This window comes from Marinovum sp. (genome assembly GCF_048263515.1).
Taxonomy (GTDB): Bacteria; Pseudomonadota; Alphaproteobacteria; order Rhodobacterales; family Rhodobacteraceae; genus Marinovum.
The window spans coordinates 1-56,910 of sequence record NZ_JBLXEC010000024.1 but is presented as its reverse complement, the minus strand read 5'-3'; the positions used below and the strand labels follow the sequence as shown (position 1 = coordinate 56,910).

Here is a 56,910-nt window from a genome sequence, read left to right as displayed (position 1 = left end):
CCGCAGACGGCCGCGATCGTTCGGCAGGCCCAGCGAGCGGACTAGCGGCGACGGCGCATTGCCGATGGTGGCGACCAGCGTGCGGGTGCCGATCACCTCGCCGGTGGTGGTGACGATGGCGGTGCCGGTGGCCTCGGTGATGCCGGTGTTCAGCAGAATGCGGGCGCCGCGTTTCTCCAGCTGCTGGGTGGCATAGGCGGCCAGCGAGGCCGGGAGTTCGCCCAGCAGACGGTCGGCAAATTCGACGACCTGAACGTTGATCTCGCTCTTGTCGATATTGGGGTAGAAGACCAGCGACTTGTGGATCAGCTCGAGCATCTCGCCGGCGGTCTCGACCCCGGAAAAGCCGCCGCCGATCACGGTGAAGGTCAGCAACTCCTTCTTCACATCGGGCAGCGCGGTGATGTCGGCGTGTTCCAGCTTGTCGATGACGTGGTTTCGCAGGGTGAGCGCGTCGCTCAGCGACTTCATGGTCAGCGCATGGGCGGCAAGGCCCGGCACCCGCGACAGGTCGGACACCTGCCCCAGCGCCAGAACGAGGTGATCATAGGGCACCTCGGTGTAGCGCCGCTGCATGCCCTGGAAGATGATGACCACCTTGCGTTCGGTGTCGATGTCATGGATCAGCGCCTGCCTGACACGCACGCCGGGCAGCAGCCGGCGCAGCGGCGCCACGGCATCGCGGACCGAGATGCTGCCGGCGGCAACTTCTGGCAGAAGCGGTTGAAAGGTAAAGAAGTTCACCTCGTTGATCAGCTCGATCTCGGCGCTTTTGCCAAGCGCCTTGGAGAGCTCGCGGGCGGCGAACATGCCGGCGAAACCGCCGCCGAGGATGAGAATGCGTTGGGTCTGAGACGGTGCCATAGGGTCGTTCTCCACGTCATGGTCCGAAGCCGCCATCCCGGCCCGACCAGCGAGAACCGGCGACCTGATAGCGCTAACGCCACATACGCCGGAAACCGTGATTCGCAAACGGCTATTTCTTTACACGCGTAAAGTTTTGTCCGGGTGCGGCATGTTTCCTATCGGAACCGTCGCTGCGCCTGATCGCTGCAGATTCCCTGCCCCGGCGTCATATTCCCTGTTGCCGGAGGTCGAAACTGGCCGTATGTCCGGCGGCGGGACACCCCTCCCCAACGAGGGGCGCTTATCTGGAAGGGTAGCTACATGGCTATGCAAAAACCGGCCGCGCGGCCGACGAATCCGCGTTTCTCCTCTGGCCCCTGCGCCAAGATCCCCACATTCGAGCTGGCACAGCTGTCCGACGCCCCCCTGGGCCGGTCGCACCGTGCCGCCGTGGGCAAGGCGAAGCTGAATGCCGCCATCGAGGAAACCCGCGACATCCTGAACATTCCCGCCGATTACCGCATCGGCATCGTCCCGGCCTCTGACACCGGCGCCGTCGAGATGGCGCTCTGGTCGCTGCTCGGCGCCCGCAAGGCCACCATGGTGGCCTGGGAAAGCTTTGGCGCCGGCTGGGTCACCGACGTGGTCAAGCAGCTCAAGATCGACGCCGAAGTGAAGACCGCCGACTACGGCGAGATCGTCGACATGACCGCCGTCGACTACGACACCGACGTGGTCTTTACCTGGAACGGCACCACCTCCGGCGTGCGCATGCCCAACGGCGATGCGATCCCCGCCGACCGCGAGGGCCTGACCATCTGCGACGCCACCTCGGCGGCCTTTGCGCAGGACCTGCCCTGGGACAAGCTCGACGTGACCACCTTCTCCTGGCAGAAGGTGCTGGGCGGCGAAGCGGCGCATGGCATGCTGATCCTCAGCCCCCGCGCCGTCAAGCGGCTGGAAAGCTACACCCCGGCCTGGCCGCTGCCCAAGATCTTCCGCCTGACGAAGGGCGGCAAGCTGATCGAAGGCATCTTCAAGGGCGAGACCATCAACACTCCGTCGATGCTGGCGGTCGAGGATTACCTCGTGGCGCTTGACTGGGCGCGCTCGGTCGGCGGCCTGAAGGGCCTGATGGCCCGGGCCGATGCCAATGCCCAGGCGATCTTCGATTTCTGCGACGCCAACGACTGGATTGCCAACCTGGCCTCCGATCCGGCGACCCGGTCGAACACCAGCGTCTGCCTGAAGTTCACCGACGACCGCATCACCGACGGCGCGGCATTCGCCAAGGCCGTGGCCAAGCGGCTGGAAGCCGAAGGCGTGGCGCTGGACGTGGGCGCCTATCGCGACGCGCCGGCCGGACTGCGCATCTGGTGCGGCGGCACGGTCGAAACCGCCGACATCGAGGCGATGCTGCCCTGGCTCGATTGGGCGTTCAACGCCGAGATCGAGGCTCTGGCCGAAACCGCCTGACCCCAAGACACACCGCGTCCCGGGCCCGGCCCGGGACCTCTTTGACAGCTTCCCACACAGGAGGCCCCGGATCAGGTCCGGGGCGTGTATCGCAATGACCGCACCCAAAGTTCTCATTTCCGACAGCCTCTCCGAAGCCGCCGTCCAGATCTTCCGCGATCGCGGCATCGACGTCGACTTCATGCCCGAGCTGGGCAAGGACAAGGAGAAACTGGCCGAGCTGATCGGCAAGTACGACGGCCTGGCCATCCGTTCGGCCACCAAGGTGACCGAGAAGATCCTCGAAGCCGCCACCAACCTCAAGGTGATCGGCCGCGCCGGCATCGGCACTGACAACATCGACAAGCCCGCGGCATCGAAGAAAGGCGTGATCGTGATGAACACGCCCTTCGGCAACATGATCACCACCGCCGAGCACGCCATTGCCATGATGTTTGCCGTCGCACGTCAGATCCCCGAGGCCAGCGCCTCGACCCATGCCGGCAAGTGGGAAAAGTCCAAGTTCATGGGCGTCGAGCTGACCAACAAGACCCTCGGCGTGATCGGCGCCGGCAACATCGGCGGCATCGTCTGCGAGCGCGCCCGCGGGCTCAAGATGAAGGTCGTGGCCTATGACCCCTATCTGAGCCAGGACAAGGCCGACAAGATGGGTGTCGAGAAGGTGGAACTGGACGAGTTGCTGAAGCGCGCCGATTTCATCACCCTGCACGTGCCGCTGACCGATGGCACCCGCAACATCCTGTCGAAGGAAAACCTCGCCAAGACCAAGAAGGGCGTGCGGATCATCAACTGCGCCCGCGGCGGTCTGGTCGATGAAGAGGCCCTGGCCGAGGCGCTGAAGTCCGGCCATGTCGCCGGCGCGGCATTCGACGTGTTCTCGGAAGAGCCCGCCAAGGAGAACCCGCTGTTCAACCTGCCCAACGTCGTGGTCACCCCGCACCTCGGTGCGGCCACCACCGAAGCGCAGGAAAACGTGGCGCTGCAGGTGGCCGAACAGATGTCGAACTACCTGCTGACCGGCGCGGTCGAGAACGCGCTGAACATGCCCTCGGTCACCGCCGAGGAAGCCAAGGTCATGGGCCCCTGGGTCAAGCTGGCCGGCCATCTGGGTGCCTTTATCGGCCAGATGACCGACGAGCCGATCAAGGCGATCAACATCCTCTATGACGGCTCGGTTGCCGAGATGAACCTGGCGGCGCTGAACTGCTCGGTCATCGCCGGCATCATGAAGCGCGCCAACCCCGAGGTGAACATGGTTTCGGCCCCGGTCATCGCCGAAGAGCGTGGCGTGAAGATCTCGACCACCAACCAGCACAAGTCGGGCGCCTTCGACGGCTACATCAAGGTGACCGTCGTGACCGACAAGCGCGAGCGTTCGATTGCCGGCACGGTGTTCTCCGACGGCAAGCCGCGGTTCATCCAGATCAAGGGCATCAACATCGACGCCGAGATCGGCGAACACATGCTCTATACCTCGAACGAGGACATGCCGGGCATCATCGGCACCCTGGGCCAGACCCTGGGCGAGAACGGCGTGAACATCGCCAATTTCACCCTCGGCCGTCACGACAAGGGCGGCGAGGCGATCGCGCTGCTTTATGTCGATGACGAGGTGCCGGCCCCGGTGCGCGACAAGCTGACCGCCACCGGCATGTTCCGCCAGGTCAAGCCGCTGCAGTTCGACGTGGCCTGAGCCGGTTGCTTGGAATTTGAGGGGGCGCCGCAGCGATGCGGCGCCCCTTCCCGTTTGCGGGGTCCAATTCCAAGCCGCGCGTCGCCTGCGCGCGCGATGGCGATCCAACGGCTCTTCTGCTGCGCTTTATCCCAGCCATATCCGGAAGACCTCCGAGCGACGCGCCAACGTCAAAGTATCGCCAGCGCGAGGGGGCGCGCAGGCGATGCGCGGCGGCCTGCGGCCTTGATTCCGCGCGGGTGCACAGATCAGACGACAACACCTCGGGAGCACCATCCCAACTCCAAGCCGCGCATCTCCTGCGCGCGCGGTGGCGATCCAACAGGCGTTCTGTAGCACTTTATCCCAGCCGCCTCCGGAAAACCTCCGAGCGACGCGCTGACGTCAAAGTATCGCCAGCGCGTGGGGGCGCGCAGGCGATGCGCGGCGGCCTGCGGCCTTGATTCCGCGCAGGTGAATTGAGCGAACGCCGCCGCTTCGAAGCTTTCGCCAAGCTCTAGCCGCGCATCGCCTGCGCGCGTGGTGGCGAACTAACCGCAGTTCTGAAGCACTTTATCCCCGCCGTCTCCGGAAGATCTCCGAGCGACGCGCCGCCGTAAAAGTATCGCCAGCGCGATGGGGCGCGCAGGCGAGGCGCGGCGGCCTGCGGCCTTGGTCCGCGCCCGCACACCGATCAGACGACAGACCGCCGCCCGGTCCGCACCAGCACCACCAGGAATAGCACCGCCCCGAGTACTGTCAGCACCGAGCCGATCTTGGCCAGGGTCTCGCCCCTCTCGGTGATCGCCAGCACGATCCCCGGCACGATCAGCACCAGCCCGCCCACCGAGGCCGCGAAATGCGCCTTGGGCAGGACCCCCTCATCAGCCCCGGGCACCAGGTGATAGTAGAACCCGAAGATCGCCATGCTCACCCAGCCCAGCAGGTTGAGATGCGCATGCGCCGGTGACAGCGTGTGATCGCCACTGGCCGACATCTGGATGCCCCAGCTCATACCGATGAGCACGGCAGTCGTCCCGACCAGCAGGAAGGCAAAGGAAAGCGGTTTCATGTCAGATCTCCCGTCAGGATGCCGGCCGCGGAAGGCTCCAGCGGCGGGCCGGTGAATGTCAGGTGGAAGTCATGGCCGATCTCTTCGATCCGGCCCATGTCGGCGGGAAAGGCATAACCGCCCTCGCCCATGGCCTCGAAAAACGCCTCGAAGCCGCCGGGGCTGAAGATCGTCAGCATCCGCGCCGGCGCGGGGCCCACGACGTGGAAACTGTGCTCCGCCCCGCGCGGCACAAAGGCCGCCTGCCCGGGGCCGCATTGGCGAATGGCGCCGTCCACCTCGAAGACCACATCGCCCGAGAGCACCACGAAGGTCTCGTCGCAATCGCAGTGGATGTGCCGCGGCGGCCCCGAGGCCGGCCGGGACACGCTGTCGACGATCGCCACGGCGCCGCCGGTGTCGGCCGATCTCAGCAGGAAAGTGTATAGCACCCCGTGCCACTCAACGGCGTCGGGGCCAAGCATGTCGCGCATCATCTGCGCCTCCTCTGTCTGGTAGTGAAGGTCAAAGGCCCCGGCCGGGTTTGAAATTCCGCTGATCAGATGAGGCAAGATTGGCAGACAATGTTCTATATCGGAAATCGCTTGTTGTTATGCTATCTATCCATGGCATGAATTTCAGAACCTTCGACCTCAATCTTCTCAGGGTCCTCGACGCCCTGCTCGAGACCCGCTCGACCACCGCCGCCGGGCAGCAGATCGGCCTGTCGCAGCCCGCCGTCTCGGCCGCCCTAGGGCGGCTCAGGACGGCGCTCGACGATCCGCTCTTCCTGCGCCAGGGCCGCGCCATGGTGCCGACCGATTTCGCGCTCGGCCTGCAGGCGCCGCTGCGTGACACGCTCGACCGGCTGGAACATCTGCTCTGCGAGACGGCGCCATTTGATCCGGCCCGCGCGCAGGCCAGCTTCCTGATCTCGGGCAGCGACTTTTTCTCGGAAATGCTGATGCCGGGCCTGGGCGAGCGGCTCTCGGTCAGCGCGCCGGGCATCAGGGTGCGCCAGGTGGACCTCGTGCCCGACAGCTACGTCGACACGCTGGCGCGCTATGATGTCGATATCGCGCTGATCCCGGCGACCGAGCTGCCGGACTGGGCCGAGCAGCAGAGCCTGATGTTCTCGACCTTTCACGTCATCGCGCGGCGCGGCCATCCGCGACTGGCGCGCGCCGGTCTCTCGCCCGGCGAGGTCATCCCGATCGACCTGTTCTGCGACCTGCCGCATGTGATCTTCTCGCCCGAGGGCAAGCTTCAGGCGATGGGCGACACCGCTCTGGCGCGGGTCGGGCGCACGCGGCGGGTGGCGATGACCCTGCCGAGCTTTGCCGGGGTCTACAACACCGTGGCGGGCAGCGACATGATCGGCCTTTTGCCCTGTTCGCTGGCCGAGAGCGTGGCAGCGCGGCAGGGGCTGGCGATCTACAAGGCGCCGATCCCGCTGCCGATGGTCGAAATCGTGATGGTCTGGCATCGCCGCGCGAGCCGCACCCCGGCGCATCGCTGGCTGCGCGGCCAGATCGCCGAAGCCCTGCAAGAGGCGGTTTCGCGGGTGTCATCCATCGACCGGGCTGTTATTCCGGCCTCCGACAGAAAGGGAGACGCGGAATGACACCGATCTATGCCATCGGCGACGTGCACGGCCAGTTCGACATGCTCTGCCGGGCGCTCGAATGGATCGAGGCCGACGGCGGGCCAGAGGCGCGGGTGGTCTTTCTCGGCGATCTGGTGGACCGGGGGCCTGACAGCTTTGGCGTGATCGAACTGCTGGTCAAAGGACTGGAGGACGGCCGCGACTGGCAGGTGCTGATGGGCAACCACGACCGAATGTTCCGACGCTTTCTCGCTGACGGCACGCCGCACGACGCGCGTATCCTGTCCGGCAAAGGCTGGTTGCACCCGGCGCTTGGCGGGCCGATGACGCTGGCCTCTTACGGGGTCGAAGCGGCAGAGGAGCGCCCGATCGACGAGGTCCTGGCCGAGGCCCGGGCGAAAGTGCCGGGGCACCACCGCCGCTTTCTGGCGGAGCGCAAGACGCTGCACCGCGAGCCGGGGTTGATCTTTGTCCATGCCGGGCTGCGCCCCGGGGTGCCGGTCGACCAGCAGGACGAAGATGACCTTGTCTGGATCCGCGATGAATTCCTGAACGAAACCAAACCCTTCGAGGCGCTGGTGGTGCATGGCCACACCGCGATCAAGGCGGCCACGCATTACGGCAACCGGGTCAACCTCGACACCGGGGCGGGCTATGGCCGGCCGCTGACCGTTGGCGTCTTCGAAGGCAATGCAACCTATACGCTGACCGAGCTGGGCCGCGCGGTGCTGGACTGATCAGGTGTGGTCGACGACGGCCACGTGCTGCGCCAGCCGTTCGACTTCACCCAGCCAGCGGGTGACCATCGCCGGGTCCGAGGGCGCGGCCTGAACGCCGGCGGGCAGCTGCCCGGCCTGCGCCGCCTCGACTGCCAGTGACACCGGGATCGAGACCAGCCGCGCCATGGCGCTGCCACGTTCGTCGCCCCAGGCGTCCATCACGTAGGTCTTGTGCCAGACCGGCCCGCTGCTGTCGGACGCCGAGAGCGAAACGCACATCACCACCCGGTCGGGCTCGCCCGGGGCATAGGCGTTTTCGGCCCAGAAGCTGTCGGACATTTCCTTGAGCCGTGCCTCGCTGGCGCCTTCCACCTCGTCGAACACCGGCCTCCAGGCCTCGGCCCAGCCGTTCAGCCGCAGGGTGCCGCGCACGAAGGTTTCGACCCGCCAGGTCGGATCGAAGCGATATTCCTCGATGAAGGGCAGCGAGTCGCGGTTGGGATAGACCTCGAAGGTCTCTGGCCGGGGCAGTGGCGCCTGGTAGTGGCCCAGCGCATCCCAGGGCCGCGCGACCTCGAACTCGCGGTAGTTGCGGATCGATTTCGACGGGCTTTTCAGCGCCTTGAGCACGCCCAGCGGCGACCAGGAGAACTTGTAGCGGAAGGGGTTCGGGTGCTTCGGAATGCCGCCGCAATAGCTGAGGAAATTCAGCGCGTTGGAGGCATCGCAGCGCGGGCTGTTGCGATAGTCCGAAACCAGCGCATGCGCCATCAGGTGATCGATCCCGGGGTCGAGACCGACCTCGTTGACCAGGCTCACCCCCTTGATCTGCGCCTTGGCATGCAGCGCCCGCATCTGCGGCGTGATGTAGCTCGACGAGACGAAATGCGCGCCCTTGGCCAGCGCCAGTTCGGCCAGCGGCACGTGCCAGTCGCCGGGCAGCATCGAGACGATGACATCCTCGGGCTGCACTTCGGCGCCCAGCGCGTCGATGTCGAAGACCTCGATCCGCCTGGTCAGATCGCCCACCGCATCACGCGCCTTGTCCAGGGTGCGGTTCCAGACGGAGACCTCGTGTCCCGCCGCAATCAGCCGCCGCAGGCCGGGAATGGCCGAGAGACCGGTGCCGCACCAATGGATCGTCATGTCTTACACCTCGCCGCTGTGCCGGTCGAACTCTGCCTTGGCGCGGCCCCAGACACCAGCCTCGAGATCGCCCAGCGCCAGAAGCGAGGGCAGAAGCTGTGCGGCGTAATCCTGCGAGCTTTCCACCGGCAGCATCGAGGGCAGATTGTCGATCGCGGTGACATCGAGCGGCGGGCTGTCATGCACGCGCAGCGCCGGCGCGCCCCAGGTGGTGGTGCGGTCGTAGACCTTGATCGGAGAGAAGTCGCTGTCAGGATCGCAGGCAATGTCGCCGATCACGCTCAGGCGGCGGGGCGCGGTCTTGGCCGTGGCGGGCACGAAGACCGGGGTGCCGGGACGCGCGAGGATGCAGTTGAGAAAGATGTCATGGTCGAGGATTTCCGGGAACGGCCCGCCGTGGGCGGTTTCCTCCATGTCCCAGCCGGAGACCGCTACGCCCATGGCATCGCAAAGGTCTGCCGCGCCAGAGCCGACCCGCCCCTTGGCGCCGATCACGATGGCATCGGGGCGCGGCCTGCCCGTCTGCGACAGCGCCTCTTCCAGATCGGCCTTGAGATGCTCGGCCGAGGGATGTGGCCCCACCGGCCCGCAAAGCCCGCCTTCCTGCTGCGCCGCCCAGCAGCGCAGCGCCACCGCAGCGCCGGCAAAGCCCGCCCAATAGCCAAAAGCCGCGACCCGACGGCCGCTCTCGTCGACGAGGTATTCGAGGTCGTACAGCGTGCCTCCCCCGGCCTTGAAGCGGCGCAGCAGCACCTGCCCCGCGGGCTGGCCCTTGTAGGCATGGCCGAACATGATGTGCCGATGCGACAGCGGCGTGCCATCCTCCGGCAGCTCCTTGAGGCCGAAGATGATCGCATCGCCCGGCGCCTCGGGCCAGCTGTTCTCGGGCGCGATCTCGCAGCCCGCCGCGCGGTAGCCGTCGATCGGGATCGCCCTGACCGAGCTCTCCTCGACCGTCACCCTGAGCCCTGCCTTCAGCAGCTCTGCCGCGCCCTCGGGGGTCAGGCCCACCCGTTCCTCGTTGGCGCGTTGCTCGGCGCGGACCCAGAGATGTGTCATCAGCTGTCCTTCATGGGCTCAGATATAGGTTTGCGCGAACACGCGTTCGGGCGCCGCGAGGTGCGGCACGGCATTGTAGACCGAAAGCATCAGGTGGCCGTGCACATATTCGATCTCGGTCAACGAGGAATTGCGCAGCAGGAACATCAGCCGGGTCATCTCGGGGATGTCGAGCCGCAGGACCTGCCGCAGCACCATCGAAATCAACCCGCCGGAAGTGACCACAAGCGCCCGGCCGCCGGTGCTGAGGATGTCGTCCACCGCGCCCTGCGCCCGATCCTCGAAATCGGCAAAGCGCTCCGGCGCGTCCGGAAAGGCATCGTCGCGCCAGAACTCCATCAGCTGCGGGATGTTGCGGGCAAACTCCTCGGAGCTTTGCGGTGCGGGCAGGTCCTTTTCCAGCTCGGCCAACCGGGCGATGGTGAAATAGTCGAACTCGTTCAGCCGGGCGTCGATCTGCGGCGCCTCGTGACCCATGCCGCGGGCGGTGGCGCGGTGGCGCGACATGTCGCCGGCCCAGACGTGATCGAACTCGGCCTTGGTGGCACGCAGATACTCGCCCAGCCAGACCGCCTGTTGCTGGCCGAGATCGGAAAGCCGGTCGTAATCCTCGGCCGTGGTGGCGTGGGTGTTGGCCTGTCCATGGCGGATGAGGGTGATATGGGTCATGCGGGGCCTTTTCGTCGGGTTTGCCCCTAGTTATCCGGCCTTGGCACCGGTGGAAAGTGCGTCAACCCCCGTCGCGCGGCCAAAGCGGCGCCTGCGCCGCATGGTCGTCTTTGGCGACCTGAGTCCGCTATCGGAAACCCGCGCGCCGCATATTCCAGCGCAGGTGTCGGGATTGACCCTGACCCCCGGCGGCGGACATGCTCTAGTCCAGCGGGAGACGGGAGAAATACGCATGTCCGAGACAATCCGATTCACGCTTGATGGCCGCGAGGTCGAGGCCCAACCCGGCGAGACGATCTGGGAGGTGGCCCATGGCCGCGGGCTTGTGATCCCGCATCTGTGCCACAAGCCGCAGCCGGGCTATCGCCCCGACGGCAACTGCCGGGCCTGCATGGTCGAGGTCGAGGGCGAGCGCACTTTGGTCGCGTCCTGCATCCGCACCCCGTCAGAGGGCATGAAGGTCACCACCGACAGCGCCCGCGCGACATCCGCCCGCAAGATGGTGATCGAGATGCTGGTCGCCGACCAGCCCGACCGCCCCGCGGCGCATGACAGCTCGTCACATCTCTGGGACATGGCCGACAAGGCCGGCGTCACCGAAAGCCGCCTGCCGACGCTCGAGGCCGGACGCATTCCGCTGCTCGACGACAGCCACGTCGCCATGCGCGTCAACCTCGACGCCTGCATCCAGTGCAACCTCTGCGTCCGCGCCTGCCGCGAAGTGCAGGTCAACGACGTGATCGGCATGGCCGGCCGCGGCCATGACGCCTATCCGGTGTTCGATTTCGACGACCCGATGGGCGAAAGCACCTGCGTCGCCTGCGGCGAATGCGTTCAGGCCTGCCCCACCGGCGCGCTGATGGAGGCCTCGGTGCTGGACGACGCGCAGATCGGTGACAGCAAGGACTACGACGAAGAGGTCCGCTCGATCTGTCCGTTCTGTGGCGTCGGCTGCCAGGTCTCGCTCAAGGTCAAGGACGGCCGCGTCAAATACGTCGACGGCGTGAACGGCCCGGCCAATGAAGGCCGGCTCTGCGTCAAAGGCCGCTTCGGCTTCGATTACATCCACCACCCGCACCGGCTGACCAAACCGCTGATCCGGCGCGAGGATGCGCCCGCGAAGGGGCTGAACGTCGATCCGGGTAACCTGATGACGCATTTCCGCGAGGCCAGCTGGGACGAGGCGCTGGACTTTGCCGCCAAGGGGTTGAAGGGCCGCGGGCGCGAGGTGGCGGGCTTCGGCTCGGCCAAATGCACCAACGAAGAGGCCTATCTGTTCCAGAAGTTCATCCGCCAGGGCTTTGGCCACAACAACGTCGACCATTGCACCCGGCTCTGCCACGCCTCGAGCGTGGCGGCGCTGATGGAGAACGTGGGCTCGGGCGCGGTCACCGCCACCTTCAACGAGATCGAGAACGCTGACGTGGCCATCGTCATCGGCGCCAACCCGGTCGAGAACCACCCCGTCGCCGCCACCTTCTTCAAGCAGTTCACCAAGCGCGGCGGCAAGCTGATCGTGATGGACCCGCGCGGCGTGGGCCTCAAGCGCCATGCCTCGCACCGGTTGCAGTTCCGCCCCGGCACCGATGTCTCGATGCTCAACGCGATCATGCATGTGATCGTCGAGGAAGAGCTCTACGACCGGCAGTATATCGAGGCCTTCACCGAGAACTGGGAGGCCGAGAAGGCGCATCTGGCAAACTTCCCGCCCGAACGCATGGCCGAGGTCTGCGGCATCGAGGCCGAGGTGCTGCGCGACGTGGCCCGAACCTTTGCCACCGCCAAGTCTGCGATGATCTTCTGGGGCATGGGCGTGTCGCAGCACATCCACGGCACCGACAATTCGCGCTGCCTGATTTCGCTGGCCTTGATGACCGGCCAGGTCGGCCGGCCCGGCACCGGGCTGCATCCGCTGCGCGGTCAGAACAACGTTCAGGGCGCCTCTGACGCCGGCCTGATCCCGATGTTCCTGCCGGATTACCAGAGCGTCGAGAACGACGGCGTGCGCTCGGCCTTTCACGAGGTCTGGGGCGAGGGCGAGATCTCCGGCCAGAAGGGCCTGACCGTGGTCGAGATCATGGATGCAGTGCATGACGGCCAGATCAAGGCGATGTACATCCTGGGCGAGAATCCGGCGATGTCGGACCCGGACGTCGAACATGCCCGCGACGCGCTGGCCAAGCTCGATCACCTTGTGGTGCAGGACATCTTCCTGACCGAGACGGCGAATTACGCCGACGTGATCCTGCCGGCCTCGGCCTTCTATGAAAAGACCGGCACGGTGACCAATACCAACCGTCAGGTGCAGATGGGCCGGCCCGCCGTGACGTCCCCGGGCGAGGCGCGCGAGGACTGGAAGATCACGGTCGATCTGGCGAAACGCTGCGGGCTGAACTGGCACTACGAGAGCCCGCGCGAGGTGTTCGACGAGATGAAGCTTAACATGAACTCGCTGGCCAACATCACCTGGGACCGGCTCGAGACCGAGAACGTCGTGATGTACCCGGCGCTGTCAGAGACCGACCCCGGCCAGCCGGTTGTCTTTGGGGACGGTTTCCCGCGCCCCGAGGGGCGGGCCAGGTTCACCCCGGCCAGCATCGTCGCGCCGGATGACGTGCCGGACGCCGAGTACCCGATGATCCTGACCACCGGGCGGCAGCTGGAACATTGGCACACCGGGTCCATGACCCGGCGCAGCCATGTGCTCGATGCCGTCGAGCCCGAGGCCAACTGTTCGCTGCATCCGTCGACCCTGCGGCAGTTGGGCGTGGAACCCGGCGGCATGGTGCGGCTGACCACCAAGCGCGGCGCGATCACCGTCATGGCCCGTGCCGACCGCGCCATCGCGCCCGACATGGTGTTCCTGCCCTTCGCCTATGTCGAGGCGGCGGCGAACATCCTGACCAACCCGGCGCTCGACCCCTATGGCAAGATCCCCGAGTTCAAGTTCTCGGCCGTGCGGGTGGAAAAGGCCGAAGACGCCGTGGCGGCGGAATAGGCGCGGGCCCTCGCGCCGCTATTGTCGCGGCGGCGCGGGGCTTCTAGGGTCGGCGCATGTTTCAGCGTCTTGCAGAGATCGGCTATCAGGTGGCCGCCACCAACCATGCGCAGGCCATCGTCGCGCATGATTTCCCGGCCGAGATGGAAGAGCTCTGCGTCGCGCTCGAGACCTTTCGCATCTCGGCCCAGGACCTGATTGCCAGCGGCGGCGGCGAGGCCGGCTCGACCCAGCGGCTGCGGCGCGATCTGGCGGCCAAGGGCTGGCACAAGCACAACTTCATCCAGCGCGCCACCATCGACGGCATCGAGCGCGAGGCGATCAGCCACGAGATCGACCATGTGCGTCGCGGGCGCAAGGGCACCATCGCGCTGGAGATCGAGTGGAACAACAAGGACCCGTTCTTCGACCGCGATCTCGAGAACTTCCAGCGGCTGCACGCGCTTTCGGCGATCAGCTTTGGCGTGGTGGTGACCCGGGGCGCCGAGCTGCAGGCGCAGATGACCGATCTGGTGGCCGGTTGCCTGGCGCGCCACGGGGTCGAAGACGAAGAGGGGCTGGTGGCCTTCGACATGAAGGAACGCACCGCGCGGCAACGGGTGATCGTGGCCCGGCAGATGCGCGCCGGTTTCAGCTTCCGCGAGGCCTTTGCCCGTGCCTTTGTCGCCGACAAGTTCGGCACGGCCAGCACCCATTGGGAGAAGCTGCAGGACCGGGTGCGCCGCGGTGTCGGCAACCCCTGCCCGCTGATCCTGATCGGCATCGGGCTGGAGCGGGTCGACCTGGAGGGCACGCAGGAGGTCGCCGAGGAAGCGCGGCTGTTGTAACCCGTGCCGTCGCGCCCCGGACCTGATCCGGGGCCTCTGGGCCACCTGGAGCAAGCCGCGCCATCGCCGACCCGCGGGGTGGCGAACTACAGACGTTCAACCGCACTTTATCCCCGCCAAGTCCGGAAAAAATCAGAGCGAGGCGCGCACGGCAACCAAATCGCCGCCCAGGGGGCGGGTCGGCGATGGCGCGGCGGCCTGACGGCCTTGATTCCGCGCCTGTCGAGATCGTCAGTCGCCGCGCAAGGCACCCCGCACCTCCGCCGCCCCGGACTTGATCAGGGGCCTCCCCCTCCACAGCAGAGCAAAATGTCGACCATGAGGTCCCGGATCAGGTCCGGGACGGGCGCCTATTCGGCGGCAACCGAGGAATTGTAGGAATAGGTTTTCCAGTCGGGCTTGTAATCGTCGCTGGCCTGATTGCCCCAGACCGTCCAGCCCTCGCGCACACCGCGACCGAAAAGCTCGAGATACGGCCCCCAGCTGCAATCCTGGATCAGCTCGTATTGCTCGTCCGGCTTGCGCGAATGTTCGCGCTTGCGGGTCTGGATCATGTTCACCTGGCGCCGCCCCGGCGGCAAGGTGCGGGCGTTCTTGCCGCGCACGCCGAACAGCACGATCTCGGTCACATTGCGGAAATAGAACCCCACCCCGCGACCGTCGGACCCGCCATCCTTGCGGATCTTGTGCCAGATCAGGTTCGACTTGTACTCGAACCCCCAGGCCTCGAGCACCCGCAGCCCGTCGGGCAAAAGGGCATTCGGCACCCAGAGATAGCAATGCGCCGCATCCATCAGGTGATCGGCCACCGGCAGCTCGCAGATCGCGTCGAGATCGAGCGTCGGATAGCGCGCAAGACGCTTGTGTTCGGGCGCGACCTTGCCGGTCCGGTTGGTGAACCGCCAGGGCGGGTCGGCCAATACGGTGCCGAATTTCTGGTCACCCAGAAATTTCTCCAGATCTTGAGCTGCTTCGTTTTGCATATCGAACATGTTGCGTATCCTGCCCCGGTGAAGCAAGCGAACAATAGGCGAACACGCGCGAAACATCAATCAAGGTTTCGCAACGTGACACGCCCACCACGCTTGCGGCGGTCAGTATACGCCCAGAACCCGCAGCCCCAGCCCGACCGTCGACAGCGCCGCCAGCGCAAAGGCCAATGTGCGCAGCACCGGAATGCCGAGACAGTAGATGATGTAATGCGCGAAGATACCGAGGAAATAGGTCATCGCCAGCAGGCCCGGATAGCCGTCTTCCGGCATCCGGATCATCGCCAGCACCGCCAGCGGGCCGAAGGCCACGAAGCTTTCGACCGCCACCGTATGCGCCCGCATCGCCCGCTGCGCCCAGGCCGATTGCGGGATGGCCTGCGGATCGAAATTGCCCAGCGCCCCCATCAGACCGCGCACCGCGATCCGGTCGAGGATGTAGGGCACCCAGGCAAGCGCGATCCAGAGCGCACTGAGCGCAGTGTAGAATTCCAGACTGGTCATGCGGTTCTCCCCCTTTGTGATGTGACCCGGGGCAGCATATCACATCATCCGCGAATTTCGCCGCTCAACCTGATGCAAAAGGCTGAATTCGCGGGTTTTTCGTGCTAGGCTGCGGCCGTGGATATCATCACCGTGTCATATTACGCCTTCGTCTGCGGCGTCCTCGGGCTGGCCGGGCCGCGGCTCGGGCGGCCGTTGATCCGGCTGGTGATCGGCGGGATCGTCGGCGTTCTGGCCGCGACCCTGCTGCCGATGGTGCGGCTGGGCCTGGGGCTCTGATCAGCGCCAGTTGACCTCGCCCAAGAAGATATAGCCGGCGCCGTAGATCGTCTTGATCAGCCGCGGGTTCTTGGGGTCTTCGCCCAGCTTGGTGCGCAACCGCGAAATTCGCACATCCATCGCCCGGTCAAAGCTCTCTCCTGCGGCGCCGCCCAGCGTCTCCTGCATCTGCTGGCGGGTGATCAGCCGGCCGGGGCTTTCGAGGAACATCCGCAGCACCGCACCCTCGGCATGGGAAAAGCTCGCCACGTCGCCCGCCTCGTTGCGCAGGGTATAGGCGTCGAAATCCGCCTGCCAGCCGCTGAAACTGGCGATCCGACCGGCCTGCACCGCCGGCCGCGCGGCGCGCAGACGGGCGCGGATGCGGGCCACCACTTCTGACGGATCAAAGGGCTTGATGATGTAGTCGTCGGCGCCAAGCTCCAGCCCGATCACCCGGTCCTGCACCTCGGCCCGGCCCGAGATGATGATGACCGAAGCGCCCTGCTCGAGCGCCAGCCGATGCACCAGCGACAGCCCGTCGCGGTCCGGCAGGCTGAGATCGACGAGGCAGACATCCGGCGTGGTGCGGCGCAGCGCCGCCTCGAATTCCGTGGCGCGACCAAAGCTGAGCGTGCGAAATCCGGCCTCTTCCAGCGTGTCGGCCAGAAGCCGGCGGATCTCGGGCTCGTCGTCGAGAATGGTGATCAGGGGGGCTTCGCTCATGCCATGGCCCTCGACTGGCCCAGCGCGGCGGCAAGGTCCTCGGCGCCGAAGGGTTTGCGCAGCACCGGGCCCAGCGCCGTGCCGGCGCGATAGAGCGCGTGATCGGCGGGCAGCGAGGTCATCAGCGCCACCGGCACCACGCAGCGCGCCGCGAGGTCGAGCCCGGTTTCCGGGCCTTCGAGCTGGATGTCGGTCAGCACCGAGGTGATCTCGGGCAGGCCCGCGATCAGCGCCTCGGCCTCGGCGACCGAGGCAGCCTCGACTACACGGCAGCCGAGGCCGGTCAGCATCTCGCGCACGGTGCCGCGCAGGTCGGCGTTGTCTTCGACCAGCAGCACCATGCCGGGCTCGGCCTCTTCGACCTCCGGCGCCGGGCGCAGCGGCAGGCGCAGCAGCACCCGCGCGCCCTGCGGCGTGTTCGACAGCTTCAGGTCGCCACCGGCCAGCTTGGTGGCGTCATAGACCATGGCGAGCCCCAGCCCCGAACCCTCGCCGCCCTTGGTGGTAAAGAACGGCTCGGCCCCGTGGCGCAGCGCCGCTTCGGTAAACCCGGGGCCGGTGTCGCGCACCTCGAAGCGAAGCCAGGTGGCGGCCTCGATCCGGGCGGTCAGGGTGATCTCGCCCCGCGCGCCACAGGCGTCGCGGGCGTTGAGGATCAGGTTGAGCAGCGAATCCTGCAACATGCCGCGATCGAGCAGGATGGCGCCCGGCACGTCGGACGACATCCGCAAGGTCACGCCCTGCGGCAGGCTGGGGCCGGCCAGCGTCGACAGCTCCTGCAGGAAAGGCTCGATCCGCGTCGGCACCGGCTGATGCTGGCGGCTGGCAGTCATGTCGGCGATGCGGCCGAGCAGCGTGCCGCCGCGCCGGGCGGCGCTGAGCGTGGCGCTGATCAGCGGCGCGGCCTCGTCCGGCAGGCCGGGCATCCGGCCGAGTTTCGACTGCATCCCGAGGATGATCGTCAGCAGGTTGGAGAAGTCATGCGCCAGCCCGCTGGTCAGCTGCGCCGCGATCTCGCGGCGGCGGGTCTGCTGCAGGGCGACCCGGGTCTGGGTTTCCTCGGTGACATCCATCGACAGGATGTAGACGCCGTTCTCGCTCTGATCGGGGGTGAATGAGGCGCGGATCCGACGGAGGCTGGGGGCATCGGTGAACTCGAAGGTCGAGGGCTGGCCCGCCAGCGCCGCGTCGAGATGCGGGCGCACCTTGGCAAAGGCGTCGGGGCCCAGCGCCTCGGCGATCGACATGCCGACGATGTCGGAGGGGCGGCCGGGGATCACCGAGTTGAGCTTCTGGTTGGAATAGGTGTAGCGGCCGCTGGAATCGACGTGCGCAATATGCGCCGGCATCATCTCGGTGGTGAGCCGCGTGCGGGCCTCGATGGCGCGCAGCTGGCGCTGGGTTTCCTCGAGCGCGCTGATCGTCGAGGCGAGCTGCCGGTTGGTGGCGGCCAGCTGCTCGGAGCGTTTCAGCACCTCTTCCGACAGCAGTTCGGAGCGGGTGCGCAGCAGCTGCTCCTGCTCCTTGGTGCGGGTGATGTCGGTATAGACAGTGACCCAGCCGCCCTGCGGCATCGGCGCGCCCTCGACCGAGATCCAGCGGCCATTGGCGCGGGGACGCTCCATGTAATGCGGCTCGAAGGCGCGGGCCTGGTGGACGCGGGTGGCGACAAATTCCTCGGGGTTGGCAACCTCGCCATATTCGCCGCGGGCCACAAGGTGGCGGATGGTGTCCTCGAAGCCGGCGCCGACGGTGACCAGCGCTTCGGGCAGGTCGAACATCTCCTGAAAGCGGCGATTGCATTGCACCAGCCGCAGGTCGCGGCCGTATATCGACAGCGCCTGCTGAATCAGGTTCAGCCCGGCCTGGGTCAGGTCCGAGTGGTGTCTGTCGGTAAACTGCATGGCGGCGACGTCCCCCCGGCTCGCTTGGCCCGAGAGAGTTACGCGCTTCGCCGCTGCCGTTCAACCTTTGCCGGCTCGGCATGCGTCTGGGGAAACTCGGCCGGTGCCTCCGGGGGATCGCCGCGCACCGGGCGCAGCGGATGATCGAGACCGCAGAGGTCGGCCCCCGAGCAACTGACGCAGTCGAGCGGCAGGTCGAGCGCATAGGACAGCCCATCCGCCAGAAAGTCGATCTCGGCCCGGCCGTTCAGCCGGCGCGGCACGGACAGGCTGAGCACCCGGGTGCCGAACCCCACCCGTCCGCCCTGCAGCAGGTCACGCTCTTCCAGTTCCTTGCGGACTGCGGGTGACAGCGTCTCGGTCCAGTGCATCTGAAAGCGCTCTTCGCCATCGGGCCAGCCGCGGTAGCGCGACCAGTTGATCCGGATCGTGCCCTCGGCGTCGCGCAGCGCACCGTGTTTGACCGCATTGGTCACCAGTTCGTTCAGCGCCAAGCCGATCTGACGGGCGGCCACCTGCGACAGCTGCCGGTTCTCGCCGCTGATCCGGATCGACCCGGGATAGGCCGCGATGTAGGCCGAAAGCTGCGCCTCGGCGAGCTCCTGCATCGTTTCCGGCAAGCTGCCATCGCAACGGGTCAGCGCATCCGAGGCCTCGACCACGGCGCTGATCCGTGACTGGAAGCGTTCGAGGAAATCGGCGATGTCGGAGGTCTCGCTGGCGGTGCGGCGGGCCAGCGCCTCCATCAGTTTCTTGAGGTTGGCGGCGCGGTTGCCGGCCTCGCTCAGCACGATGTTGAGCTCCTCGTTGGTCCGTTCAAGCGCCTGGGTCCGCTCGGCCACCTTGTCCTCGAGCCGGCTGCGCGCGCGGCGCAGCTGCACCAGCGCATCTTCATGCGCCTCGATCTCCTCGCTCAGCCGGTCATTGGCCGCGCCCAGCACCGCCGGGGACGGCAGGGCCACGATCTTGGGGATCAGCGGAAAGAGCGCCGCTACCGTCGCCATCGAGACCAGCGCCGTGGCCAGCTTGAAGGCGCCCTGCACCTCGTAGATCGGCACCCAGAGGGTGACCACGGAAACCAGATGGGTCAACCCGCAGAGCAGGATGAAGGCTGCAAAGAGCCTGGGCAGACCGCCCAGTTGCACGTCGGGCCGCGCTTTGAGCACGCGCAGCAGCGCCACCGGGATCAGGAAGTAGGCTGCAAAGATCAGCAGGTCCGACCCAACGAACAGGGCGATGAGCCAGGGCTCCCACATCAGGCAGAGCCCATGCGCCATGTAGCCGAGATCCTGAATGAAAGTGAGCAGACCCTGCATCCAGGCCTCCGTGTTCGCGTCTTTTCCCTGTGTCGCAGATCAACATCTAAGACTTTGCTAACGGCGGGTGATTAACCCTGATGGCCGCCGTAAGAATTCGTAAGATTTCGGAAAAGATAAGGAAAAAGTTGACCGCCAGCCTGAGGCCAGACCAAATGGACAGCAGAATCGCATCAGCGGTCAGCCCCGAAAAACGGGGCAAAGGGAGGACATCAGTTGACTGACACGTCTCGGGGCGCAGCAGATCTGCGCTCTATTCCGGCGCTGTTGAAGCGCAATGCGACCCAATACGCAGGCAAGCCCGCCTACCGCGAGAAGGACCTTGGCATCTGGCAGAGCTGGACCTGGGCCGACACCGCGCGGGAAATCGAAGCCCTGGCGCTCGGCCTGCTCAATCTCGGCATCAACGAAGGCGATTTCGTCGCCATCATCGGCCGCAACCGGCCCTATCTCTACTGGTCGATGGTCGCCGCACAGTCGGTGGGCGCCGTGCCGGTGCCGCTCTACCAGGACGCAGTGGCGGAAGAGATGGAATACGTGCTTGGCCATTGCGGCGCACGTTTCGTCATCGCCGCCGACCAGGAACAGGTCGACAAGGTCTTCGAGGTGCAGAAGAGCCTGCCGCAGTTCGAGCACATGATCTATGTCGATCCGCGCGGCCTGCGGAAATACGACCACACCACGCTGCACCACTTCACCCGCGTGCAGGATCAGGGCCGCGCCGCCGAGCAGGAATTCTCGGCCGAGCTGGAGCGCCGCCGCAGCAAGCTGGATTACGACGACACCTGCGTGATGCTCTATACCTCGGGCACCACCGGCAAGCCCAAGGGCGTGGTGCTGTCGAACCGCAACATCATCGAGACCGCCAAGAATTCGTCCGAATTCGACAAGCTGCGCGCCGGTGACGAGGTGCTGGCCTATCTGCCGATGGCCTGGGTGGGCGATTTCATCTTTTCCATCGGCCAGGCCTATTGGACCGGGTTCTGCGTGAATTGCCCGGAAAGCGCCGACACGATGATGACCGACCTGCGCGAGATCGCGCCGTCGTATTACTTTGCGCCGCCGCGGGTCTTCGAGACCCAGCTGACGCAGATCATGATCCGCATGGAGGACGCCGGCAAGCTCAAGCAACGGCTGTTCCACCATTTCATGGCCCATGCCCAGAAGGTCGGCCCGACGATCCTCGATGGTGGCAAGGTCGGGTTGATGGACCGGCTGAAATACCGGTTGGGCGAGGCGCTGGTCTACGGGCCGCTGAAGGACACCCTCGGGTTCAGCCGCGTCCGCGTCGGCTATACCGCCGGCGAGGCGATCGGGCCGGAGATCTTCGATTTCTACCGCTCGCTGGGGATCAACCTCAAGCAGCTCTACGGCCAGACCGAGGCTTCGGTCTTCATCACCCAGCAGCCTGATGGCCAGGTGCGGTCCGACACCGTCGGCGTGCCCTCCCCGGGGGTGGAGATCAGGATCGCCGAGAACGGCGAGGTCTTCTACCGCTCGCCGGGCACCTTCGTGGAATACTACAAGAACGCCGAGAGCACCGCCGACACCAAGGACCCCGAGGGCTGGGTGGCCACCGGGGATGCCGGCTTCTTCGAGGAGGACACCGGGCATCTCAGGATCATTGACCGGGCCAAGGACGTGGGCCAGATGGCCGATGGCGGGCTGTTCGCGCCGAAATACGTCGAGAACAAGCTGAAGTTCTATCCCAACATCCTCGAGGCGGTGGTCTTTGGCGCCGGCCGCGACCGCTGCTGCGCCTTCATCAACATCGACCTCGCGGCGGTGGGCAACTGGGCCGAGCGCAACAACATCGCCTATGCCTCCTATCAGGAGCTGGCCGGCCACCCGAAGGTGCTGGAGATGATCCAGAACCACGTGGAAGAGGTCAATGAGAGCGTGGCGCAGGACGAGATGCTGTCGGGCTGCCAGGTGCATCGCTTCCTGGTGCTGCACAAGGAGCTCGATGCCGACGACGGCGAACTGACCCGGACCCGAAAGGTGCGCCGCAAGATCATCGGCGAGAAGTTCGATGACCTGGTGACGGCGCTCTACGACGGGTCGGACAGCATCTACACCGAGACCGAGGTGACCTACGAGGACGGCCGCAAGGGCAAGATCCGCGCGACGCTGGAGATCCGCGATGCCAAGGTCGTGCCGGTCGCCCCGCGGGCGGTGGCTGCGGAATGAGGCGCGGGCTTTTCCGGCCCGGGCGGGCCGTCAGCGCCCGGGGTGCCGAATGTCAGAAGCAGGCGCAGGGGGCCGATGGCGGGCTGCGTATTTTGAAAGAGAAGAAGCAGGGGGTGGCACGGTGAAGGATACCGAAGGCTACGTGACCGAGGACGGCCGCCAGATCGGTGGCGTGTTGATGGAGATGAAGAACATCACCCTGCGCTTTGGCGGCGTGGTGGCGATCCAGGATATTTCCTTTGACATCAGGGAGGGCGAGATCCGCGCGATCATCGGGCCCAACGGTGCCGGCAAATCGTCGATGCTGAACGTGATCTCGGGGTTCTACCATCCGCAGGAGGGCGAGGTCTGGTACAAGGGGTCGCGCCGACCGGCGATGAAGCCTTACGAGGTGGCGCGGCTCGGGGTGGCCCGGACCTTCCAGAACATCGCGCTGTTTGAAGGCATGAGCGTTCTGGACAACGTGATGACTGGCCGGCTGACCCACATGCATGCCGGCATGGCCAGTCAGGCGCTCTGGTGGGGCAAGGCGCGTGACGAGGAGATCGCCAATCGCCGCAAGGTCGAAGAGGTGATCGACTTTCTCGAAATCCAGCACATCCGCAAGACGCCGGTGGGCACCCTGCCCTATGGCCTGAAGAAGCGGGTCGAGCTGGCCCGCGCGCTGGCCGCCGAGCCGTCGATCCTGCTGCTCGACGAGCCGATGGCGGGCATGAACGTCGAGGAGAAGGAGGACATGTCCCGATTTATCCTCGACGTGAACGACGAGTTTGGCACCACCATCGCCCTGATCGAGCACGACATGGGCGTGGTGATGGATATCTCCGACCGGGTGGTGGTGATGGATTACGGCAAGAAGATCGGTGACGGCACGCCACACGAGGTGCGCAGCAACCAGGATGTGATCGACGCCTATCTGGGGGTCGCACATTGAGGATTTCATCGACGCGTCCCGGACCTGCTCCGGGACCTCATGGCAAACACGGCAGTGTCCCCGATCACCCCGGGGACGCGCGTGACAGGAAAGCGAAGACATGCTGAAAGACATATTCATCACCCCTTTCGTCGACATGGTCGAAGCGCCGGACTTCCTGATGCAGGTGCTCTGGGAAGGGCTGGTCTCGGGCATTCTCTATGCGCTGATCGCGCTGGGCTTTGTCCTGATCTTCCGCTCGAGCCGGATCTTCAACTTTGCCCAGGGCATCATGGTGGTCTTTGCCGCGCTGACGCTGGTGGGGCTTCACGCCATGGGCGTTCCGGCCTGGATTTCGGTCGGGCTGACGCTGGTGGTGATGTTCATCCTCGCTGTCAGCATCGAGCGCATCGTGCTGCGGCCGCTGGTGGGCCAGCCGGACATCATCCTCTTCATGGCAACGATCGGCATCACGCTGTTCCTGATCGGTCTGGGCGAGATCATCTTCGGCGGCGAGAACAAGGTGATGATCACCGAAGAGCTGGGCATTCCCACCGGCGACACGGTGATGGAGCCCTTCGGCGGGCTTCTGATCCTGCAACACCTTGATATCACGGTGGTTGTCGTGGCGACCCTGCTGGTGATCGCGCTCCTGGCCTTCCTCAACTACACCCAGATGGGCCGGGCGATCCGGGCGCTGGGCGACGATCACCAGGCGGCACTTTCGGTCGGCATCTCGCTGCAGACGGTCTGGGTTCTGGTCTGGTTCATCGCCGGCATCATCGCGCTGGTCACCGGCATTGCCTGGGGCGCGCGCGCCGGGGTGTCCTTTGCGCTCGAGGTCATCGCCTACAAGGCGCTGCCGGTGCTGATGCTCGGCGGTCTCGAGAGCATCACCGGGGCGATCATCGGCGGGCTGCTGATCGGGCTGTCGGAAAAGCTTTTCGAGATCTACTGGGGCCAGCCGCTCTTGGGCGGCAATACCGAGACATGGTTTGCCTTCGTGCTGGCGCTGGTGGTGCTTCTGTTCCGGCCGCAGGGGCTGTTCGGCGAACGTATCATCGAGAGGGTGTAGGCGGGCGCCGGCCCGCCACGGAGACAGCGACATGAGCCACAGATCCCGCATCGGATGCATCGTAATCGACTGCCAGACCGACGACCTGACCGAGGCCTGCGCCTTCTGGTCCGCCGCCCTGGGCAAGGAGGGCCGGATCGACCCCGACGGCAAGTATGCCCAGTTCGACGGGCATCAGGGGTCACCCCGGGTGCTGCTGCAGGCGGTCGATCATGCGCCGCGGGTGCATCTCGATCTCGAGACCGACGACCAGGGCGCCGAGGCCCAAAGGCTCGAGGCCCTGGGCGCCGAGACCATCGGCGCAGTCAAGGGCTGGACGGTGATGCAGGCGCCGACCGGTCACAGGTTCTGCCTGGTGAAGCCGCAGGGCAACGACTTTCCCGGCGAGGCCGCCGAGTGGCCGTGACGACAGACAGCACCGGCAGCGCAGGACGCGCGCTGCCACGAAGACAGAGACAGCGGCGGGCGCACGTGACACGCCGCCACGTGACAGAACGGAACAGAACGAATGCTCTATAGAACCGCAGGACAGTTCAAGACCAGCTACAAGACCGACCAGGCGCTGTTCCCGGTGCGGCAGGATGCCGTGCTCCTGGCGATCATCCTGCTCTTTGCCTGGGTGATCTTTCCGCTCACGGCGAGCGAGTTCACTTTTCAGACTCTGCTCATTCCGATCATGATCTACGCGCTGGCGGCGCTGGGGCTGAACATCCTGACCGGCTATGCCGGCCAGTTGAGCCTCGGCACCGCGGCCTTCATGGGGGTGGGCGCCTATGCTTGCTACAAGATGGTCACGCTGATGCCCTGGATGAACCCGATCGTGGCGATCCTGCTGTCGGGCGTGTTCTCGGCCGGGGTCGGGGTGGCCTTCGGCATCCCCAGCTTGCGGATCAAGGGCTTCTACCTCGCCATCGCGACGCTGGCGGCGCAGTTCTTTCTGGTGTGGCTGTTCGAGAAATGGGCCTGGCTCTACAACTACAACGCCTCGGGCGCGATCCAGGTGCCCAACCTCGAGGCCTTTGGCGTCTATGTCGCCGGGCCGCAGGCCTCGTCGCTGACGCAGTATTTCGTGGTGCTGGGCATCGTCAGCCTGATGACCCTGCTCTGCATCAACCTGACCCGCGGCAACCTGGGCCGGACCTGGAAGGCCACCCGCGACATGGACATCGCGGCGGAGCTGATCGGCATCAACCTGATGAAGTCCAAGCTCACCGCCTTTGCCGTGTCTTCCTATGTGGTCGGCGTCTCCGGCGCGCTCTTCGTCTTCATGTGGCGCGGCGCGGCCGAGCCCAACCTCTTTGACATCCCGCTGTCGTTCCGCATCCTGTTCATCGCCATCATCGGCGGTCTGGGCTCGATCCTCGGCAATTACCTGGGCGCGATCCTGATCGTCGGCCTGCCGGTGGTGCTGGGCATCGTGCCGCAGGCGCTGGGCATCCCGATCTCCTCGGCGATGGTCGAGCACCTGAACATCATGATCGTCGGCGGCCTGATCGTCTTCTTCCTGATCATCGAACCGCATGGCCTTGCACGGCTCTGGGCGCTGATCCGCGAGAAGCTCATTCTCTGGCCGTTCCCGCACTAGGGGCCGGCCCACCAACCACAACAACCTGACCAAGCAATCCATGGGAGGATACCAGATGAAACACTTTACCAGACTGGCCGCAGCGGCGGCGCTGGCCACCGTCGGTGGCGCGGCGCTGGCCGAGGGGCTCTATACCCCGAACCTCAGCTACCGCACCGGCCCCTTTGCCAACACCGGCATTCCGCTGATGAACGGCCAGGCCGACTACATGAACATGCTCAATGCGCGCGACGGCGGCATCGGCGGCGTGATGATCGACTTCGAGGAATGCGAGACCGGCTATTCCACCGAGAAGGGCGCCGAATGTTATGAAAAGACCAAGGACAAGGCGATCGTGACCCAGCCTTGGTCGACCGGCATCACCCTGCAGGTTCTGCCCAAGACCAACGTCGACGAGATCCCGATCCTCGCGCCCGGCTACGGCTTTTCGCCGATGATGGACGGCAAGACCTTCCAGTGGGCCTTCAACACGCCTGCCGGCTATTGGGACGCCGCCGACATGATCGTGCAGTACCTCGAAGGCCAGGACAGCCTCGACGGCAAGAAGATCGCCTTCCTGCACCTCGACCACCCCTACGGCAAGGAGCCGATCCCGGTGTTCGAACAGATGGCAGAAGCCAAGGGCTTTGAATTCCTGCCGATCCCGGTCGGTCTGAAGGAGATGCAGAACCAATCGGCGCAATGGCTGCAGATCCGCCGCGAACGCCCGGATTACGTGGTGATGTGGGGCTGGGGCGCGATGAACGCCGGCGCCATCACCGAGGCCGTCAAGACCAAGTTCCCGATGGAGAACTTCATCGGCGTCTGGTGGGCAAGCCATGACGCTGACCTGAAGATCGTGGGCGAAGACGGCAAGGGCTACAAAGCGATCTCGTGGTCGTTCCCGAACCTCGACGCACCGGTCGTGGCCGACATCAAGAAGCACGTGGTCGAAGCCGGCAACTCGCAATCGAACGAGGAAGAGATGGCCGGCGTGTTTTACAACCGCGGCATCATCATCTCGGCCATCCTCGCCGAGGGCATCCGCGTCGCTCAGGAAGAGTACGGCACCGCCGAGATCAACGCCAGCCAGCTGCGCTGGGGCCTCGAGAACATCGACATGACCGAGGAACGCATCTCCGAGCTGGGTCTTGATGGCATGGTGCCGCCGTTCAAGACGTCCTGCGCCGACCACACCGGCAAATCGGGTGGCTGGATGCTGGAATGGGACGGCGAGAAGTTCGTCAAGGTCTCTGACCACCTGACGCCGAACACCGAGGCCTATGAGGCGCTGGTCGCCGAGAAGGCCGCCGAATACGCCGAGGCCAATGCGCCCTGGCCGGTAAACGACGCCTGCGAGATGTAAGTCTCCGATCTTCCGGCGGCGGCACCAAGCGTCGCCGCCGGGCTTGCGTATTTTTGAAAGAGAAGAAGATGCTGGACGCCGCCCCGACCACAGCCGAAACCAAAGAGGCCCTTCTGGAGGTCAACAATATCGAGGTGATCTACAATCACGTGATCCTCGTGCTCAAAGGTGTGTCGCTCTCGGTGCCCAAGGGCGGGATCACCGCCCTTCTGGGCGGCAACGGGGCCGGCAAGACCACCACGCTCAAGGCCATTTCCAACCTGCTGCACTCGGAACGCGGCGAGGTCACCAAGGGCTCGATCCTCTACAAGGGCGAGACGGTGCAGGGGCTCGACCCCGCCTCGCTGGTCAAGCGCGGGGTGATCCAGGTGATGGAAGGCCGGCATTGTTTCGAACACCTGACCGTCGAGGAGAACCTGCTGACCGGCGCCTATACCCGGCGTGACGGCAAGGGCGCGATCGAGGCCGATCTCGAGATGGTCTATACCTATTTCCCGCGCCTGAAAGAGCGGCGCAAGAGCCAGGCCGGCTATACCTCTGGCGGCGAGCAGCAGATGACGGCGATCGGCCGCGCGCTGATGAGCCGGCCCGAGACCATCCTGCTGGACGAGCCGTCGATGGGGCTGGCGCCGCAGCTGGTCGAGCAGATTTTCGAGATCGTGAAATCGGTCAACGAAAACGAGGGCGTCTCCTTTCTGCTGGCCGAGCAGAACACCAACGTGGCGCTGCGCTTTGCCCATTACGGCTACATCCTCGAAAGCGGCCGGGTGGTGATGGACGGCGCCGCCAAGGACCTGCGCGAAAATGCCGACGTCAAGGAATTCTACCTCGGCATGTCCGACGAGGGCCGCAAGTCGTTCCGCGACGTGCGCTCCTACCGCCGCCGCAAGCGCTGGCTGGCCTGACGCCGCACGACGATTTGAAGACCGCCGCAGGCCGGGCCCTTGCCCGGCACCACCGGGACGCCGGGCCGAGGCCCGGCCGCTTTACCCACGCCTGTTCATCAAAGGAACCCCAGTCATGAGTCGCCATTACGACGCCCTGGAAACCCGCTCTTCCGACGCGCGCGCCGCCGCCCAGCGCGAGGCGTTGAATGCGCAGCTGGCGCGCCATGGGCTCGACCCGGTGCGCGACCTGTCGGACCTGGCGCGCCTGCCGGTGCTGCGCAAGTCCGACCTGGTGGCGAAACAGAAGGCCGAGCCGCCCTTTGGCGGGCTGCCGGTGTCGAACATCGCGCATGTCTTTCAGTCGCCCGGCCCGATCTACGAACCGGGCGGCGTGAGCCACGACTGGTGGCGCATGGGCCGGTTCCTGCATGCCGCCGGCATCGGCGCCGGTGACATCGTGCAGAACTGCTTCGGCTATCACCTGACCCCGGCCGGGATGATCTTCGAGAACGGCGCGCGGGCGGTGGGTGCCACGGTGCTGCCCGCCGGCACCGGACAGACCGAGCTGCAGGCCCGCGCCGCCCATGACGTCGGGGTGACCGCCTATGCCGGCACGCCGGATTACCTCAAGGTGATCCTCGACAAGGCCGAGGAGATGGGCCTGACGCTCAAGATCACCAAGGCGGCGGTGGGCGGCGGGGCGCTCTTTCCGTCGCTCCGGCAGGAATACGCCGACCGCGGCATCGCCTGCCTGCAGTGTTATGCCACCGCCGATCTGGGCAATATCGCTTACGAGAGCCCGGCGCAGGAGGGCATGATCATCGACGAGGGGGTGATCGTCGAGATCGTCACCCCGGGCACCGGCGACCCTGTTCCCGAGGGCGAGGTCGGCGAGATCGTGGTCACCACGCTGAACCCCGACTACCCGCTGATCCGCTTTGCCACCGGCGATATGAGCGCCGTGCTGCCGGGTGCAAGCCCTTGTGGCCGCACGAATATGCGGATCAAGGGCTGGATGGGCCGGGCCGACCAGACCACCAAGATCAAGGGCATGTTCGTGCGCCCCGAACAGGTGGCGGAACTGGTGGCACGGCACGACGACGTGATCCGCGCCCGGGTGATCGCCGCCCGCGACGGCGAAAGCGACAAGATGATCGTCCGGCTTGAAAGCCGCTCGGCGGACCCTACCCTCTACGAGGCATCCATACGCGAGGTGCTCAAGTTACGCGGTGCTGTCGAGCTTGTGAGGCCCGGTGAGCTTCCCAAGGATGGCGTTGTGATCGAAGATACCCGCGTCTACGACTGAATCCGGGAGGAATGATCATGTCCCTGTCCCTGCCCCGCGCGCTGCTGCGGTCCGTTGCCGCTGCGGCGCTTCTTGCCGCCAGCCCGCTGAGCGCCGCCGATCTGGCCCTGGTGCTGTCCAACTGGGACTATCGCAACCTCGAGGACGTGCGTGGCGCGCGCGACCTGCGGGCGATCAGCCAGCGGCTCGAGGATGTCGGCTTTGACGTGATCACCAGCTACAACGACAGAATCAACGAGCTGATGGAGGCGACCCAGACCTTTCGCGAGCGTGCCGCCGACGCCGACCGGGTGATCATCGTGATCGACGGTCATATCGTCAGCAGCAACACCGACGCCTGGTTCCTGGCCACCGATGCCTACGAACAGATCGACCCGCTCAACCTGCCGCTCTATGGCGTGTCGCTGTCTGCCCTGGCCGAGATCGCCGGCGACGCCGCCGCCGGCCGCGCGGTGATCCTGGCCGGGCGGTCGAGCACGCTCTCACCGCAGGAAACCGGGCTGCGCAGCGGCACCCAGGGCATGGAGCTGCCGCAGGGGGTGACCCTGGCCAGCGGCACGGCGGAATGGATGCGCTATGCGATCTTTGCCGGGCTGCTGCGCGAAGGCGTGAGCCTGAACGAGGCGCTGAAACAGCTTTCGGCACGTGGTTTCCTCAGTGACAGCGTCGGCTTCACCGAGGGTGGCGTGGTGCCAGCGCAACCGCCGGTCGACACCGAGGCTCTGAGCGCCCAAGCGCAGGAAGAGGGCTTCTGGACCGCGGTCAGCAGCATCGGCACCGAGCCGGCCCTGTTGAAATATCTCGAGCGGTATCCCCGCGGTCGCTATGTCGGCGAGGCCAAGCGCCGGATTGCCGCGCTGAGCGCCGAAGAGGCCAACCGCTGGAAGGAGGCCGAGGATGCGCTCAACCTCAGCCGCGGCGACCGGCGGCAGATCCAGGCCGACCTGACGCTTCTGGGCTACAACACCCGCGGCATCGACGGCATCTTCGGCCGCGGCACCCGCACCGCCATCGAGCGCTGGCAGCGCGACAACAAGTTCCGGGTGACCAGCTATCTCGACCTCGGGCAATGGCGGGCGATCACCAATGCCGCCGCCGCGGTCCGCGAGGATCAGGCCGACCAAGCCCGCCGCGAAGAGGATCGCGTCTGGCGCGACACCGGGGCCAATGGCACCGAGGCCGGCCTGCGCGCCTATCTCGAGCGCTATCCCGACGGGCGTTACGCCGCCGATGCGCGCCGCGGTCTCGACGAGATCGAGGCGGCGCGCGAGAACGAGGCCGCCCGCGAGGCCCGCCGCGCCTGGCGTGATGCGCAGGAGCGTGACACGCTCGAGGCCTACGAGAACTTCCTGAACCGCTACGGCAACTCCGAGTTCGCCGATGCCGCCCGCAGCCGCATCCGTGAATTGCGCGCCGACGACACCAACCGCGTGGTCGAAACCGCCCGTGAGGAAGAGCAGGAAATCCTGACCAACACCGTCACCCGGCTGCTGGTCGAACAGCGGCTGATGGGTCTGGGCTACGAGCCCGGGCTGGCCGATGGCCGGTTCGACGAGCGCACGCGCGCGGCTCTGAAGGCCTATCAGAAGGACCGGGGGATCTTTGCGAGCGGCTATGTGACCAAGCGGACGGCGGCGTTTTTGCTGGCGGGGCGCTAGGGTACGAGCCGCGCATTGCCGGCGCGCGCGGTGGCGATTGGACGGGAATTCGACAGCGCTTTATTTCCGCCGTCTCCGGAAGACTTCCTTTCGGTGCGCTGACGTCGAGGTATCGCCAGCGCATGGGAGCGCGCCGGCGATGCGCGGCGGCCTGCGGCCTTGACTCCGCGCAGGGTGCGCTGGAAACCGTTAAGCGCGAGGAATGACCCCGCCCCCCCTTTTTCCCCGCCCCCACTGGACGCTGGACGCATCACGCAATATCACCGCGGATGACCGCAAGCCGCCCAAGGGAAACCGCTGATGTCGCGTTACGATGCCGCCTCGATCGAGGCGAAATGGCAGGAGGCCTGGAACGAGGCCCAAAGCTTCACCGCCACGATGGAAGGCGGCAAGCCCAAGTACTACGTGCTGGAAATGTTCCCCTACCCCTCGGGCAAGCTGCACATGGGCCATGTGCGCAACTACACCATGGGCGACGTGATCGCCCGCTACAAAATTTCCACCGGCCACAACGTGCTGCACCCGATGAGCTTCGACGCCTTCGGTCTGGCGGCCGAGAACGCGGCGATGGACCGGGGCATTCACCCCAAGGACTGGACCTATTCCAACATCAACGACATGGTCGACCAGATGAAGCCGCTGGGCCTCTCGCTCGACTGGTCGCGCATGTTTGCCACCTGTGACACGGAATACTACGGCCACCAGCAGGCGCTCTTCCTCGACATGCTCGACGCCGGGCTGGTCTATCGCAAGAATGCCGTGGTCAACTGGGATCCGGTCGACATGACCGTGCTGGCCAACGAACAGGTCGAGGATGGCAAGGGCTGGCGCTCGGGCGCCGAGGTCGAACGGCGCGAGTTGACGCAATGGTTCTTCCGCATCTCCGACATGGCCGAGGAACTGCTCGAGGCGATCGACGGGCTCGATGACTGGCCCGCCAAGGTCAAGCTGATGCAGCAGAACTGGATCGGCCGCTCGCGCGGTCTGCAGTTCGCCTTCGGGCTCACCGACGGCCCGGAAGGCTTTGACCGGGTCGAGGTCTATACCACCCGCCCCGACACGCTGCTCGGCGCGTCGTTCCTCGGCATTTCGCCGGACCATCCGCTGGCTCGGCAACTCGAGAAGGACAACCCCGAGGTCGCGGCCTTCTGCGCCGAGTGCCGCAAGGGCGGCACCACCGAGGAAGCGCTGGAGAAGGCCGAGAAGAAGGGCTTCGACACCGGTCTGCGCGTCCGCCACCCCTTCGATACCTCGTGGGAGCTGCCGGTCTATATCGCCAACTTCATCCTGATGGACTATGGCACCGGCGCGATCTTCGGCTGCCCGGCACATGACGCCCGCGACCTCGAGTTCGCCCGCAAGTACGACCTGCCCGTCATCTCGACCTTTGCCCCGGCCAAGGACGAAGGCCGCGATCTGCCCGAAGACGGCGGCGAGGCCTATGTCCCGCCGAAGTCGGAAAAGGTGATCTACGTCAGGGGCTTTGCCGGCGAGACCGAGCAGACCGGCGAGGACGGCATCGACGCCGCCATCGCCTTCTGCGAGGCCAATGGCGTAGGCCAGGGCGTGACCAAGTTTCGCCTGCGCGACTGGGGCCTCAGCCGCCAGCGCTACTGGGGCTGCCCGATCCCGGTGGTACATTGCGAGGCCTGCGGCGTGGTGCCAGAGAAGAAGGAAAACCTGCCCATCGAGCTGCCCTACGACGTCACCTTCGACGTGCCGGGCAACCCGCTCGACCGGCACCCGACCTGGCGCGATTGCGCCTGCCCCGCCTGCGGCAAACCGGCCCGGCGCGAGACCGACACGATGGACACCTTCGTCGACAGCTCGTGGTATTTCGCCCGTTTCACCGCGCCCCATGCCGCGACGCCGACCGACATGGAGGCCGCGCAATACTGGATGAACGTCGATCAATACATCGGCGGCGTCGAGCACGCGATCCTGCACCTGCTCTATTCGCGGTTCTTCGCGCGGGCGATGAACATCACCGGCCACCTGCCCGAGAGCGCCCGCGAGCCGTTCAATGCGCTGTTCACCCAGGGCATGGTGACCCACGCGATCTATCGCAACGCCGAGCGGACCGAGGGCAACCGGCCGATCTTCCACTACCCGGCCGAGGTCGAAGAGCGCGACGGCGGTGTCTTCGTGCGCGAGACCGGCGAAAGGGTCGAGGTGATCCCCTCGGCCAAGATGTCGAAGTCCAAGAACAACGTGGTCGACCCGGCCGAGATCGTCGCCAACTTCGGCGCCGACACCGCGCGCTGGTTCGTCCTCTCCGACAGCCCGCCCGAGCGGGATGTCGAATGGACCGCCGCCGGGGCCGAGGCTGCGGCGCGCCACCTCGCCCGGGTGCATCGCATCGCCGCCGAGGCCGCAGCCTCCGAGGAGGGCCCGCAAGGGGCCGATGAGGATCTGCTGAAAGAGATGCACAAGGCGATCCGCGACGTGACGCTGGGCATCGAGAGCTTCGGCTTCAACGCCGCCATCGCCCGGCTCTACGCCTTCACCAACACTCTGGCGAAGTCGAAGGCCGGTGGTGACGCCAAGCGCGAGGCCACCCGTGCCTTGGCGCAGCTGATGGCGCCGATGACGCCGCACCTGGCCGAGGAAATCTGGGCCATGCTCGGCGGCCAAGGTCTGGTGATCGACGCCCCCTGGCCGCAGGCCGACGAGGCAATGCTGGTCGAGAACGTGGTCACCCTGCCAATCCAGATCAATGGCAAGCGCCGGGCGGAAATCAGCGTTTCCCCCGAGGCCACCAAGGAAGAGGTTGAAAAACTGGCGCTCGAGCATCACGCTGTGATCAAGGCGCTGGAGGGCAGCGCCCCGAGAAAGGTGATCGTTGTGCCGGGGCGGATCGTGAATGTGGTTGTCTGACCGACGCAGCCTGCTGGTCGGTGCCCTCTCGGCGCTGACGCTCGCGGGCTGCGGCTTTGCCCCGGCCTATGGCACCAATGGCGTCGCCACCCGGTTGCAGGGCTCGGTTCTGATCGAGGAACCTGACAGCCAGGACGCCTATGTCCTGACCCGCCGGATCGAGGAACGCCTCGGCGCCGGCGGGCCGGATGCCCCCTATCGGCTGGCCCTGAATGCCCGCCTGTCAGAGGAAAGCTCGGCCAGCACCTCCGACGGTGCGCTGACGCGCTATCAGGTGCTGGGCACGGTGACCTATACGCTGGTGCGCGCCGCTGACGGCTCGGTCATCGACAGCAACACCCTGCGGCATTTCACCGGCTATTCCGCCTCTGGCTCCACCGTCGCCACCCTGCAAGCCAAGCGCGATGCGGAAGAGCGGATGATGGTGATCCTCGCCGACCGGGTGGTGCAGGAGCTTGTGCTCGCCGCGCCCGATCTCTGAGCCATGAAACTCTCGCCCCGCGAAGCACCCGGCTATTTCGCCAAGCCCGATCCGCGCCGCACGGGCCTGTTGATCTACGGCCCCGACGGCATGCGTGTGGCGCTGAAACGGCAAGAGGTGATCGCGGCGCTGGTCGGCCCCCAAGGCGAATCCGAGATGCGCCTGACCCGCATTCCCGGTGGCGACCTGCGCAAGCAGCCGACGCTCTTGATCGACGCGGTCAAGGCGATCGGCTTCTTCCCCGGCCCCCGTGTCGCCTTTGTCGACGAGGCGACGGACGTGGCCGCCCCCGCCATCCTTGCCGCGCTCGAGGATTGGGCCGAGGGCGATGCCCAGATCATCGTCACCGCCGGCCAGCTCAAGGCGACGTCCAAGATCCGCAAGACCTTCGAGGCCCATCCCAATGCCTATGCCGCGGCGATCTACGACGATCCCCCCTCGCGCGCCGAGATCGAGGCAGAGCTCAACCGTGCCGGCGTCACCATCGGCGGTGCGGCGATGGAGGATATCACCACCCTGTCGCGCGCGCTCGACCCCGGCGATTTCCGCCAGACGCTGGAGAAGCTGGCGCTCTACAAGCACGGCGACAGCACTCCGGTCACGCCCGAGGACATTGCCGCCGTCGCCCCGGTCTCGACCGAGGCCGAGCTGGACGACGTGCTCAATATCGTGGCCGAGGCCAAGACCCGCGAGATCGGCCCGATGCTGGCCCGCCTTGCCGCCCAGGGCACCCAGCCGGTGGCGCTGGTGATCGCCGCCATGCGCCATTTCCGTGCCCTGCATGCCGCCGCCAGCCATCCCGATGGTGCGGCCCGCGGCATCGCCGCCATGCGCCCGCCGATCTTTGGCCCGCGCCGCGACCGCATGACCCGCCAGGCCAGCGCCTGGGGCGCGTTCAAGCTCGACCAGGCAATTTCTCTGCTGACCGACACCGACCTGCAGCTGCGTTCGGCCGGGCAGAATGCCCCGGCGATGGCGCTGGTCGAACGCATGCTGATCCGGCTGGCCATGCTGGGTGCCAACCGCTGAGGCGCGGCGCGACTTCGCGGTTGCGGGCGCGGCCGCTCGGGATCTAAGCTGCGCGCATCCGAGGGAAGGAGTGAAAATGTATACCGTGATCGGCGGCGTCGCCAGCCGCACCTTTCGGGTGCTCTGGATGCTCGAGGAACTGGGCGCGGCCTATGAACACGTGCCGGCGCGGCCGCATGCGTCCGAGGTCACCACGCATAATCCCGCCGGCAAGATCCCGGTGCTGATCGACGGTGACGCGGCGCTGACGGATTCCTCGGCGATCCTGACCTATCTCGCCGACAAGCACGAAGCGCTGACCTATCCCGCCGGCAGCATCGATCGCGCCCGGCAGGATGCCTTCACCTTCGCCATTCTCGATGAGCTTGACGCGCTGCTCTGGACCGCCTCGCGCCACAGTTTCGTCCTGCCCGAGGCTCAGCGCGTGCCGGCCATCAAGGACAGTCTCAAGGCCGAATACGCGACCAATATCACCCGGCTGACCGACCGTCTGACCGGGCCCTTCGTCATGGGCGAGATGATGACCGTGCCGGACATCATCCTGACCCATTGCTGCAACTGGGCGATCTCTGCCAAATTTCCCGACCCCGACGACCGTCTTGCACAATATCTGTCACGAATGCGGGCGCGTCCGGCATTCGGACGCGCCCGTGCATTGGGTAAACCCGAAGGCTGAGCCCGGCTCAGTAGGCCAGAGCGTCGGCGAAGACGTGGCGAACGATGTCCTCGCGGCGGATGCCACGCGCGGACAGCTCGTCATCGCTCAGGCTGTTGAGGAACTCGACGCGACGCAGGCGGCTGTTGTTCTCGGAAATGCTCACGAGAAAGCCCATGATCCGCTCGAGGATGCCGGGGCGGGTGTCGATCATGTTGGTGGTCATCTGTGCCATGAAGTCTGTCCTTCTGTCGTCATGTGCGTTGTTAAACAATATTGTGCAGGTGCAGCATTTCCACCAGTGCCAGCGCGACAACCCCGCCTTGCGACCAACGCATAGCCAGCGGCGCCACCGTCTCCGACCTGAACCGGTTTGGAACGGCGGGCGCAGCGCCCTTATGGGTCAAGAGATCGGGATTATATCCATTAACCTTAGATATCAGGCGTTTACCTTGACAGCGCCAGAGGCCTCATGCCATCTTGGGTTTAGACCCATTACAGTTCCAACCCTCCCGCCTGACGCTGGCGCTTGCCTCCTCCCCGAGCGCCGGTCCCTGTCGGCCTGTGCCGGCCAGCGGGCGGGATCAAAACAGCCCCCGGCGCGGGGCTGTTTTGGTGTGCCGCGGCTGAATTTTCGGGAGGTGCAGACAGCGCATCGGTCAGGCGACGCGCGTCAGGGAAAGGGGCGGGCCAAAAGGGCCCACCCTGTCGTTCTGAAATGTCGTCCGATAAGCCTTGCCCGACAGGCGGGTCCAATCACGCCCCACGCTCTAGCGCGTCCGGGTGACAAAGGCATGACAGCCTCACTCCTCCCGCAGCCAGCCCGGCGCAAACGTCACCTGGGTCACCCCGGCCAGCCGCGCCACCCGCGCCAGTTCCGCCTCGAGCCGCGCACAGCGGCCGGCGCCAAAGCGCACCCCGGCCTCGGGCCAGAGCGCGGTGACATTCAGGACATCGCCCTTGCGGTCGGCCTTCATGTCGATCCGCCCGACCAGCCGGTCGCCCTCGAGCAAGGGAAAGACGTAATAGCCATACCGGCGCTTGGCCTCCGGCACGAAGACCTCGATCCGGTAGTGAAATCCGAACAGCCGCTCGGCCCGCTTGCGATCGCGCAGCGCCGGGTCAAAGGGGCTGAGCACCCGCAACCGGCGGCAGGGCCCGGGCGCCGCCTCGGCCGCTGCCAGCACATCCGGCGCGGCGTAATGCACCCGCTCCACCCCGTCGGCGCCGGCAACCCCGACCTCGACGATCTCGCCCCGCGCCAGCGCTGCGGCACACCAGTCGCGCGCCTCGGCCCGCGTGACGATATCCCAGAAATCCGCCAGTTCCGTCGCCGTGCCGAACCCCAGCCGCGCCAGCGCGCCGCGCATAAGCCAGTCGATGGTCTGCGCCTCGCTCCAGGCCTCGGCGCGCAGCGCCTCCGGCACCACCCGCTCGGACAGGTCGTAGAACTTGCGAAAGCCCGAGCGATGGCAGATCTCCAGCGTGCCGCTGCGCCAGAGGTATTCCAGCGCGGTCTTGGCCGGATGCCAGTCCCACCAGCCGCCAGCCTTGCGCGGCGTCTCGGGGCCGAGATCGTTGCTGCAGACCGGCCCCCGGTCGCGGATCATCGCCAGCACCCGGTCGAACTCGGCCTGGAAATCATGCCGCTGCCAGACCCGGTAGCGTTGCGCCAGGACCTCGGCATCGCGCCGCCGCTTCAGCGCCCAAGCCGGGTAAAACCCCATCGGGATCACCGCCGCATCATGGGTCCAGTGCTCGAACAGCCGCCGCCCCTCGACCAGCCGCCCCAGCGCGTCGGGCCGATAGCGCGGCCTTCGGGAAAACAGGATCAGGTCATGCGCCCGCGCCACGGTGTTGATGCTGTCGAGCTGGACAAAGCCCAGCCGCGTGATCACCTCTTCCAGCGCCGTGCCCCGCGCCGGCCCGCCGGGTGTCTCGGCCAGCCCGTGGCGATGCAGGAACAATCGCCGCGCCGCCCGGTTGTCCAGCCTCAGCATGTCCCGGCCTGCGAGAAAAGCACCCCGCCCCCGGCTTCTTCTGTTTGAAAATACCGCGGGGGAGACCTGCAGGGACGGGGGCAGAGCCCCCAGGCAACGCCGCCGCCGGGCACCGTCAGTAACGTTTCAGCGTATCGCCAAAACTGATCTTCGGCGTCATCTCGAAGACCCGCTCCTCGCCCTTGTCGCCTTCGAGCCGCTCCACCAGGATCTGCGCCGCGCGGGTGCCGATATCGCGCCGGCAGGCATCCATCGTCGCCAGCTTGCGCGGCAGCCCCTGCAACAGCTCGACCCCGTTGAAGCCCGCAAGACCGATGCGGCCCGGAATGTCGTACCCCGCTTCCATCAGCCACAACAGCCCGCCGGCGCCGATCATGTCGTTGGAGTAATACAGGAAATCGAGGTCAGGCGTGCGCTCCATCATGGCCTGGGTCATCTCGCGCCCCTTGGCCAGCGCCGAGCCGCCGGAATAGAACTCCTGATCCATGATCTCGACACCATTGCGCGCCAGCTCTTCGGTGAACCCTTCGAAGCGTTTGCGGGCGCGATGGTCCAGCGGCATCTTGGTGCCCATGAAGCCGATGTTCTCGTAGCCCTGCTTGAGGATCGCCTTGGCCATCTGCCGCCCGGCGCGGCGGTGCGAAATGCCCACGGCGGCGTCAATCGGAATGCCGTCGGTGTCCATGATCTCGACCACCGGAATGCCAGAGGCCTTGAGCATGGCGCGCGAGGCCTCCGACCGCTCCAGCCCCGCGATGATCACCCCCGAGGGTCGCCAGGACAGCATCTCGAAGAGCACGCGCTCTTCCTTTTCCGGCATGTAATCGGTCACACCCACCACCGGCTGCAGCTCGGTCTCTTCCAGCACCGCGCTGATCGCGCTGAGCACTTCCGGAAAGACCATGTTGCTCAGCGACGGGATGATCACCGCCACCAGGTTCACCCGCTGGCTGGCCAGCGCGCCGGCGATCTTGTTGGGCACGTAGCCCAGCTGCTTGGCGGTGGCGAGCACCTTCTCGCGGGTGGCGGCGCTGACATCGCCGCGATTGCGCAGCACGCGGCTCACGGTCATCTCGGAAACCCCCGAGGCTTCTGAGACGTCGCGAAGCGTCAGCGGACGGTTATGCTCTGAGGTCACTTGGATAATCCCGATTTATACGCGCTCAGACTAGGCATTCCGTCCGGGGTGTTCAAGTTCGCCGACGCCTCCTGCGGGCCTGTCGGGGCCTGCAAGTCCGCAACGACCGCACGGCCCGGGCCCGCACCTGCCCCTCCGCATCCCGCGCCCCCGGATTGCCCCACCGCAGGCTGACCCGATCGCCACAACCCCGCCGCAACTTTTTCGGACCCGTGTCTTTCCGGGCTGACAGGAGGCGTTCCAGCGGTTATGTCAGCCCCCAAGCGGCCCCGTGGCTCAACTGGATAGAGCAGCCCCCTCCTAAGGGGCAGGTTGCAGGTTCGAATCCTGCCGGGGTCGCCATACACATCAAGAGGTTACGCGCCCAGAAACCGGCCGTTAGGCGGAGACGGTCAAGACCATCTCCGCCAGCCATTCGCGCATCGATTTGCCGGGCCTGCAGGACGCCCGGCAAGCCAGAACCTCAGTTCGTGCCGTAGGTCACCGGATCAAGCTTCGAGAAGATCTCGTCGCAATAGACCTGCTCCAGCCCGGCCACGGTACCCAGTCGGACAACCAGCGCGCGCCACATGCCACGGAAATTGGTCTAGACAGTTTGTAATTTCGACAGTATTGGTTGGTCCAATAGGGAGAAGACAGAACCTACACCCTCGGGAGGAGCCCCAAAATGACCAAAACTTTCCGCAGATCGGCCCTGGTATCGCTCATCGGCGCGATCGCGCTGGCTTTACCGGTTGGATCAATCACCGCCACCGCTGCCAGCGCGCAGGACTTTCCGGCCAAGCCCATCGAAGTGATCGTGCCGTTCAAGCCCGGCGGTCGGACCGATGTCGTCGCCCGGATGATCGGCGAGAAGATCAAGGAGCAGGGCTGGCTGAGCCAGCCGATGGCCGTGGTCAATGCCGACGGCGGCGCCGGGGCGGCGGCGGTCAACCGGATGAACCGCGGCGACGCTGAGGGCCACACCATCGTGCACTGGCACCACCAGGCGCTGATCGCGATGGCGATGGGTCTGGGCGACTTCCAGCTCGAGGACTTCAAGTCGATCGGCTACACCGGCGGCGGCAGCCCGGTCTGGGTGGTCAGATCCGACAGCGACTTCCAGTCGATGGAAGACCTGATCGCGCATCTCAAGGACAACCCCCGCAGCCTGGTGGAAGCGGTCGGCATCGGCACCATTCCGCATTTCGTCGGCGCCCTGCTGGCCAAGGAGGCCGGCTTCGAGACCCGCTATGTCACCGCCAATTCCGGCGCGGACCGCCTGCGCCTGCTCCTGGGCGGCAATGCCGATATCGCGCTGTTTTCGGCCTCGGAATACCTCGCGCAGGGCGACGGGCTGCGGCCGCTGATCTATTTCGGGCGGGATCGCCTGCCCGACTTGCCCGATGTGCCGACGGCGATCGAGCTGGGCTATGACGTGTCCTGGGCCAATCCGAACTGGTGGCTGGCCCCGGCCTCGACCCCTGACGAAAACGTCGCGGCACTGGAAGCGGCGCTGGAAAAGGCGATCAACGACCCCGAGATCGCCGAGTATTTCCGCAACAACACGCTGCAGCCCTACTGGACCTCTGGCGCTGCCTCGATGGAAGACGCGACCCGCCAGCTCGAAGCGCTGAAGGCCATTGCGGCGACCATCAACTGAGCGAACTTTGCGGCGGGCCGGTATCGGCCCGCCCGACGGAGGAAGACCCATGACCGAAGCGACGCGCCGTTCCATCGCCGATCTTGTCCTGTCGCTGCTGGTGGTGGCCGGGGCGGTGACCCTGTTCATCGGCGCCGCCGAGCTGCCGCCGCCGCGGTTCGAGCCGCTGGGCTCGGCCGCGCTTCCGCGCATTCTTGGCGGGCTGCTGCTGTTGTTCGCGGCGATCCTGTCGGTGCGGGCCGGCCTGCGCCTGCGGCACGGCTGGGTCGCGCCGGAAACGGCAGCAAGCACAGCTGACCCGCGCAAGGGCTTTGCGGTCTTTCTGGCGCTGGTCGCCTATGTCTTTGCGCTGGACGTGCTGCGGCTGCCCTTTGTCCCGGCGACCACGGTCTTTGTCACGGTCGCGGGCCTGAGCATCGGTGCAAGATCCTGGCGCAATCTGGCGGTCTTTGCCGGGCTGGGCCTGGTGCTGGCGCTGGCGATCTCGACCATCCTCGGCCACTTTCTTTACATCACGATCGGATAACCGATGGGCGACGCCTTCCTTCTTCTGTTCGAATGGCAGAACCTGCTGTTCCTGTTCGTCGGCACGGCGCTTGGCATCGTGGTAGGCGCGGTCCCGGGGCTCACCGCCTCGATGCTGATTGCGCTGACCCTGCCGCTGACCTTCCACATGGACCCGGTCGGCGCCGTGACCCTGTTGATCGGCGAATATGTCGGCGGCATTTCCGGCGGGCTGATCACCGCGATCCTGCTGCGGATGCCGGGCACGCCCGCCTCGATCGTCACCACCTTCGACGGCTATCCGATGGCGATGCAGGGCAAGGCCGAAAGGGCGCTGGCGCTCGGCATCATGGCCTCGGTGGTCGGCGGCATCATTTCCTGGGGGTTTCTGGCCGGCATGTCCCCGGCGCTGGCGCGCTTTGCCCTGCAATTCGGGCCGTGGGAGTATTTCACCCTGGTGCTGATGGCGCTGGTCATGCTGGCGGTGCTGTCGCAGGGCTCGCTGACCAAGGGCCTGCTGGCGGCGGCGCTGGGCATGGCCTTTGCCCTGCCAGGAATCGACAGTTCCATCGGCCAGGCGCGGCTGACCTTCGGCTCAAGCACCATGCTGTCGGGCTTCGGCCTTCTGCCGGTGCTGATCGGAGCCTTTGCCATCAGCCAGATCCTGCGCGATGCCGCCACCCCGCAAAGCAGCACGACCATGGCGATCCCCAAGAAACGGCTGCCGATTTATCGCAGCGACATCCGCTACGCCGGCAAACTGCTGCGCGGATCGGTGATCGGCACTTGGATCGGCCTGCTGCCCGGGATCGGCGCCAATATCGCGGCGCTGATGTCCTATTCGACGGAAAAGCAGCTTTCCAGCGAGCCCGAGAAATTCGGCACCGGGCACGAGCCGGGCGTCGTCGCGGCGGAAAGCGCCAACAATGCCTCGATCGGCGGCGCGCTGATCCCGCTGATTACGATGGGCATCCCCGGTAGCGTGACCGAGGCGATCCTGATCGGCGCCCTGACCATTCACAACCTGCAGCCCGGCCCGCTGCTGTTCCAGAACGCGCCGGAAATCGCCTATGGCATCATTGCCGCCTACCTGGTGGCCAATATCCTGATGTTGGTGCTGATGTGGGCGTCAGTGCGCCATATCGCCCAGATCGTGCGGCTGCCGCGCTCGGGCCTGATGGCGGTGATCCTGGTGTTCTGCGTCACCGGCTCCTACGCGGTGAATTCGAGCTTTGCCGACGTCTGGGTGATGATTGCCTTCGGGGTGATCGGCCTGGGCCTGGAATACTGCCGGGTGCCGCTTGGCCCCTTCGTGATCGGCTTTGTCCTCAGCCCGATTGCCGAAGAGCAGTTGCGCGCCTCGTTGATGATGTCCGACGGCGATGTCACCGAGATCCTGGCGCGACCCTATGCGCTGCTGTTCCTGGCGCTGGCCATCCTGACCGTCGCCTGGCCACATGTCTTTGCCCGCCTGAGAAAGGGCGGCACCGGACTGGAAAAGGAAGCCTCATGAGCCCTCTGGACCTTCCCGGCGGCAGCCGCCGCTACCTGCAGATCGCCCGCCAGCTGGCCGGTGAGATCGACACCGGGCGCTATGCCTCTGGCGAACGCCTGCCGCCCGAGCGCGAGTTGGCGCAGACCCTTGATGTCAGCCGAACCACGGTGCGCGAGGCGCTGCTTGCGCTGGAGATCATGCGCTACATCGAGATCAAGGTCGGTGCCGGGGTCTATGTCCTCGACGCGGCGGTGCGGGCGCGCGGCGTACCCAGCGAACCGGACAGCGCCGCCCCGTCAGAGGTGCTGGCCGCCCGCCGTCTGGTCGAGGCCGAGACCGCGGCGCTTGCCGCCACCCATGCCACGCCCGCACAGCTGCAGGGCATGCGCGAGGCCAACGATCAGATGGCCGCCAGCATCGACGACATCGCCCGGTTCGACGCCGCCGACGCGCTGTTTCACCAGCGCGTCGCAGAGGCCGCCGGAAACGACGTGCTCTCGGGCTTCGTCGCACAGCTCTGGCGGATGCGCGAGAGCGAGATGTGGGCCTTCTGGTACGATCAGACCCGCCACCCCGACAACCGCCGGCAATCGGTCGAGGATCACAGGGCCATCCTGCGGGCCTTCGAACGCAGGTCCGCTGATGCCGCCCGCACCGCCATGCAGTCGCACCTCGACGTGCTGGCCGACCGTTTCTACGAACTCAAGCTTTAAGGACCGCCCATGTCGTCTGCTCCTGACATCGTCTTCATCATCACCGATCAACAGCGCTACGACACGATCCGCGCGCTTGGCGCGTCGCATATGGACACGCCCAACATCGACCGGCTGGTGAACACCGGTGTCAGCTTCGAGCAGTGCCACGTCACCGCGCCCTCCTGCGTGCCTTGCCGCGCCAGCCTGTTCACCGGGTACTACCCGCACACAAACGGCGTTCTGGCCAACGGCCAGCCTTGGAGCCGGACCTGGGTCTCCGACCTGGCCGGGGCGGGTTATCACTGCGTGAACATCGGCAAGATGCACACCATCCCCTATGACGCCAAGGCGGGCTTTCACGAAAGGTTCGTGGTCGAGAACAAGGACCGCTACATGGAGGGCCGCTGGTTCTTTGACGAATGGGACAAGGCGCTGGCCAGCCACGGCCTGAAGAAGCAGCAGCGCGAGGAATACCGCAAGCGCCCCGACTACAAGGACCGGCTGGGCGCCTTTACCTGGGACCTGCCTCCGGCGCTGCAATCGGACAACTTCATCGGCGACACCACCTGCTGGTGGCTCGAGACCAAGCCCGTCGAAAAGCCGCTGTTCCTCGTTGTCGGCTTCCCCGGGCCGCACCCGCCCTATGACCCGACGCCCGAGATGGCCGAGAAATACATGGCGCGGGATGTGCCCCTGCCGGACGTCTCTGACGAGGACCTCGCGGGCCTGGCCGCCCCCTGGATCGAAAAGCGCGTGCATGACGTCGAGGTCGACCATGACAGCGTCGCCTGGAAGCTCGACCCGACGGTCGAGGAATTGAAGCGGATGCGGGCGTATTACTATGCCAACTGCGAGATGATCGACACCCAGGTCGGGCGCATCCTCGATGCGCTGGAGGCGCGGGGCCGGATGGACAACACCATCGTCGTCTTCACCTCGGACCACGGCGACAACCTGGGCGATCACGGGTTGAGCCAGAAATGGGCGCCCTATGAAGAGGTGACCCGCGTGCCGATGATCATCTCGGCGCCGGGGCGCTTTGACGGCGGGCGCACGGTCACCGAGCTGGTGCAGCTCTTTGATCTGGGGCCGACGATCCTCGAATGGGCAGGCGTCGAGCCCGACGCCTCGATGGAGGCCCGGTCGCTGAACCCGGCGCTCGAAGGCGCGCCCTTTGCCGGGCGCAGCCACGTGTTCTGCGAGCAGGCCGGCGATGTGAACATGACCGGTGCCAGCTATCTGACGATGGCCCGGTCAGAGACCCACAAGCTGGTGCAGTTTCGCGGCTCGACCGAAGGCCAGTTGTTCGATCTGGTCGCCGATCCCGGCGAGCGGCGCAACCTCTGGAATGATCCCGCGGCCGCCGAGGCGAAACAGGGCCTGCTGACCGCCCTGCTGGACTTCCACCTCGAAAGCGCGGTGCACACGAGGAACGCCCGACGTCGGATCGTGCAGTCGCCTGAAAACCGGACTGCCTGAGGCGGCAAGATCCACCGATGATCACCGGAGCGGGTCGCTGCGCAAGCAGCGGCCCGCCAGCGCGCGCTCAGGCGGCGGTGTTTCTGGCCACAAGCTCCTTGTACAGGTCGCGGATGCGCCGGGTGATCGGGCGGTCGCCGGAGCCGATCGGCTTGCCGTCGATCTCGGCCACCGGGGTCTGGGCGCCGAAGGTGCCGGTCAGAAAGGCCTCGTCGGCGCCGTAGGCCTCGTAGAGCGAATAGTTCTTCTCGAAGACCGGAATGCCGTTGTCGCGGCACAGGTCGATGACCTTCTGCCGGGTGACGCCGTTCATGCAGTAGTCACCGGTCGAGGTCCAGACCTCGCCCCGGCGGACGATGAAGAAGTTGCAGGCGTTGGTGGTGTTCACGAAGCCATGCGGATCGAGCATCAGCCCCTCGTCCGCGCCCGCCTGTTCGGCCTGAAGACAGGCGATCACGCAGTTCAGCTTGGAATGCGAGTTGAACTTGGCGTCCTGGCTCATCGGCAGGCCGCGCACCTGCGGCACCGTGGCGAGGCGGATGCCTGCAGAGTGCAGACGGTCCACCGGTTTCGAATGCTCGATGATGGCCACGATGGAGGCACCCCAGCGGCTGAGGCCCGGGTGCTGGAACGGCTTGGCCTTGCGGCCGCGCGTGATCATCAGGCGACAATGCGCATCGGTGGTCATGCCGTTGGCGCGGGCGGTCTTGTCGAGGATCTCGAGGATGTCGTCCGGCCCGATCCCGAGGTCGATGGAGACCGCCTTGAGCGAGTTGAACAGCCGATCCATGTGCTCGTCGAAGAAGGCCCATTTGCCGTTGTAGAGCCGCATCCCCTCCCACATGCCGTCGCCCAGCATGAAGCCGGAATCATAGACCGAGACCACCGCCTCGGCCTTGGGCTTCAGCTCGCCGTTGACGTAGATCAGGATCTCGTCATTGCGGGGATCGTGCTCTGCGTCGTGGGTGGTCTTCTTGTCGAGATCAGTCATGTCAGTGCCCCGGAAGCTGGTTGAGAACGGCCTGCGTGCAGGTATCGGGGGCACGGGCCGCTGCTGCAAGCAGATCGTTCGCCCGGGCCTGCCTCTCCCCTGCAGGCCCGGGCGGTGCCGAGGCGCAGCCGCCTCAGATCTCCACGTCGATCGCCACGCCGCGTTCGCGCGCCAGGTCGACCACGGCTGCCGCCACCGCCAGGTCCTGCAGCCCGACACCGGTGCCGTCGAACAGGGTGATTTGCTCGTCCGAGGTGCGGCCCGGATCAGTGCCGTTGATCACCGCGCCCAGCTGGCGGATGTCGCTCTCAGTGATCAGCCCCTGCGCCACCGCGTGCTGCGCCTCGCCAATGCTGACCGATTGCGCCACCTCGTCGGTATAGACGGTGGCGCGGGCCAGCAGCTGCGGGTCGACCTCCTGCTTGCCCTTGGTGTCGGTGCCCATGCAAGCGATATGGGTGCCCGGCGCCACCTGACCGGCGGCAAGGATGGCGTCAAAGGACGAGGTGATCGAGATGATCACGTCGGCGTCGGCCATGCCGTCCAGCTCGACCGCCTCGAACGGCAGACCGGCCTCGCCCGCCACCTCTTCGAGGTTGGGCAGCATCTCGGGATGCAGGTTCCAGCCGATGACCTTGTCGAAGTCGCGCTGTTTCAGCGCCGCGCGCAGCTGGAATTTCGCCTGATGACCGGCGCCGATCATGCCGATGACACGTGCGTCCTTGCGCGCCAGATGCGCGATGGAGACTGAAGAGGCCGCGGCGGTGCGCAGGGCGGTCAGCAGGTTGCCACCGACCATGGCGGTGGGCTTGCCGGTGTCGGGATCGAACAGGAACACGGTGGACTGGTGATTGATCAGCCCGCGCTTTTCGAGGTTGTGCGGCCAGTAGCCGCCAGCCTTGAGGCCGAGCGTCGCGCCAGCGCGGTCGAAGCCGCCCTTGAAGCCGTAAAGCGCATCCTCGTGGCCGATGGCCTCGCGCACCACGGGGAAATTGTAGGCGTCATCGCGCGCCATGGCGGCAAAGACCTGCTCGACGGCGTCAAAGGCGGCCTCTGGGGTGATGAGCCCGGCGATGGCGCCTTCGGGGACGATGGTGAGGATGGTTGTCTTGGTCATGTCGAGGCCCATGGGATGTCCTTTGATCGGGCGCAGGGCGCGCGGTTGGCGCACCCGGCGAAGGGAGTGACGGGGAAAGGTGGGCAAACGCCCACCCTGCGCGACCGATGTCAGTAGGCGCGGCCGCGGGCCGAGACCGGCCAGACGCATTCGACCTGGCCATTGCGCACACCGACGTACCAGTCGTGCACATTGGCGGTCGGGTCGCAGTGGCCCGGCACCAGCCGCAGCTTTTCGCCGACCTTGAGCGCGCCTTGCGGATCGGCAATCACGCCGTGCTCGTCAGAGCATTTGACGTATTCCACGTCATCGCGGCCAAAGATCACCGGCAGGCCGGAGTCCACCGATTGCGCCTTGAGACCCGCATCGCAGATCGCCTTGTCAGCCTTGGCGTGGCTCATCACCTGGGTGAGGATGAAGAAGGCATTCTCCCACTCCCCCCGGTCGATGCGCTGGCCCTTTTCGTCGAGGATGCGGCCGTAATCGGCATCCATGAAGGCATAGGAGCCGCATTGCAGCTCGTTGTAGACGCCGGAATTGCTCTCGAAATAATACGATCCGGTGCCGCCGCCCGAGACCAGTTCGCAGGAGATGCCCTCGGCCTTGAGCGCCTCGACCGCCTCGGAGACCTGAGCGATGGCGATGTCGAGCATTTCCTTGCGGGCCTCGAAGCTGTCAATGTGCTGCATGGCGCCTTGGTAGGCCTGGATGCCGGTGAACTTGAGCCCCTCGGCCGCCTCGATTGCCTTGGCGATCTCGACCACCGCCTCGGTCGTGGTCACGCCGCAGCGCCCGGCGCCGCAATCGATCTCGACCAGGCATTCGATCGTGGTGCCGTGTTTCTGCGCGGCCTCTGACAGCTCTGCCACGTTGGCCAGATCATCGACACAGACAATCGTCCGGGCGCCCAGGTTGGGCAGCTGCGCCAGGCGGTCGAGCTTTTGCGGGTCGCGCACCTGGTTCGACACCAGGATGTCCTTGATGCCACCACGGGCAAAGACCTCGGCCTCGGACACCTTCTGGCAGCAGACGCCGACCGCGCCGCCCAGCTCTTCCTGCAGCTTGGCCACGTCGACCGATTTGTGCATCTTGCCATGCACCCGGTGGCGCATGCCGTGGGCCTTGGCGTAATCGCCCATCTTCTTGATATTGCGCTCCAATGCGTCGAGGTCGAGCACCAGCGCCGGGGTCTGGATGTCGGCCTCGGCCATGCCCGGCTTGGCCGGGATGTCAAAGCCCACGTCGAATTGGTCGAGGTTGGTCATGTCTTTCATCTTTCTTCTCCCTTGAAGCGGCGCGCCACGGCGCCCGCTGGAATCTTGTCTCGGGGGGGCTCAGCCCACCATCCACGGAAGCCTGTCCAGATCGACGTTGCCGCCGGTCACGATCAGGCCGACACGCTTGCCCCTAAACGCCTCGGCGTTCTTGAGCACCACCGCCAGCGGCACCGCCGACGACGGCTCCATCACCACGCGCAAATGCTTCCAGACCAGTTTCATCGCGTCGATGATCTCCTGCTCGGAGGCGGTGTAGATCTCGGTCACATGGGTCGACACGAAATGCCAGGTCAGGTCCTTGAGCGGCACCAGCAGCCCGTCGGCCACGGTTTTCGGCGCGTCATCGGCAATGATGTGACCGGCCTTGAAGCTGCGGTAGGCGTCGTCGGCCTGCTCCGGCTCGGCAGCGATCACCTGGGTTTCGGGCGCGAGCGTCGAGAGCGTCAGGCAGGTGCCCGAGATCATGCCGCCGCCGCCGATCGGGGCCACCACCATGTCGAGCCCGTCGGTCTGCTCGATGAACTCTTTCGAGCATGTGCCCTGGCCGGCGATCACCCGGGGGTCATTGTAGGGATGGACGAAATCGCCCCCCGTCGCCGCCTGCACCTCGGCAAAGGTCGCCTCGCGCGAGGATGTCGAAGGCTCGCATTCGGTGATCTGGCCACCATAGCGGCGCACGGTGTCCTTCTTGGCCTGCGGCGCGGTGCGCGGCATGACCACGTTGCAGGGAATGCCCCGGCGCATCGCGGCATAGGACAGGCAAGAGGCATGGTTGCCCGAGGAATGCGTCGCCACGCCCTTCTTGGCCTGTTCGTCGTTCAGGCCAAAGACCGCGTTGGCGGCGCCGCGGACCTTGAAGGCCCCCGGCTCCTGGAAATTCTCGCACTTGAAGAACAGCTCGGCGCCCGACAGCTCGTTCAGGTAATCCGAGGTGCGGATCGGCGTGCGGCGGATGTGCGGCTTGATCCGCTCATGCGCCGCCAGCATGTCGTCGTAGCTGGGAATGTCCATCACGGTGTCCTTCATCACGCGGCGGCCTTCTGATGCAGCGCCGGGTTGGCGCGGTAGTATTCCTGCGCCGCCGCGACGCCCGAACCAAGGCGGATGTCGAGGCCGAGATTGGCCATGCACATCTCGGCAGTGGCGATGCCCGACAGGGTCATCACGTCGGTCAGGCTGCCCAGGTGGCCGATGCGGAAGACTTTGCCGGCGACCTCGCCCAGGCCGACACCGAAGGCCACGCCATAGGTGGTGGCGGCATGGCTGACGATCCGGGTGGCGTCGAATCCTTCGGGCGTGCGGATCGCGCTGACCGTATCGGAATAGACATCCGGCGAGGCAGCGCAGAGCTCCAGCCCCCAGGCGCCGACGGCCGCCCGCACGCCTTCGGCGATACGGTGATGGCGGGCAAAGACATTCTCGAGCCCCTCGTCCAGCAGCATCCGGCAGGCCTCGTTCAGCCCGTTCATCAGGCCGACCGGCGGCGTATAGGGATAGGCGTTGTTGGCGTAGCCCTTGGCCATGTCCTTGACGTCAAAGAAGGTGCGCGGCAGCTTGGCCGTCTCGACAGCCGCCATGGCGCGCGGGCTGAAGCCCACGATGGCGAGACCGGCGGTCAGCATGAAGCCCTTCTGCGAGCCGGTGACGGCAACGTCGACGCCCCAGTCGTCAAAGCGGAAATCCATCGAGGCAATCGAGCTGACGCCATCGACAAACAGCAGCGCCGGGTGGCCGGCGGCATCGAGCGCGCGGCGAATGGCGGCGATGTCGGATTTCACCCCGGTGGCGGTCTCGTTATGCGTCGCCAGAACCGCCTTGATCCGGTGGCTGGTGTCGGCGGTCAGGATCTCTTCGTAACGGTCGGCGGGAATGCCCTGGCCCCAGGGGGTTTCGACAATCTGCACGTCGAGCCCGTGGCGCTGACACATGTCGATCCAGCGATGCGAGAACATGCCGTTGCGCGCGGCCAGAACGGTATCGCCAGCCGAGAGCGTGTTGGTCAGCGCGGTTTCCCAGCCGCCGGTGCCGGAGGAGGGAAAGATGAAGACCTCGGCATTGTCGCTTTTCAGCACGCGGCGCACGCCGGCGCGGGCGGGGTGCAGGATCTGGCCGAACAGCGGCGAGCGGTGGTCGATCGTCGGCATGTCGCAGGCCTTGCGCAGGGCCTCGGGGATATTGGTCGGGCCCGGAATGAAAACGGGGTTCTGAAAGCTCATCTGAGTGTCTCCTCGGGTCTGTTGGCTGACATTACCCCGCGCCCCGAGCGAAGGAAATTTTTTTGAAATGCGTTTTCAGAAATGGCGTAAGAGAAAAAATTTCAATATTGTCAGATGGTTGTTATTTTTCATATGCTGCAGGTCGGTTTCACTGCATTCCCGGAGGCAGCTTATGGTTTCCCGAGACAATCCCGAAAAACCCGCCCGCCGGGCCCGTGGCCGCCCCCGCGACTGGGACGACAAGACCGCGCAGAACACCATCAAGTCGCTCGACCGGGCGATGGAGGTGTTTGAATATCTCAGCGCCGCGCAGGGCAAGTCGCTGACCGCATTGTCAGAGGAAACCGATCAGTCGCCAGCCACGGTCTATCGCATCCTGACCACGCTGCAGACCCGCGGGCTGGTGGAATTCGACGCCGAAGAGCAGGTCTGGCACATCGGCGCCCAGGCCTTTGTCATCGGCGCGCGGTTTTTGCGCCGCACCAGCCTGGTGGAACGCGCGCGGCCGATCCTGCGGCGGCTGATGGAGGTGACGGGCGAAACCGCCAATCTCGGGATCGAAAAGGAAGGCGCGGTGCTGTTTCTCAGCCAGGTCGAGACCCATGCCAGCATCCGCGCCTTCTTTCCGCCGGGCACGCTCTCGCCGATGTTTGCCTCGGGCATCGGCAAGGCGCTGCTGGCGCAGATGGATGCGGCGCGGCTGGACCGGGTGCTGGCGGCCGCCCCGCCCTATGCCTTTACCGCGCAGACGATCATCGACCCGGGGCTGCTGCGGCAGGAACTGTCGCTGACCCACAGCCGCGGCTTTGCCATCGACAACGAGGAAAAGACCGTCGGCATGCGCTGCATCGCGGCGCCGGTGTTTGACATGAACTCCGAGGCGGTGGCGGGCATCTCGGTCTCCGGCCCCACCAGCCGCGTGGGCGACGCCGAGATCGGCCCACTGAGCCAGGCAGTGATCGAAGCGGCGCAGCAGTTGAGCTGGGCGATCGGCGGCGGTGGCGGGGTTCGTCAGGGCTGAACGCGGAAAACCTCTCCGGGGTCAAGTCGCAGCTGTCAGAGGAAGAGACCGCCAGGCCGGGCGACCGCGCCTTCCGCGACACCTGAGCTCGGCTAGGGCGCCTTGGGCGTCACGTGGATGTCGCCGGCGGCCAGCACTGGCGAGGCGTCGATATCCTCGGCGTCGAGCATTGCGGCGACCCGTTCCAGCGACGACAGAAGCTGCGCCTGCTCCCAGTCCTGCATCCGCTCGAAGGAGCCGACAAAGCGCTGTTGCAACGCGTCGGGCACGTCGCGCACGACGCTGCGGCCCTTGTCGGTGATCACCACGTTGGTCTGCCGCCGGTCGGTCTCTGACCGCTGCCGCGACACCAAGCCAGAGGCCTCGAGCTTGTCGATCAGTGCCGTCACCGTGGCCTGCACCACCCCCATCTGCGTTGCCAGCACCTTTGGCGTGGTGCGCCCGTCGTTCCGGCCCTGCAGGATCTGCAACACCCGCAGCTGCGCCGGGGTGATGCCGGCGGCGGTGGCAAGGTGTCGTTCATAAAGCGTTGTCGCCCGCAGGATTCGCCGCAGGGCGATCAGGCATTCATCAACGCGGAGGGACGGCAGGTCTGTCATGGCACAAGTGTCGCATGAAGCGCCCCGGTGCTTCAATCATCAAACTACCCGCCAAATTTCGTTCGCAAAGCCAAGAATGCTTGCCTCAAGCTGCTTCGACAGGCTTCGGAGTTTCGGCGCTAACGCGCCCGATATGCCGCTATAAGCGCACCAAACCGAGATAAATCTACTTCGCATGTTGAAGTTTTGCCGCGCTGCGGCTATTTAAGTCATCGAACGATCAGGGAGGCGAAAGCCAGATGCCGAAAGACATGACCGAACCCCGAACGCGCAAGCTCCGTTTGCGCAAACCTGACGCGACGGACGGAGCCGACATCTGGGCGCTTGTCAAAAGCTGCAAGCCGCTCGACGAGAATTCCATGTATGCGAACCTGATCCAGGCGGATCATTTTCGTGACACCTGCGTGGTGGCGGAACTCGACGGCGAGATCGTCGGCTGGATCTCCGGCCACATGATTCCCGCCAGGAACGAGCTTTTCGTCTGGCAGGTCGCGGTGAGCGAAGCCGCCCGGGGCCTCGGCCTCGGCAAGAAGATGCTGCTGGAACTGATCCAGCGCGACGCCTGCGACGGCGCAGACCATCTCAAGACCACGATCACCAAGGACAACGCCGCCTCCTGGGGGCTGTTCAAGAGCTTCGCCCGCGACATCGGCGGCGATCTGGCGGACGAGCCGCATTTCGAACGCGATGCGCATTTCGACGGTCACCACGACACCGAACACATGGTGACGATCGACCTGCCCGCGCCCGAAGAGCTGGCACGCGCCGCCTGAACGCACCCCCGAATTCAAGAATTTCTCAACGCACCAAGTGCGAAAGGATACCCTATGCCCAAAGACATGACAGAGACCCGCGACATCTTTGAACGCCGCGAGAGCGCTGCCCGCTCCTATTGCCGCAGCATGCCCGCCGTGTTCACCAGTGCCTCCGGCTCGGAGCTGACCGCCGATACCGGCAAGACCTACATCGACTTTCTCGCCGGCTGTTCCTCGCTGAACTACGGCCACAACGACCCGGACATGAAATCCGCGCTGATCGACCACATCAGCGCCGACGGCATTGCCCATGGCCTTGACCTGCACACCGACACCAAGGCGGCCTTTCTCGAGGCCTTCGACACCCATATCCTTGCCCCCCGCGGCATGGACCACCGGGTGATGTTCACCGGCCCGACCGGTGCCAACGCCGTCGAAGCGGCGATGAAGATCGCCCGCAAGGTCACCGGCCGCACCAACGTCATCGCCTTCACCAACGGCTTTCACGGTGTGACCATGGGCGCGCTGGCCGCGACCGGCAACGGCTATCACCGTGGCGGCGCCGGCATGGCGCTGACCGGCGTGACCCGGATGCCCTATGACGGCTATTTCGCCGGTTCCACCGACACCGCCGACTTCCTCGAGGCGATGCTGAGCGACAAGTCCGGCGGCGTCGATGCGCCTGCCGCGATCATCCTCGAAACCGTGCAGGGCGAAGGCGGGCTGAACGCCGCGCGCCCCGAATGGGTGCAGCGCATTGCCAAGCTGGCGAAGGATCACGGCGCCCTGCTGATCATCGACGACATCCAGGCTGGCTGCGGCCGCTGCGGCACCTTCTTCTCGTACGAGGAAATGGGCGTGACGCCGGATATCGTGACCATGGCGAAATCGCTCTCGGGCTTCGGCCTGCCGATGGCGATGCTGCTGGTCCGCCCCGAGCACGACGTCTTCGGCCCCGCCGAGCACAACGGCACCTTCCGCGGCAACACCCATGCCTTCGTCACCGCGCGCGTCGCGATCGAGAAGTTCTGGGCCGATGATGCCTTCCAGAAGGAGCTGGCCGAGAAAGCCGAGTTCATCCACGGCAAGCTGACGAAACTGGCCGACAAGGTGTCGGGCTCGAAAATGAAGGGCCGCGGGCTGATGCAGGGCGTTGACGTGGGCTCTGGCGAGCTGGCCGGCGCGATCTGCGCACGCGCCTATGAAAACGGGCTGGTGGTCGAGACCTCGGGCAACGAGGACCAGGTCGTCAAGATCCTCGCACCGCTGACCACATCCACCGCCCTGCTGGGTAAGGGGTTCGACATCCTGCTTGCCGCGGCAGACGCCGTGATTTCCGAACAAACTGCCATCGCCGCGGAGTAACCATCATGATTGTCAGAGATTTCAACAAGATCGTCGATGCCGAACGCGACCGTGTCGTTTCGGATGCTCATTGGACCTCGGTGCGGATGCTGCTGGCCGATGACGGGATGGGCTTTTCCTTCCACATCACCTTTCTCGAGGCCGGCTCGGAGCACACCTTCGAGTACAAGAACCACTTCGAGAGCGTCTACTGCATGAAGGGCAAGGGCTCGATCACCGATCTCGCCACCGGCGAGACGCACGAGATCACCCCCGGCGTGATGTATGCGCTGGACCAGCACGACCGTCACGTGCTGCGGGCCGAGGAAGAACTGGTCATGGCCTGCTGCTTCAACCCGCCGGTGACCGGCACCGAAGTGCACCGCGAAGACGGCTCCTATGCGGCCGCAGAGGTCGCGTAACCATGCCCCATACAGTCGAAAAGATCGGCGGGACCTCAATGGACCGCATCGACGAGCTGCGCGATACGCTGATTGTCGGTGACCGCAAGCCGGAGGACCTCTATGGCCGCGTCTTCGTGGTCTCGGCCTTCGGCGGCATCACCAACCTGCTGCTCGAACACAAGAAAACCGGCGAACCCGGCGCCTATGCGGCCTTTGCCAGCGACGACAACGATCACGGCTGGCACGACCGGCTGGACCGCGTCGCCCAAGCGATGACGGCGGCGCATGCCCGCGTGCTGGACAACCCGGCCGATATCGAACGTGCCGATGCCTTTGTGCATGACCGCATGCTGGGCGCGCGCAACTGCCTGATCGACCTGCAGCGGCTGTGCTCTTACGGGCACTTCCGCCTGTCGCAGAATATGGGCCAGACGCGCGAGCTTTTGGCCGGTCTGGGCGAGTCGCATTCGGCCTTTGTCACCTCGCTGATGCTGCAGCGCGCCGGGGTCAACGCCCGCTTCGTCGACCTGTCCGGCTGGTGCGACGAGGGCGACCTGAGTCTCGACGAGCGCATCACCGGCGCGATGGAGGGTGTCGACGTCACCACCGAGATGCCGATCGTCACCGGCTATGCGCAATGCGCCGAGGGCCTGATGGGCGAGTTCGACCGCGGCTATTCCGAGGTCACCTTCTCGCGGCTGGCGGCCCTGACCGGCGCGCGCGAGGCGATCATCCACAAGGAGTTTCACCTCTCCTCGGCCGATCCCAACCTCGTCGGTGCCAATGCCGTCAAGAAGCTGGGCCGGACGAACTATGACGTGGCCGACCAGCTGTCGAACCTCGGGATGGAGGCGATCCACCCCAAGGCCGCCAAGACCCTGCGCCAGGCCGATGTGCCGCTGCGGGTGACCAATGCCTTCGAGCCCGCCGATCCCGGCACGCTGATCGACGACCAGCCGGCAGAAACTGCGGCGGTCGAGATCGTCACCGGCCTCGATCTCTTTGCGCTCGAGGTGTTCGAACAGGACATGGTGGGCGTCAAGGGCTACGATTCGGCGATCCTCGAGGTGCTGACGCGGCACAACGTGCGGATCGTGTCGAAAGTGTCGAACGCCAACACGATCACCCATTACGTCGACACCTCGATGAAGGTGCTGCGCCGGGTCGAGCGTGACCTGGCCAAGCTCTATCCTTCGGCCGACATCTCCTCGCGCGCCATCGCCATGGCGGCGGTGATCGGTCGCGATCTCTCGGGCCTCTCGGTGCTGACCCGCGGCCTGCAGTCCATCGCAGCCGCCGGCCTGGAAGCCATCGGCGCCACCCAGGGCCCGCGCCACGTGGACGTGCAGTTCATCCTCGAGCGCGACGCGCTGAAGCCGGCCATCGCCGCCCTGCACGGCGCGCTGGTGGAAGAAAACAACCCGAAGCTCGCTCGCGTCGCCTGAGCGCTGTTTGATCAATCGAGAAGGCCCGTTCGGCATGGCGCCGGGCGGGCCTTTTTCGTCTCTGCGACCGGATCACTGCAGGCGAAAAGGGTCACCCGGAGGGACGGGCCGGTTATCATTCTGGAGAAATGGTGCCCCCACACCGAGGATAGGGAAACAAACCCAGAAATCCGCTTTAACAGGGTGCTGAACAAGGCTGTCGTTAGGAACGGTTTCCCTCTACCCGCATGCTGGGTGAGTCTGGATCATGAGCAGGCAGTCCTCGCGGCGCTTCCTTCGTCAGGCCGCAAGCAGTTTCGGCAGCCTTCGGGCGCGACAAGGCCATCTACGACTCGCTGCACTACATTCCGGTGCTGGCCCGCAAGCCTGGGGCCCTCCGGAATGGCGCTCCCTTCAAGGACTGGGACCTGCCGTCGGCGATCAGGCGTGTGCAGCGCAAGCTTGCCAAGGTGCCGAACGGCGACCGGCCCCTTCTCGGGACATTGCTGCGCAATGCCCTGCCGGGCAGGGGATGGTCCAGATCCTGAGCATGATCCCGATAGATGGACTTGATGCGGTGGACGCTGCTTGTGCCGAAGCCCTGAACGAAGGGGCCCCTGCCGCCTCGGTCGTCATCAACATCCTGGCCCGACATCGTGAACCACCGCCGCCGCTGACCATCGATACGCCAGATGCGTTGCGACTGACCTGCGAGCCCGTGGCCGATTGCAAACGCTATGGCAGCCTCAGGAGACCCAACCATGGAAAGATCACAGGTGCTGGACGCGTCACGCCGAAGGCGTGCCTCCGTCACGACCCAGCTGTCAACGGCGGCGCAAAATCCGGCCACTGGGCGGAGCAAAAGTCGGCCAGTCTGGGCGTGACCGGCGCCTTGGCAAAAGTGGTCCGCATATAGCTGACGGTTGCCAAGGCGCCTTGGTCCGCGAGGACCAAACGCGGTCTTGGTTCAGGAGTTCTGCCGGGCCTTGCTTTGAGCGAGGCGATAGCTGTCGCCGTTCATCTCCAGGATGCTGACATGGTG

Annotated in this window: 50 protein-coding genes, 1 tRNA gene and 1 pseudogene (1 of these 52 only partly in view); 32 read left to right on the top strand and 20 right to left on the bottom strand. The window is 65.8% G+C overall.

The features are described from left to right. Window positions 1–864 carry the 5' portion of an FAD-dependent oxidoreductase gene (locus ACN0SE_RS17790; protein ID WP_417525875.1) on the bottom strand. 756 nt of this gene lie to the left of the window's left edge, so only the first 864 of its 1,620 coding nucleotides appear in the window; the start codon lies at window positions 862–864; its stop codon lies beyond the left edge, outside the window. 303 nt (window positions 865–1,167) lie between these two features. Between ACN0SE_RS17790 and ACN0SE_RS17785 the strand changes: the two genes are divergently transcribed. Continuing rightward, on the top strand, window positions 1,168–2,322 hold the full coding sequence (locus ACN0SE_RS17785; protein WP_417525874.1) for a phosphoserine transaminase: 1,155 nt from the start codon (window positions 1,168–1,170) through the stop codon (window positions 2,320–2,322). 94 nt (window positions 2,323–2,416) lie between these two features. Continuing rightward, complete coding sequence (gene serA, locus ACN0SE_RS17780; protein ID WP_417525873.1) at window positions 2,417–4,015, top strand: phosphoglycerate dehydrogenase; 1,599 nt, start codon at window positions 2,417–2,419, stop codon at window positions 4,013–4,015. Window positions 4,016–4,688: 673 nt separating this feature from the next. Here serA and ACN0SE_RS17775 read toward each other — a convergent pair. Both ACN0SE_RS17775 and ACN0SE_RS17770 read right to left on the bottom strand, forming a co-directional pair. Next, the gene (locus tag ACN0SE_RS17775; protein ID WP_417525872.1) at window positions 4,689–5,066 is read right to left on the bottom strand and encodes a hypothetical protein; all 378 of its coding nucleotides are present in this window, start codon (window positions 5,064–5,066) and stop codon (window positions 4,689–4,691) included. Beyond that, a complete protein-coding gene (locus tag ACN0SE_RS17770) occupies window positions 5,063–5,542 on the bottom strand; it encodes a cupin domain-containing protein (RefSeq protein ID WP_417525871.1) in 480 nt (159 codons plus the stop codon). Before ACN0SE_RS17770 ends, ACN0SE_RS17775 begins: the two co-directional genes overlap by 4 nt. A 134-nt stretch (window positions 5,543–5,676) precedes the next feature. Between ACN0SE_RS17770 and ACN0SE_RS17765 the strand changes: the two genes are divergently transcribed. Further along, window positions 5,677–6,669, top strand: coding sequence for a LysR family transcriptional regulator (locus ACN0SE_RS17765; protein WP_417525870.1), 993 nt, complete (start codon window positions 5,677–5,679; stop codon window positions 6,667–6,669). Then, a complete protein-coding gene (locus ACN0SE_RS17760; protein WP_417525869.1) occupies window positions 6,666–7,388 on the top strand; it encodes a metallophosphoesterase family protein in 723 nt (240 codons plus the stop codon). Before ACN0SE_RS17765 ends, ACN0SE_RS17760 begins: the two co-directional genes overlap by 4 nt. On the opposite strand, the gene ACN0SE_RS17755 is transcribed toward ACN0SE_RS17760, so the two are convergent. The 3 genes from ACN0SE_RS17755 to ACN0SE_RS17745 are packed head-to-tail and all read right to left on the bottom strand — an operon-like array spanning window position 7,389 to window position 10,244. Next, window positions 7,389–8,516: a saccharopine dehydrogenase family protein gene (locus tag ACN0SE_RS17755; protein ID WP_417525868.1), complete on the bottom strand. Its 1,128-nt coding sequence runs from the start codon at window positions 8,514–8,516 to the stop codon at window positions 7,389–7,391. It abuts the gene before it with no gap. A 3-nt stretch (window positions 8,517–8,519) separates the two neighbouring features. Continuing rightward, window positions 8,520–9,575 carry a saccharopine dehydrogenase gene (locus tag ACN0SE_RS17750; protein WP_417525867.1) on the bottom strand — a complete coding sequence of 352 codons (1,056 nt, stop codon included), beginning with the start codon at window positions 9,573–9,575 and terminating at the stop codon, window positions 8,520–8,522. Between the two features lie 18 nt (window positions 9,576–9,593). Further along, entirely contained in the window at window positions 9,594–10,244 is a 651-nt protein-coding gene (locus ACN0SE_RS17745; RefSeq protein WP_417525866.1) for a histidine phosphatase family protein, read from the bottom strand. A gap of 232 nt (window positions 10,245–10,476) precedes the next feature. On the opposite strand from ACN0SE_RS17745, the gene fdhF reads away from it, so the two are divergent. Together fdhF and ACN0SE_RS17735 are read left to right on the top strand one after the other, a co-directional pair. Further along, the gene (gene fdhF, locus ACN0SE_RS17740) at window positions 10,477–13,242 is read left to right on the top strand and encodes a formate dehydrogenase subunit alpha (protein ID WP_417525865.1); all 2,766 of its coding nucleotides are present in this window, start codon (window positions 10,477–10,479) and stop codon (window positions 13,240–13,242) included. 56 nt (window positions 13,243–13,298) lie between these two features. Then, entirely contained in the window at window positions 13,299–14,069 is a 771-nt protein-coding gene (locus tag ACN0SE_RS17735) for a BglII/BstYI family type II restriction endonuclease (RefSeq protein WP_417525864.1), read from the top strand. 350 nt (window positions 14,070–14,419) lie between these two features. On the opposite strand, the gene ACN0SE_RS17730 is transcribed toward ACN0SE_RS17735, so the two are convergent. Together ACN0SE_RS17730 and ACN0SE_RS17725 are read right to left on the bottom strand one after the other, a co-directional pair. Continuing rightward, window positions 14,420–15,052, bottom strand: coding sequence for an MT-A70 family methyltransferase (locus tag ACN0SE_RS17730; protein ID WP_417525880.1), 633 nt, complete (start codon window positions 15,050–15,052; stop codon window positions 14,420–14,422). A gap of 111 nt (window positions 15,053–15,163) precedes the next feature. Beyond that, window positions 15,164–15,562 (bottom strand): MAPEG family protein, encoded by a 399-nt coding sequence (locus tag ACN0SE_RS17725; protein ID WP_417525863.1) that lies wholly within the window; start codon window positions 15,560–15,562, stop codon window positions 15,164–15,166. A gap of 117 nt (window positions 15,563–15,679) precedes the next feature. Here ACN0SE_RS17725 and ACN0SE_RS17720 point away from each other — a divergent pair, with 117 nt between their 5' ends. Beyond that, window positions 15,680–15,841, top strand: coding sequence for a hypothetical protein (locus ACN0SE_RS17720; protein WP_417525862.1), 162 nt, complete (start codon window positions 15,680–15,682; stop codon window positions 15,839–15,841). Here the strand turns inward: ACN0SE_RS17720 and ACN0SE_RS17715 are convergent, their stop codons facing one another. The 3 genes from ACN0SE_RS17715 to ACN0SE_RS17705 are packed head-to-tail and all read right to left on the bottom strand — an operon-like array spanning window position 15,842 to window position 19,766. Further along, a complete protein-coding gene (locus ACN0SE_RS17715; RefSeq protein ID WP_417525861.1) occupies window positions 15,842–16,546 on the bottom strand; it encodes a response regulator transcription factor in 705 nt (234 codons plus the stop codon). Continuing rightward, window positions 16,543–18,450 carry a PAS-domain containing protein gene (locus ACN0SE_RS17710; protein WP_417525860.1) on the bottom strand — a complete coding sequence of 636 codons (1,908 nt, stop codon included), beginning with the start codon at window positions 18,448–18,450 and terminating at the stop codon, window positions 16,543–16,545. Before ACN0SE_RS17710 ends, ACN0SE_RS17715 begins: the two co-directional genes overlap by 4 nt. Window positions 18,451–18,488: 38 nt before the next feature. After that, window positions 18,489–19,766, bottom strand: coding sequence for a sensor histidine kinase (locus ACN0SE_RS17705; RefSeq protein ID WP_417525859.1), 1,278 nt, complete (start codon window positions 19,764–19,766; stop codon window positions 18,489–18,491). A gap of 216 nt (window positions 19,767–19,982) precedes the next feature. Here ACN0SE_RS17705 and ACN0SE_RS17700 point away from each other — a divergent pair, with 216 nt between their 5' ends. From ACN0SE_RS17700 to ACN0SE_RS17640, 13 genes are all read left to right on the top strand, one after another. After that, entirely contained in the window at window positions 19,983–21,956 is a 1,974-nt protein-coding gene (locus ACN0SE_RS17700; protein WP_417525858.1) for an AMP-binding protein, read from the top strand. Window positions 21,957–22,134: 178 nt separating this feature from the next. Further along, the gene (locus ACN0SE_RS17695; RefSeq protein WP_417525879.1) at window positions 22,135–22,890 is read left to right on the top strand and encodes an ABC transporter ATP-binding protein; all 756 of its coding nucleotides are present in this window, start codon (window positions 22,135–22,137) and stop codon (window positions 22,888–22,890) included. A 100-nt stretch (window positions 22,891–22,990) separates the two neighbouring features. After that, a complete protein-coding gene (locus ACN0SE_RS17690) occupies window positions 22,991–23,944 on the top strand; it encodes a branched-chain amino acid ABC transporter permease (RefSeq protein ID WP_417525857.1) in 954 nt (317 codons plus the stop codon). 31 nt (window positions 23,945–23,975) lie between these two features. Further along, window positions 23,976–24,350 carry a VOC family protein gene (locus ACN0SE_RS17685; protein WP_417525856.1) on the top strand — a complete coding sequence of 125 codons (375 nt, stop codon included), beginning with the start codon at window positions 23,976–23,978 and terminating at the stop codon, window positions 24,348–24,350. Window positions 24,351–24,452: 102 nt separating this feature from the next. Continuing rightward, window positions 24,453–25,529, top strand: coding sequence for a branched-chain amino acid ABC transporter permease (locus tag ACN0SE_RS17680; RefSeq protein WP_417525855.1), 1,077 nt, complete (start codon window positions 24,453–24,455; stop codon window positions 25,527–25,529). 55 nt (window positions 25,530–25,584) lie between these two features. Then, window positions 25,585–26,874 carry an ABC transporter substrate-binding protein gene (locus tag ACN0SE_RS17675; protein WP_417525854.1) on the top strand — a complete coding sequence of 430 codons (1,290 nt, stop codon included), beginning with the start codon at window positions 25,585–25,587 and terminating at the stop codon, window positions 26,872–26,874. Window positions 26,875–26,942: 68 nt separating this feature from the next. Further along, a complete protein-coding gene (locus ACN0SE_RS17670) occupies window positions 26,943–27,779 on the top strand; it encodes an ABC transporter ATP-binding protein (RefSeq protein WP_417525853.1) in 837 nt (278 codons plus the stop codon). A gap of 115 nt (window positions 27,780–27,894) precedes the next feature. Further along, entirely contained in the window at window positions 27,895–29,067 is a 1,173-nt protein-coding gene (locus ACN0SE_RS17665; RefSeq protein ID WP_417525852.1) for a phenylacetate--CoA ligase family protein, read from the top strand. A 17-nt stretch (window positions 29,068–29,084) separates the two neighbouring features. Beyond that, window positions 29,085–30,725 carry a peptidoglycan-binding protein gene (locus ACN0SE_RS17660; protein WP_417525851.1) on the top strand — a complete coding sequence of 547 codons (1,641 nt, stop codon included), beginning with the start codon at window positions 29,085–29,087 and terminating at the stop codon, window positions 30,723–30,725. 300 nt (window positions 30,726–31,025) lie between these two features. Continuing rightward, window positions 31,026–33,602 carry a leucine--tRNA ligase gene (gene leuS / locus ACN0SE_RS17655; protein ID WP_417525850.1) on the top strand — a complete coding sequence of 859 codons (2,577 nt, stop codon included), beginning with the start codon at window positions 31,026–31,028 and terminating at the stop codon, window positions 33,600–33,602. Next, window positions 33,589–34,083 carry an LPS assembly lipoprotein LptE gene (gene lptE, locus ACN0SE_RS17650; RefSeq protein WP_417525849.1) on the top strand — a complete coding sequence of 165 codons (495 nt, stop codon included), beginning with the start codon at window positions 33,589–33,591 and terminating at the stop codon, window positions 34,081–34,083. Before leuS ends, lptE begins: the two co-directional genes overlap by 14 nt. Before the next feature lie 3 nt (window positions 34,084–34,086). After that, entirely contained in the window at window positions 34,087–35,112 is a 1,026-nt protein-coding gene (gene holA / locus ACN0SE_RS17645; protein ID WP_417525848.1) for a DNA polymerase III subunit delta, read from the top strand. Between the two features lie 76 nt (window positions 35,113–35,188). Further along, complete coding sequence (locus ACN0SE_RS17640) at window positions 35,189–35,788, top strand: glutathione S-transferase family protein (protein WP_417525847.1); 600 nt, start codon at window positions 35,189–35,191, stop codon at window positions 35,786–35,788. Between the two features lie 7 nt (window positions 35,789–35,795). Here ACN0SE_RS17640 and ACN0SE_RS17635 read toward each other — a convergent pair whose 3' ends face one another. The 3 genes from ACN0SE_RS17635 to ACN0SE_RS17625 all read right to left on the bottom strand — a co-directional run bounded on the left by ACN0SE_RS17635 (window position 35,796) and on the right by ACN0SE_RS17625 (window position 38,905). Then, the gene (locus ACN0SE_RS17635) at window positions 35,796–36,002 is read right to left on the bottom strand and encodes a DUF1127 domain-containing protein (protein WP_417525846.1); all 207 of its coding nucleotides are present in this window, start codon (window positions 36,000–36,002) and stop codon (window positions 35,796–35,798) included. A gap of 568 nt (window positions 36,003–36,570) precedes the next feature. After that, entirely contained in the window at window positions 36,571–37,767 is a 1,197-nt protein-coding gene (locus tag ACN0SE_RS17630) for a winged helix-turn-helix domain-containing protein (protein WP_417525845.1), read from the bottom strand. 115 nt (window positions 37,768–37,882) lie between these two features. Then, on the bottom strand, window positions 37,883–38,905 hold the full coding sequence (locus ACN0SE_RS17625; RefSeq protein ID WP_417525844.1) for a LacI family DNA-binding transcriptional regulator: 1,023 nt from the start codon (window positions 38,903–38,905) through the stop codon (window positions 37,883–37,885). A 265-nt stretch (window positions 38,906–39,170) separates the two neighbouring features. Between ACN0SE_RS17625 and ACN0SE_RS17620 the strand changes: the two genes are divergently transcribed. From ACN0SE_RS17620 to ACN0SE_RS17595, 6 genes are all read left to right on the top strand, one after another. After that, window positions 39,171–39,247 (top strand) — tRNA-Arg (locus tag ACN0SE_RS17620). 325 nt (window positions 39,248–39,572) lie between these two features. After that, on the top strand, window positions 39,573–40,547 hold the full coding sequence (locus tag ACN0SE_RS17615; RefSeq protein WP_417525843.1) for a Bug family tripartite tricarboxylate transporter substrate binding protein: 975 nt from the start codon (window positions 39,573–39,575) through the stop codon (window positions 40,545–40,547). Window positions 40,548–40,596: 49 nt separating this feature from the next. After that, window positions 40,597–41,073, top strand: coding sequence for a tripartite tricarboxylate transporter TctB family protein (locus tag ACN0SE_RS17610; RefSeq protein WP_417525842.1), 477 nt, complete (start codon window positions 40,597–40,599; stop codon window positions 41,071–41,073). Window positions 41,074–41,076: 3 nt separating this feature from the next. Continuing rightward, window positions 41,077–42,564 carry a tripartite tricarboxylate transporter permease gene (locus ACN0SE_RS17605; protein WP_417525841.1) on the top strand — a complete coding sequence of 496 codons (1,488 nt, stop codon included), beginning with the start codon at window positions 41,077–41,079 and terminating at the stop codon, window positions 42,562–42,564. Next, window positions 42,561–43,259: a FadR/GntR family transcriptional regulator gene (locus ACN0SE_RS17600; protein ID WP_417525840.1), complete on the top strand. Its 699-nt coding sequence runs from the start codon at window positions 42,561–42,563 to the stop codon at window positions 43,257–43,259. Before ACN0SE_RS17605 ends, ACN0SE_RS17600 begins: the two co-directional genes overlap by 4 nt. 9 nt (window positions 43,260–43,268) lie before the next feature. Then, window positions 43,269–44,720 carry a sulfatase gene (locus tag ACN0SE_RS17595; protein ID WP_417525839.1) on the top strand — a complete coding sequence of 484 codons (1,452 nt, stop codon included), beginning with the start codon at window positions 43,269–43,271 and terminating at the stop codon, window positions 44,718–44,720. Between the two features lie 67 nt (window positions 44,721–44,787). On the opposite strand, the gene ACN0SE_RS17590 is transcribed toward ACN0SE_RS17595, so the two are convergent. The 5 genes from ACN0SE_RS17590 to bhcA all read right to left on the bottom strand — a co-directional run bounded on the left by ACN0SE_RS17590 (window position 44,788) and on the right by bhcA (window position 50,321). Then, window positions 44,788–45,711 (bottom strand): aminotransferase class IV, encoded by a 924-nt coding sequence (locus ACN0SE_RS17590; RefSeq protein WP_417525838.1) that lies wholly within the window; start codon window positions 45,709–45,711, stop codon window positions 44,788–44,790. A 133-nt stretch (window positions 45,712–45,844) separates the two neighbouring features. Next, window positions 45,845–46,828, bottom strand: a complete 984-nt coding sequence (gene bhcD, locus ACN0SE_RS17585; protein ID WP_417525837.1) for an iminosuccinate reductase BhcD — start codon at window positions 46,826–46,828, stop codon at window positions 45,845–45,847. A 110-nt stretch (window positions 46,829–46,938) separates the two neighbouring features. Continuing rightward, window positions 46,939–48,102 (bottom strand): 3-hydroxy-D-aspartate aldolase BhcC, encoded by a 1,164-nt coding sequence (bhcC, locus tag ACN0SE_RS17580; protein WP_417525836.1) that lies wholly within the window; start codon window positions 48,100–48,102, stop codon window positions 46,939–46,941. Window positions 48,103–48,162: 60 nt separating this feature from the next. Then, window positions 48,163–49,131, bottom strand: coding sequence for a beta-hydroxyaspartate dehydratase BhcB (gene bhcB / locus ACN0SE_RS17575; protein ID WP_417525835.1), 969 nt, complete (start codon window positions 49,129–49,131; stop codon window positions 48,163–48,165). Next, the gene (gene bhcA, locus ACN0SE_RS17570) at window positions 49,131–50,321 is read right to left on the bottom strand and encodes an L-aspartate--glyoxylate aminotransferase BhcA (RefSeq protein WP_417525834.1); all 1,191 of its coding nucleotides are present in this window, start codon (window positions 50,319–50,321) and stop codon (window positions 49,131–49,133) included. Before bhcA ends, bhcB begins: the two co-directional genes overlap by 1 nt. Window positions 50,322–50,493: 172 nt before the next feature. On the opposite strand from bhcA, the gene bhcR reads away from it, so the two are divergent. After that, window positions 50,494–51,342, top strand: coding sequence for an HTH-type transcriptional regulator BhcR (bhcR, locus tag ACN0SE_RS17565; RefSeq protein ID WP_417525833.1), 849 nt, complete (start codon window positions 50,494–50,496; stop codon window positions 51,340–51,342). Window positions 51,343–51,434: 92 nt separating this feature from the next. On the opposite strand, the gene ACN0SE_RS17560 is transcribed toward bhcR, so the two are convergent. Next, the gene (locus tag ACN0SE_RS17560; protein ID WP_417525832.1) at window positions 51,435–51,941 is read right to left on the bottom strand and encodes a MarR family winged helix-turn-helix transcriptional regulator; all 507 of its coding nucleotides are present in this window, start codon (window positions 51,939–51,941) and stop codon (window positions 51,435–51,437) included. Window positions 51,942–52,180: 239 nt separating this feature from the next. On the opposite strand from ACN0SE_RS17560, the gene ectA reads away from it, so the two are divergent. The 5 genes and pseudogenes from ectA to ACN0SE_RS17535 form a co-directional block, all read left to right on the top strand. After that, on the top strand, window positions 52,181–52,714 hold the full coding sequence (gene ectA / locus ACN0SE_RS17555; protein WP_417525831.1) for a diaminobutyrate acetyltransferase: 534 nt from the start codon (window positions 52,181–52,183) through the stop codon (window positions 52,712–52,714). Window positions 52,715–52,768: 54 nt separating this feature from the next. Further along, entirely contained in the window at window positions 52,769–54,061 is a 1,293-nt protein-coding gene (gene ectB / locus ACN0SE_RS17550; RefSeq protein ID WP_417525830.1) for a diaminobutyrate--2-oxoglutarate transaminase, read from the top strand. Between the two features lie 5 nt (window positions 54,062–54,066). Continuing rightward, window positions 54,067–54,462, top strand: coding sequence for an ectoine synthase (locus ACN0SE_RS17545; protein ID WP_417525829.1), 396 nt, complete (start codon window positions 54,067–54,069; stop codon window positions 54,460–54,462). Between the two features lie 2 nt (window positions 54,463–54,464). Then, on the top strand, window positions 54,465–55,889 hold the full coding sequence (locus ACN0SE_RS17540; protein WP_417525828.1) for an aspartate kinase: 1,425 nt from the start codon (window positions 54,465–54,467) through the stop codon (window positions 55,887–55,889). A gap of 302 nt (window positions 55,890–56,191) precedes the next feature. Beyond that, a pseudogene (locus ACN0SE_RS17535) lies at window positions 56,192–56,685 on the top strand (IS21 family transposase); the annotation flags it as partial. Window positions 56,686–56,910 lie beyond the last annotated feature (225 nt).

Bases quoted from the DNA above. Each gene is read 5' to 3' on its own strand.
- ACN0SE_RS17785 (WP_417525874.1), top strand. From the start codon at position 1,168: ATGGCTATGCAAAAACCGGCCGCGCGGCCGACGAATCCGCGTTTCTCC.
- serA (WP_417525873.1), top strand. From the start codon at position 2,417: ATGACCGCACCCAAAGTTCTCATTTCCGACAGCCTCTCCGAAGCCGCC.
- ACN0SE_RS17775 (WP_417525872.1), bottom strand. From the start codon at position 5,066: ATGAAACCGCTTTCCTTTGCCTTCCTGCTGGTCGGGACGACTGCCGTG.
- ACN0SE_RS17770 (WP_417525871.1), bottom strand. From the start codon at position 5,542: ATGATGCGCGACATGCTTGGCCCCGACGCCGTTGAGTGGCACGGGGTG.
- ACN0SE_RS17765 (WP_417525870.1), top strand. From the start codon at position 5,677: ATGAATTTCAGAACCTTCGACCTCAATCTTCTCAGGGTCCTCGACGCC.
- ACN0SE_RS17760 (WP_417525869.1), top strand. From the start codon at position 6,666: ATGACACCGATCTATGCCATCGGCGACGTGCACGGCCAGTTCGACATG.
- ACN0SE_RS17755 (WP_417525868.1), bottom strand. From the start codon at position 8,516: ATGACGATCCATTGGTGCGGCACCGGTCTCTCGGCCATTCCCGGCCTG.
- ACN0SE_RS17750 (WP_417525867.1), bottom strand. From the start codon at position 9,575: ATGACACATCTCTGGGTCCGCGCCGAGCAACGCGCCAACGAGGAACGG.
- ACN0SE_RS17745 (WP_417525866.1), bottom strand. From the start codon at position 10,244: ATGACCCATATCACCCTCATCCGCCATGGACAGGCCAACACCCACGCC.
- fdhF (WP_417525865.1), top strand. From the start codon at position 10,477: ATGTCCGAGACAATCCGATTCACGCTTGATGGCCGCGAGGTCGAGGCC.
- ACN0SE_RS17735 (WP_417525864.1), top strand. From the start codon at position 13,299: ATGTTTCAGCGTCTTGCAGAGATCGGCTATCAGGTGGCCGCCACCAAC.
- ACN0SE_RS17730 (WP_417525880.1), bottom strand. From the start codon at position 15,052: ATGCAAAACGAAGCAGCTCAAGATCTGGAGAAATTTCTGGGTGACCAG.
- ACN0SE_RS17725 (WP_417525863.1), bottom strand. From the start codon at position 15,562: ATGACCAGTCTGGAATTCTACACTGCGCTCAGTGCGCTCTGGATCGCG.
- ACN0SE_RS17715 (WP_417525861.1), bottom strand. From the start codon at position 16,546: ATGAGCGAAGCCCCCCTGATCACCATTCTCGACGACGAGCCCGAGATC.
- ACN0SE_RS17710 (WP_417525860.1), bottom strand. From the start codon at position 18,450: ATGCAGTTTACCGACAGACACCACTCGGACCTGACCCAGGCCGGGCTG.
- ACN0SE_RS17705 (WP_417525859.1), bottom strand. From the start codon at position 19,766: ATGCAGGGTCTGCTCACTTTCATTCAGGATCTCGGCTACATGGCGCAT.
- ACN0SE_RS17695 (WP_417525879.1), top strand. From the start codon at position 22,135: ATGGAGATGAAGAACATCACCCTGCGCTTTGGCGGCGTGGTGGCGATC.
- ACN0SE_RS17690 (WP_417525857.1), top strand. From the start codon at position 22,991: ATGCTGAAAGACATATTCATCACCCCTTTCGTCGACATGGTCGAAGCG.
- ACN0SE_RS17685 (WP_417525856.1), top strand. From the start codon at position 23,976: ATGAGCCACAGATCCCGCATCGGATGCATCGTAATCGACTGCCAGACC.
- ACN0SE_RS17680 (WP_417525855.1), top strand. From the start codon at position 24,453: ATGCTCTATAGAACCGCAGGACAGTTCAAGACCAGCTACAAGACCGAC.
- ACN0SE_RS17675 (WP_417525854.1), top strand. From the start codon at position 25,585: ATGAAACACTTTACCAGACTGGCCGCAGCGGCGGCGCTGGCCACCGTC.
- ACN0SE_RS17670 (WP_417525853.1), top strand. From the start codon at position 26,943: ATGCTGGACGCCGCCCCGACCACAGCCGAAACCAAAGAGGCCCTTCTG.
- ACN0SE_RS17665 (WP_417525852.1), top strand. From the start codon at position 27,895: ATGAGTCGCCATTACGACGCCCTGGAAACCCGCTCTTCCGACGCGCGC.
- ACN0SE_RS17660 (WP_417525851.1), top strand. From the start codon at position 29,085: ATGTCCCTGTCCCTGCCCCGCGCGCTGCTGCGGTCCGTTGCCGCTGCG.
- leuS (WP_417525850.1), top strand. From the start codon at position 31,026: ATGTCGCGTTACGATGCCGCCTCGATCGAGGCGAAATGGCAGGAGGCC.
- lptE (WP_417525849.1), top strand. From the start codon at position 33,589: ATGTGGTTGTCTGACCGACGCAGCCTGCTGGTCGGTGCCCTCTCGGCG.
- holA (WP_417525848.1), top strand. From the start codon at position 34,087: ATGAAACTCTCGCCCCGCGAAGCACCCGGCTATTTCGCCAAGCCCGAT.
- ACN0SE_RS17640 (WP_417525847.1), top strand. From the start codon at position 35,189: ATGTATACCGTGATCGGCGGCGTCGCCAGCCGCACCTTTCGGGTGCTC.
- ACN0SE_RS17635 (WP_417525846.1), bottom strand. From the start codon at position 36,002: ATGGCACAGATGACCACCAACATGATCGACACCCGCCCCGGCATCCTC.
- ACN0SE_RS17630 (WP_417525845.1), bottom strand. From the start codon at position 37,767: ATGCTGAGGCTGGACAACCGGGCGGCGCGGCGATTGTTCCTGCATCGC.
- ACN0SE_RS17615 (WP_417525843.1), top strand. From the start codon at position 39,573: ATGACCAAAACTTTCCGCAGATCGGCCCTGGTATCGCTCATCGGCGCG.
- ACN0SE_RS17610 (WP_417525842.1), top strand. From the start codon at position 40,597: ATGACCGAAGCGACGCGCCGTTCCATCGCCGATCTTGTCCTGTCGCTG.
- ACN0SE_RS17605 (WP_417525841.1), top strand. From the start codon at position 41,077: ATGGGCGACGCCTTCCTTCTTCTGTTCGAATGGCAGAACCTGCTGTTC.
- ACN0SE_RS17600 (WP_417525840.1), top strand. From the start codon at position 42,561: ATGAGCCCTCTGGACCTTCCCGGCGGCAGCCGCCGCTACCTGCAGATC.
- ACN0SE_RS17595 (WP_417525839.1), top strand. From the start codon at position 43,269: ATGTCGTCTGCTCCTGACATCGTCTTCATCATCACCGATCAACAGCGC.
- ACN0SE_RS17590 (WP_417525838.1), bottom strand. From the start codon at position 45,711: ATGACTGATCTCGACAAGAAGACCACCCACGACGCAGAGCACGATCCC.
- bhcD (WP_417525837.1), bottom strand. From the start codon at position 46,828: ATGACCAAGACAACCATCCTCACCATCGTCCCCGAAGGCGCCATCGCC.
- bhcC (WP_417525836.1), bottom strand. From the start codon at position 48,102: ATGAAAGACATGACCAACCTCGACCAATTCGACGTGGGCTTTGACATC.
- bhcB (WP_417525835.1), bottom strand. From the start codon at position 49,131: ATGAAGGACACCGTGATGGACATTCCCAGCTACGACGACATGCTGGCG.
- bhcA (WP_417525834.1), bottom strand. From the start codon at position 50,321: ATGAGCTTTCAGAACCCCGTTTTCATTCCGGGCCCGACCAATATCCCC.
- bhcR (WP_417525833.1), top strand. From the start codon at position 50,494: ATGGTTTCCCGAGACAATCCCGAAAAACCCGCCCGCCGGGCCCGTGGC.
- ACN0SE_RS17560 (WP_417525832.1), bottom strand. From the start codon at position 51,941: ATGACAGACCTGCCGTCCCTCCGCGTTGATGAATGCCTGATCGCCCTG.
- ectA (WP_417525831.1), top strand. From the start codon at position 52,181: ATGCCGAAAGACATGACCGAACCCCGAACGCGCAAGCTCCGTTTGCGC.
- ectB (WP_417525830.1), top strand. From the start codon at position 52,769: ATGCCCAAAGACATGACAGAGACCCGCGACATCTTTGAACGCCGCGAG.
- ACN0SE_RS17545 (WP_417525829.1), top strand. From the start codon at position 54,067: ATGATTGTCAGAGATTTCAACAAGATCGTCGATGCCGAACGCGACCGT.
- ACN0SE_RS17540 (WP_417525828.1), top strand. From the start codon at position 54,465: ATGCCCCATACAGTCGAAAAGATCGGCGGGACCTCAATGGACCGCATC.